47 protein-coding genes, 1 tRNA gene and 2 pseudogenes are annotated in these 43927 nt (G+C 67.3%); 23 read left to right on the forward strand and 27 right to left on the reverse strand.

Annotated elements, in window-relative coordinates; genetic code table 11:
* Positions 1-85: 85 nt before the first annotated feature.
* Genes AB0M65_RS21200 through pdhA form a run of 3 tightly spaced genes read right to left on the reverse strand, consistent with a single transcriptional unit; the run spans position 86 to position 3666 of the window.
* Entirely contained in the window at positions 86-1450 is a 1365-nt protein-coding gene (locus AB0M65_RS21200) for a dihydrolipoamide acetyltransferase family protein (protein ID WP_364029843.1), read from the reverse strand.
* 16 nt (positions 1451-1466) lie between these two features.
* The gene (locus tag AB0M65_RS21205; RefSeq protein ID WP_364029846.1) at positions 1467-2459 is read right to left on the reverse strand and encodes an alpha-ketoacid dehydrogenase subunit beta; all 993 of its coding nucleotides are present in this window, start codon (positions 2457-2459) and stop codon (positions 1467-1469) included.
* 1 nt (position 2460) lies between these two features.
* A complete protein-coding gene (pdhA, locus tag AB0M65_RS21210; RefSeq protein ID WP_364029849.1) occupies positions 2461-3666 on the reverse strand; it encodes a pyruvate dehydrogenase (acetyl-transferring) E1 component subunit alpha in 1206 nt (401 codons plus the stop codon).
* A gap of 373 nt (positions 3667-4039) precedes the next feature.
* Between pdhA and AB0M65_RS21215 the strand changes: the two genes are divergently transcribed.
* Complete coding sequence (locus AB0M65_RS21215; protein ID WP_364029851.1) at positions 4040-5452, forward strand: M20/M25/M40 family metallo-hydrolase; 1413 nt, start codon at positions 4040-4042, stop codon at positions 5450-5452.
* A gap of 191 nt (positions 5453-5643) precedes the next feature.
* On the opposite strand, the pseudogene AB0M65_RS21220 reads toward AB0M65_RS21215, so the two are convergent.
* Together AB0M65_RS21220 and AB0M65_RS21225 are read right to left on the reverse strand one after the other, a co-directional pair.
* A pseudogene (locus AB0M65_RS21220) lies at positions 5644-5748 on the reverse strand (transglutaminase family protein); the annotation flags it as partial.
* 109 nt (positions 5749-5857) lie between these two features.
* Positions 5858-6266, reverse strand: a pseudogene (locus AB0M65_RS21225) (circularly permuted type 2 ATP-grasp protein); the annotation flags it as partial.
* A gap of 119 nt (positions 6267-6385) precedes the next feature.
* Here AB0M65_RS21225 and AB0M65_RS21230 point away from each other — a divergent pair.
* The 3 genes from AB0M65_RS21230 (at position 6386) to AB0M65_RS21240 (ending at position 8839) form a co-directional block, all read left to right on the forward strand.
* Positions 6386-7201, forward strand: coding sequence for a transporter substrate-binding domain-containing protein (locus AB0M65_RS21230; RefSeq protein ID WP_364029854.1), 816 nt, complete (start codon positions 6386-6388; stop codon positions 7199-7201).
* A gap of 70 nt (positions 7202-7271) precedes the next feature.
* The gene (locus tag AB0M65_RS21235) at positions 7272-8075 is read left to right on the forward strand and encodes an amino acid ABC transporter permease (RefSeq protein WP_364029857.1); all 804 of its coding nucleotides are present in this window, start codon (positions 7272-7274) and stop codon (positions 8073-8075) included.
* On the forward strand, positions 8072-8839 hold the full coding sequence (locus AB0M65_RS21240; protein ID WP_364029860.1) for an amino acid ABC transporter ATP-binding protein: 768 nt from the start codon (positions 8072-8074) through the stop codon (positions 8837-8839). Before AB0M65_RS21235 ends, AB0M65_RS21240 begins: the two co-directional genes overlap by 4 nt.
* Here AB0M65_RS21240 and AB0M65_RS21245 read toward each other — a convergent pair.
* From AB0M65_RS21245 to AB0M65_RS21260, 4 genes are read right to left on the reverse strand one after another with little or no spacing between them, the layout of a single operon-like run.
* Positions 8836-9579 (reverse strand): ESX secretion-associated protein EspG, encoded by a 744-nt coding sequence (locus AB0M65_RS21245; RefSeq protein WP_364029863.1) that lies wholly within the window; start codon positions 9577-9579, stop codon positions 8836-8838. The two genes, AB0M65_RS21240 and AB0M65_RS21245, sit on opposite strands and share 4 nt — an antisense overlap.
* Position 9580: 1 nt before the next feature.
* Positions 9581-10810, reverse strand: a complete 1230-nt coding sequence (locus tag AB0M65_RS21250) for a hypothetical protein (RefSeq protein WP_364029866.1) — start codon at positions 10808-10810, stop codon at positions 9581-9583.
* Between the two features lie 3 nt (positions 10811-10813).
* A complete protein-coding gene (locus tag AB0M65_RS21255; RefSeq protein WP_364029869.1) occupies positions 10814-11419 on the reverse strand; it encodes a DUF3558 domain-containing protein in 606 nt (201 codons plus the stop codon).
* Positions 11419-11925: a hypothetical protein gene (locus AB0M65_RS21260; protein WP_364029872.1), complete on the reverse strand. Its 507-nt coding sequence runs from the start codon at positions 11923-11925 to the stop codon at positions 11419-11421. Before AB0M65_RS21260 ends, AB0M65_RS21255 begins: the two co-directional genes overlap by 1 nt.
* A 306-nt stretch (positions 11926-12231) precedes the next feature.
* Here AB0M65_RS21260 and AB0M65_RS21265 point away from each other — a divergent pair, with 306 nt between their 5' ends.
* Positions 12232-14589 (forward strand): oxidoreductase, encoded by a 2358-nt coding sequence (locus AB0M65_RS21265; protein ID WP_364029875.1) that lies wholly within the window; start codon positions 12232-12234, stop codon positions 14587-14589.
* Between the two features lie 35 nt (positions 14590-14624).
* The gene (locus tag AB0M65_RS21270; RefSeq protein WP_364029878.1) at positions 14625-15089 is read left to right on the forward strand and encodes an SRPBCC family protein; all 465 of its coding nucleotides are present in this window, start codon (positions 14625-14627) and stop codon (positions 15087-15089) included.
* Between the two features lie 324 nt (positions 15090-15413).
* Here AB0M65_RS21270 and AB0M65_RS21275 read toward each other — a convergent pair whose 3' ends face one another.
* On the reverse strand, positions 15414-15983 hold the full coding sequence (locus tag AB0M65_RS21275) for a hypothetical protein (RefSeq protein WP_364029881.1): 570 nt from the start codon (positions 15981-15983) through the stop codon (positions 15414-15416).
* A 190-nt stretch (positions 15984-16173) separates the two neighbouring features.
* On the opposite strand from AB0M65_RS21275, the gene AB0M65_RS21280 reads away from it, so the two are divergent.
* The 3 genes from AB0M65_RS21280 to AB0M65_RS21290 are packed head-to-tail and all read left to right on the forward strand — an operon-like array spanning position 16174 to position 20191.
* Positions 16174-17982 carry an NHL domain-containing thioredoxin family protein gene (locus AB0M65_RS21280; RefSeq protein ID WP_364029976.1) on the forward strand — a complete coding sequence of 603 codons (1809 nt, stop codon included), beginning with the start codon at positions 16174-16176 and terminating at the stop codon, positions 17980-17982.
* Positions 17983-18022: 40 nt separating this feature from the next.
* On the forward strand, positions 18023-18316 hold the full coding sequence (locus tag AB0M65_RS21285; RefSeq protein ID WP_364029979.1) for a co-chaperone GroES: 294 nt from the start codon (positions 18023-18025) through the stop codon (positions 18314-18316).
* Positions 18317-18346: 30 nt separating this feature from the next.
* Complete coding sequence (locus AB0M65_RS21290) at positions 18347-20191, forward strand: VanW family protein (protein WP_364029884.1); 1845 nt, start codon at positions 18347-18349, stop codon at positions 20189-20191.
* 4 nt (positions 20192-20195) lie between these two features.
* On the opposite strand, the gene AB0M65_RS21295 is transcribed toward AB0M65_RS21290, so the two are convergent.
* The 6 genes from AB0M65_RS21295 to mug form a co-directional block, all read right to left on the reverse strand.
* Positions 20196-20912, reverse strand: a complete 717-nt coding sequence (locus tag AB0M65_RS21295; RefSeq protein WP_364029887.1) for a leucine-rich repeat domain-containing protein — start codon at positions 20910-20912, stop codon at positions 20196-20198.
* A gap of 20 nt (positions 20913-20932) precedes the next feature.
* Complete coding sequence (locus tag AB0M65_RS21300) at positions 20933-21229, reverse strand: GlsB/YeaQ/YmgE family stress response membrane protein (protein WP_364029895.1); 297 nt, start codon at positions 21227-21229, stop codon at positions 20933-20935.
* 73 nt (positions 21230-21302) lie between these two features.
* Positions 21303-21578: a GlsB/YeaQ/YmgE family stress response membrane protein gene (locus tag AB0M65_RS21305; RefSeq protein ID WP_364029898.1), complete on the reverse strand. Its 276-nt coding sequence runs from the start codon at positions 21576-21578 to the stop codon at positions 21303-21305.
* 129 nt (positions 21579-21707) lie between these two features.
* Positions 21708-23552, reverse strand: coding sequence for an acyl-CoA dehydrogenase (locus AB0M65_RS21310; protein WP_364029901.1), 1845 nt, complete (start codon positions 23550-23552; stop codon positions 21708-21710).
* 138 nt (positions 23553-23690) lie between these two features.
* Positions 23691-24494 (reverse strand): response regulator transcription factor, encoded by an 804-nt coding sequence (locus AB0M65_RS21315; protein WP_364029904.1) that lies wholly within the window; start codon positions 24492-24494, stop codon positions 23691-23693.
* Positions 24495-24778: 284 nt separating this feature from the next.
* Entirely contained in the window at positions 24779-25342 is a 564-nt protein-coding gene (gene mug / locus AB0M65_RS21320; RefSeq protein WP_364029907.1) for a G/U mismatch-specific DNA glycosylase, read from the reverse strand.
* A 159-nt stretch (positions 25343-25501) separates the two neighbouring features.
* On the opposite strand from mug, the gene AB0M65_RS21325 reads away from it, so the two are divergent.
* Positions 25502-25672 (forward strand): hypothetical protein, encoded by a 171-nt coding sequence (locus AB0M65_RS21325; RefSeq protein WP_364029910.1) that lies wholly within the window; start codon positions 25502-25504, stop codon positions 25670-25672.
* On the opposite strand, the gene AB0M65_RS21330 is transcribed toward AB0M65_RS21325, so the two are convergent.
* Complete coding sequence (locus AB0M65_RS21330) at positions 25619-26293, reverse strand: VanZ family protein (RefSeq protein ID WP_364029913.1); 675 nt, start codon at positions 26291-26293, stop codon at positions 25619-25621. The two genes, AB0M65_RS21325 and AB0M65_RS21330, sit on opposite strands and share 54 nt — an antisense overlap.
* 150 nt (positions 26294-26443) lie before the next feature.
* Between AB0M65_RS21330 and AB0M65_RS21335 the strand changes: the two genes are divergently transcribed.
* From AB0M65_RS21335 to AB0M65_RS21350, 4 genes are all read left to right on the forward strand, one after another.
* Positions 26444-26935 (forward strand): GNAT family N-acetyltransferase, encoded by a 492-nt coding sequence (locus AB0M65_RS21335; protein ID WP_364029916.1) that lies wholly within the window; start codon positions 26444-26446, stop codon positions 26933-26935.
* Positions 26936-26949: 14 nt separating this feature from the next.
* Entirely contained in the window at positions 26950-27741 is a 792-nt protein-coding gene (locus AB0M65_RS21340) for an alpha/beta hydrolase (RefSeq protein WP_364029919.1), read from the forward strand.
* A gap of 106 nt (positions 27742-27847) precedes the next feature.
* The gene (locus AB0M65_RS21345) at positions 27848-29536 is read left to right on the forward strand and encodes a bifunctional metallophosphatase/5'-nucleotidase (RefSeq protein WP_364029922.1); all 1689 of its coding nucleotides are present in this window, start codon (positions 27848-27850) and stop codon (positions 29534-29536) included.
* 124 nt (positions 29537-29660) lie between these two features.
* Positions 29661-29999, forward strand: a complete 339-nt coding sequence (locus AB0M65_RS21350; protein ID WP_364029924.1) for an MmcQ/YjbR family DNA-binding protein — start codon at positions 29661-29663, stop codon at positions 29997-29999.
* On the opposite strand, the gene AB0M65_RS21355 is transcribed toward AB0M65_RS21350, so the two are convergent.
* Positions 29996-30523, reverse strand: coding sequence for a GNAT family N-acetyltransferase (locus AB0M65_RS21355; protein ID WP_364029926.1), 528 nt, complete (start codon positions 30521-30523; stop codon positions 29996-29998). The genes AB0M65_RS21350 and AB0M65_RS21355 overlap by 4 nt on opposite strands.
* A 34-nt stretch (positions 30524-30557) precedes the next feature.
* The gene (locus AB0M65_RS21360) at positions 30558-30866 is read right to left on the reverse strand and encodes a pyridoxamine 5'-phosphate oxidase family protein (RefSeq protein WP_364029929.1); all 309 of its coding nucleotides are present in this window, start codon (positions 30864-30866) and stop codon (positions 30558-30560) included.
* Between the two features lie 36 nt (positions 30867-30902).
* On the opposite strand from AB0M65_RS21360, the gene AB0M65_RS21365 reads away from it, so the two are divergent.
* Positions 30903-31304, forward strand: a complete 402-nt coding sequence (locus AB0M65_RS21365; protein ID WP_364029931.1) for a DUF4279 domain-containing protein — start codon at positions 30903-30905, stop codon at positions 31302-31304.
* Positions 31305-31581: 277 nt separating this feature from the next.
* Positions 31582-32235: a hypothetical protein gene (locus AB0M65_RS21370; protein ID WP_364029934.1), complete on the forward strand. Its 654-nt coding sequence runs from the start codon at positions 31582-31584 to the stop codon at positions 32233-32235.
* Here the strand turns inward: AB0M65_RS21370 and AB0M65_RS21375 are convergent.
* The 4 genes from AB0M65_RS21375 to AB0M65_RS21390 all read right to left on the reverse strand — a co-directional run bounded on the left by AB0M65_RS21375 (position 32232) and on the right by AB0M65_RS21390 (position 33928).
* Complete coding sequence (locus tag AB0M65_RS21375; protein WP_364029937.1) at positions 32232-32594, reverse strand: hypothetical protein; 363 nt, start codon at positions 32592-32594, stop codon at positions 32232-32234. The genes AB0M65_RS21370 and AB0M65_RS21375 overlap by 4 nt on opposite strands.
* 18 nt (positions 32595-32612) lie before the next feature.
* Entirely contained in the window at positions 32613-33101 is a 489-nt protein-coding gene (locus tag AB0M65_RS21380; protein ID WP_364029940.1) for a GNAT family N-acetyltransferase, read from the reverse strand.
* Positions 33102-33211: 110 nt separating this feature from the next.
* A complete protein-coding gene (locus AB0M65_RS21385; protein ID WP_364029943.1) occupies positions 33212-33634 on the reverse strand; it encodes a hypothetical protein in 423 nt (140 codons plus the stop codon).
* Between the two features lie 223 nt (positions 33635-33857).
* Positions 33858-33928 (reverse strand) — tRNA-Gly (locus tag AB0M65_RS21390).
* 111 nt (positions 33929-34039) lie between these two features.
* Between AB0M65_RS21390 and AB0M65_RS21395 the strand changes: the two genes are divergently transcribed.
* Positions 34040-35245: an oxygenase MpaB family protein gene (locus AB0M65_RS21395; protein ID WP_364029946.1), complete on the forward strand. Its 1206-nt coding sequence runs from the start codon at positions 34040-34042 to the stop codon at positions 35243-35245.
* Between the two features lie 13 nt (positions 35246-35258).
* Positions 35259-35840, forward strand: coding sequence for a dCTP deaminase (gene dcd, locus AB0M65_RS21400; RefSeq protein ID WP_364029949.1), 582 nt, complete (start codon positions 35259-35261; stop codon positions 35838-35840).
* On the opposite strand, the gene AB0M65_RS21405 is transcribed toward dcd, so the two are convergent.
* Complete coding sequence (locus AB0M65_RS21405) at positions 35837-37027, reverse strand: NAD(P)/FAD-dependent oxidoreductase (protein WP_364029952.1); 1191 nt, start codon at positions 37025-37027, stop codon at positions 35837-35839. The genes dcd and AB0M65_RS21405 overlap by 4 nt on opposite strands.
* Before the next feature lie 73 nt (positions 37028-37100).
* Between AB0M65_RS21405 and AB0M65_RS21410 the strand changes: the two genes are divergently transcribed.
* Complete coding sequence (locus AB0M65_RS21410) at positions 37101-37562, forward strand: MarR family transcriptional regulator (RefSeq protein ID WP_364029955.1); 462 nt, start codon at positions 37101-37103, stop codon at positions 37560-37562.
* A gap of 121 nt (positions 37563-37683) precedes the next feature.
* Positions 37684-38376, forward strand: a complete 693-nt coding sequence (locus AB0M65_RS21415) for a CAP domain-containing protein (protein WP_364029982.1) — start codon at positions 37684-37686, stop codon at positions 38374-38376.
* Here AB0M65_RS21415 and AB0M65_RS21420 read toward each other — a convergent pair.
* The 3 genes from AB0M65_RS21420 to AB0M65_RS21430 form a co-directional block, all read right to left on the reverse strand.
* Positions 38370-39365, reverse strand: a complete 996-nt coding sequence (locus tag AB0M65_RS21420) for a cation diffusion facilitator family transporter (protein WP_364029958.1) — start codon at positions 39363-39365, stop codon at positions 38370-38372. The genes AB0M65_RS21415 and AB0M65_RS21420 overlap by 7 nt on opposite strands.
* A gap of 30 nt (positions 39366-39395) precedes the next feature.
* Complete coding sequence (locus tag AB0M65_RS21425; protein WP_364029961.1) at positions 39396-39908, reverse strand: DUF742 domain-containing protein; 513 nt, start codon at positions 39906-39908, stop codon at positions 39396-39398.
* A gap of 192 nt (positions 39909-40100) precedes the next feature.
* Positions 40101-42374, reverse strand: coding sequence for a (Fe-S)-binding protein (locus tag AB0M65_RS21430; protein WP_364029964.1), 2274 nt, complete (start codon positions 42372-42374; stop codon positions 40101-40103).
* A 151-nt stretch (positions 42375-42525) separates the two neighbouring features.
* Between AB0M65_RS21430 and AB0M65_RS21435 the strand changes: the two genes are divergently transcribed.
* The 3 genes from AB0M65_RS21435 to AB0M65_RS21445 are packed head-to-tail and all read left to right on the forward strand — an operon-like array spanning position 42526 to position 43869.
* Positions 42526-42852, forward strand: a complete 327-nt coding sequence (locus tag AB0M65_RS21435; protein WP_364029967.1) for a multidrug efflux SMR transporter — start codon at positions 42526-42528, stop codon at positions 42850-42852.
* Complete coding sequence (locus AB0M65_RS21440) at positions 42853-43413, forward strand: TetR family transcriptional regulator (protein ID WP_364029970.1); 561 nt, start codon at positions 42853-42855, stop codon at positions 43411-43413.
* 21 nt (positions 43414-43434) lie between these two features.
* Entirely contained in the window at positions 43435-43869 is a 435-nt protein-coding gene (locus AB0M65_RS21445; protein ID WP_364029973.1) for a GNAT family N-acetyltransferase, read from the forward strand.
* The last annotated feature ends 58 nt before the right edge of the window (positions 43870-43927 follow it).

The following is a 43927-nucleotide window of genomic DNA, read 5'->3' on the forward strand; positions in this document are numbered from 1 at the left end:
AAGCAATTAAGCTTTCCGCACAAAAGCGCGTGAAGGCCCCCTTCCCTCGACTGAGCCGAGGGAAGGGGGCCTTCACGCGCGAACGTCAGTAGGTGATCGCGACCGCGGGGTCGGCCAGGAGTGCGCCGACGTCGGCCAGGAACTCCGAACCCTGCTGCCCGTCGACCACGCGGTGGTCGAAGCTCAGCGAAAGCTGGAGTACCTTGCGCACCTTGATCTCGCCGTCGACGACCCACGGGGTGTCCTTGATCGCGCCGAGGCACAGGATCGCGGACTCGCCGGGGTTGATGATCGGCGTACCGGTGTCGACGCCGAAGACGCCGACGTTGGTGATGGTGATCGTGCCGCCGAGCATCGCCGCCGGGGTCGTCTTGCCCTCGCGGGCGACGTCCGTCAGCTCGGTGAGCGCGATCGCGAGTTCCTTGAGGGACAGCGAATCCGCGTCACGGACCTTGGGAACGACGAGCCCGCGCGGGGTGGCCGCGGCGATCCCGAGGTGCACGTAGTCCTTGTAGACGATCTCCTGCGCGGCCTCGTCCCACACGGCGTTGACGTCCGGAGTGCGCTTCGCAGCCAGGCAGACGGCCTTCGCCGCGAAGGTCAGCGGAGTGACCTTGACCCCGGCGAATTCACGCGACTTCTTCAGCTTCTCCCGGAATTCCATCATCGGCGTGACGTCGATGGTGAGGAACTCCGTGACGTGCGGGGCGGTGTACGCGCTCTGCACCATCGCGGCCGCGGTGGCCTTGCGGACGCCCTTGATCGGCACCCGGCGTTCCCGCGTCGCGGGGTCGTAGCCGGCGTCCGAATTGGACACAGCGGAAGCAGGCGCGGCCGAGCCGTTGGCGGCGGCGTGGACGTCGTCACGGGTGATGACGCCGCCGTCCGCCGTGCCGGTGAGCGCGTGCAGGTCGACGCCGAGGTCCTTGGCGAGTTTGCGCACCGGCGGCTTCGCCAGCGGCACGTACCCGCCCTTCGGAGTGGCAGGCGCGGGCGCCGGAGGAGCCACCGCCGCCGGAGCGACCGGAGCGACCGGGGCAACAGGGGCAACAGGAGCGGCGGCGGGTGCCGCGCCCTTCCGCGCCCGGCGCTGCGTGAGGACGGCCTTGGAGCCGTAGCCGACCAGCGGCTTCATCTCCTCCTCGGCCGGTTCCTCGGCAGCGGCGGCGGGTGCCGGGGTGGCGGCCGGTGCGGCCTTGCCGCCGGGGTCGACGTCGATGGTGAGGATCGGCGCGCCGACCTCCACCGTCTGCCCCGGTTCGACGAGCAGTTCGGTGACCACGCCCGCCCACGGGATGGGTAGTTCGACGGCGGCCTTCGCGGTCTCGATCTCGACCACGATCTGGTTCACCGTCACGGTGTCACCCGGTTTGACCTGCCAGGCGATGATGTCGGCCTCGGTCAGCCCCTCCGCCGTGTCGGCCAAGGGGAACTGTTTGTATTCGGGCATTTCGGGAACTTCCCCCTTACCAGGCGAGTGAGCGGTCGACGGTGTGCAGCACCCGGTCCAGGTCGGGGAGGTAGTGCTCCTCGAGCTTGGCAGGCGGGTACGGCGTGTCGAAACCGGTCACGCGGAGTACGGGGGCTTCGAGCGAGTAGAAGCATTCCTGCTGCACGCGAGCGGCGATTTCCGAGGTCAGCGACGATTCCGACGGCGCCTCGCTCAGTGCGATGAGCCGTCCGGTCTTGCGCACCGACTCGAACACCGGCTCCAGGTCGAGCGGGGACAGCGTCCGCAGGTCGATGACCTCGAGCGACTTGCCCTCGTCCTCGGCGGCGGTAGCCGCGTCCAGCGCGACCTTCACCGACGGGCCGTACGCGACGACGGTCGCTGTCGTGCCTTCGCGGACGACACGGGACTTGAACAGCTGGTCCGGTGTGGCCTCGACGTCCACTTCGGACTTCATCGCGCCCGAGTGGTAGAGCTTCTTCGGCTCGAAGAACAGGATCGGGTCGTCGGCTTTGATCGCCTGCTGGATGCCCCAGTAGGCGTCGACGGCGTTCGAAACCGACACGACCTTGAGGCCGGGGATGTGCGCGAACAGCGATTCCGGCGACTCCGAGTGGTGCTCGACCGCGCCGATGCCGCCGCCGAACGGCACCCGGATCACGATGGGCATCTTGATCTTGCCCTGCGTCCGGTAGTGCAGCTTCGCGACCTGGCTGGAGATCTGGTCGAAACCAGGGAAGATGAAGCCTTCGAACTGGATCTCGCATACCGGGCGGAAACCGCGGACGGCCAGGCCGACCGCGGTGCCGATAATGCCCGACTCCGCGAGGGGCGTGTCCAGCACGCGCTGCTCGCCGAAGTCCTTCTGCAGGCCGTCGGTGATGCGGAAGACGCCGCCGAGCTTGCCGACGTCCTCACCCATGATCAGGACCTTCGGGTCCTCTTCCATGGCACGCCGGAGGCCGAGGTTGATCGCCTTGCCGATGGTGAGTTTCTGGAGGTCGCTCATTTCAGTGCTCCCCCGCCGCGACGAAACCGTCCAGGTAGGACAGGAACTCTTCGCGCTGCGCGTCCAGCAGCGGCGTGGACTCCGCGTAGACGTTGGAGAAGATCCGCTCGGGCGGCGGCTCCGGCATGTTGAAGCAGTACTCGCGCAGCTCGGCCGCGAAAGCGTCCGAATCGGCCTGCACCTGGTCGAAGAACGCCTGGTCGGCGCCGCCACCGCGGGCGAGGTACGCCCGGACGCGCTCGATCGGGTCCTTCAGCTTCCACTCCTCCAGCTCGTCGGAGAGCCGGTAACGGGAGGGGTCGTCGGTGGTGGTGTGCGCGTCCATGCGGTAGGTGAACGCCTCGATCAGCACCGGGCCGTTGCCGTGGCGGCATTCCTCCAGCGCCCAGCGGGAGACCGCGAGGCAAGCGAGGACGTCGTTGCCGTCCACGCGGATACCGGGGAAGCCGTAACCGCGGGCGCGCTGGTAGAGCGGCAACCGCGACTGGCGTTCGGTGGGTTCGGAGATCGCCCACTGGTTGTTCTGGCAGAAGAACACGAGCGGCGCGTCGTAGACCGCGGCCCAGACGAAGCCTTCGTGGACGTCGCCCTGCGAAGTCGCTCCATCACCGAAGTAGCAGATGGTGGCTTCGCCGTCGTCGTCGCCGACCTTGCCTTCGAACTTCTGGCCCATGGCGTAACCGGCGGCGTTGAGCACCTGGTTGGCGATGACGATGGTGTACGGGTGGAAACCGTGGGCCTTGTAGTCCCAGCCGCTGTGATCGGTGCAGCGGAAGATGCCCAGCAAATCCTTCATGTCGATGCCGCGGGTATACGCGACGCCGTGTTCGCGGTAGCTGGGGAACGCCATGTCCTCCGGCCTCAGCGCACGGCCGGAGCCGATCTGTGCGGCCTCCTGGCCGAGCAGCGGGACCCAGATGCCGAGCTGACCCTGGCGCTGCATGGCGTTAGCCTCGCGGTCCGCGCGGCGGACCAGGACCATGTCGCGGTACAGGCCACGGAGTGCTTCGGCGTCGATGTCGTCGACATACCGGTCGAATCGCGGCGAGGAAACCCGTTCGCCTTCGGGGGTGAGCAGCTGAGTCAGCTCAGCTCCACCTTCACTCGTCGCTCGCAAACCGGCGATCACCTGTTCGGGGGAAGGTTGCGCCGCTGCCGCGGCGGGACCGTCTCCAGGTTCCGGGTGCGTCCACTGTTCGGACGGCATGCGCTGTTCTCCTTGATGTCGGCGCCTCTGGCGGCCACTTGTGGCGGCCACAGGGACTGCGCCGGCGGAACCAGCGCGTCGGATCTGAAGCGCTGGGTCACCGTCGGCGTTGACGGTTCACGCCGTCATCCTGGCATGCCGGACGCCCTTTTGGTCAGTGGAGGATGCTGATTTGTTGCTGAGAAAAGGTGTCTGAACAGGGAAAATGCTAGGACGCCCGAGTATGGGGCCGCCGAAAGTAGGGGATTCACCCGCGTGCCGACCAGCGGCTCACGAGCACCGCCGGGCGTTGTGTCCGCCTTGATCACGCACCAGCCGCGGTGCGCCGTTGTGACCCATCACACCCTCGCGGACCCGTGGCAGGATGGCGGACGTGGAGCAGAAATCCGTACGCGAAACCGTGGTTTCGAACTGGACGCACGACGTCCTTCCCAGCTTGTCCGGCCTGGTCGCGATCCCCGCGTTGTCGCCGGCCTTCGACTCCGATTGGAAGGCGAGCGGTCATCTGGCCGTCGCCGTCGAGCACGTCCGCGCCTGGATCGCCGCCCGGGAGATCCCCGGCGCGTCGCTCGAGGTCGTGGAACTCGAAGGCCGCAGCCCGCTGCTGGTCGTCGACATCCCGGCGACGTCAGAAGCGGCCGACAAGGGCACCGTGCTGATGTACGGGCACCTCGACAAGCAGCCCCCGGTCGGCGGCTGGTCCGAGGGGCTCGACCCGTGGACGCCGGTGATCCGCGACGGCCGCCTGTACGGCCGCGGCGCCGTCGACGACGGCTACTCCGGCTACGCGGCGACCACCGCGATCGAGGCCGTGCGCGCCGCCGGTGGCGAGCACTCCCGCGCGGTCGTGCTGCTCGAAACCGGTGAGGAGTCCGGCAGCCCGGACCTCCCCGCGTACGTCGAGCACCTGAAGGAACGGCTCGGCGCCGTCTCGCTGGTCGTCTGCCTCGACGCGGGCGGCACCGACTACAAGCGACTGTGGCTGACTACCAGCCTGCGCGGCATGCTGCACGTCAACGTCACCGTGAAGGTGCTCGAATCCGCGCAGCACTCCGGCATGGCCAGCGGCATCGTGGCCAGTTCGTTCCGCGTGCTGCGTGCGCTGATCGACCGGATCGAGAACGTCGAGACCGGCGAGATCAAGCTCGCCGAACTCAGCGTCGACATCCCGGAGAACCGGGTCGACGAAGCGCGTGGCGTCGCCGAGATCGTGCCCGGCGCGGCGAAGACGCTCTTCCCGGTGGTCGGCCGTCCGGTCTCCGACGACGACCTCGAACTGCTGCTCAACAACTCGTGGCGGCCGACACTGTCGGTGATCGGCGCGGAGGGCTTCCCGCTCCCGGCCGAGGCGGGCAACGTGCTGCGTGACAGGACCACGCTCACGCTGAGCTTTCGCCTGCCGCCGACGGCCGATGCGAAGGCCGCCATGGAGGCGGTCCGCCGGGTCCTCACCACCGACGTCCCTTACGACGCTTCGGTCGAGCTCAGCGACTTCCAGGCCGAGAACGGCTGGAACGCGCCGGTCACCGCGCCGTGGCTCGACGAGGTCCTGCACCACGTGAGCGGCGAGGTCTTCGGCGCGCCGCACAAGAGCTACGGCATGGGCGGATCGATCCCGTTCATGGGCCTGCTCGGCGAGAAGTACCCGGACGCGCAGTTCGTCGTCACCGGCGCCTGCGGCCCGGACTCGAACATCCACGTGCCGGACGAGTGGTTGAACATCGAGTTCGCGCAGCGGGTCACCGAAGCGGTCGCGCACATCCTGGACGCACACGCCCGGAGCTGATTTCGCTCGCTCAAGTGCGATGAACGGCCCGCTACCGGCGAATTTCGCGAGTAACGGGCCGTTCATCGCACGGCGGGAGGGTTGTGCCCGAGACCCGATCCCGCGAGTTCCGCCCCCAAGCACGCGAGTTACGCCTTCAAGCACGCGAGTTACGCCTTCAAGCACGCGGTGAGTCCGCCGGGCCTGATGGCTCACGTCAGCCGGGTCAGCTGCACCGAGACGTCCAAAGTGGACTGACCGCCGCCGGTGAAGATGCCCTCGAGCGGCGCGACGTCGGCGTAGTCCCGCCCGTAGGCCTGCTGCTGCTGTTGCTGGGTCGTGGTCAGCTCGGGGCCCTGTTCGGCGGTCAGACCATCCACTTGGGACAGTTCGCCGAATGCGGGCCGTTCAAGTTCGGTCGCCCTAGATATCGGCGAGAAAGGCTTCGAGCGCGCGGACTCGTTGCGCCACACCGCGTTCGAGTTTGCTCCATTCGGCGGAAGTGATCACGCGGGGAACCAGGTCGAGCGGGACGGGCGTTCCTGGCCGGAGAGCGAGAACGTGATGCCCTGATCCACCATCGCCCGGTCGATCGCCGCCGAGCGGGACGACGAATCCGTCGAGGTCAGCGCGGAGATCGATTCGTACAGCGCCTGGTACGGCTGGCGGACCGTGCCGTCCGCGGTGAACACCTCGTCATACGCGCCCGCGTGCGGCCGGACCGGCGAGAGATAGCCGGCGAACCGCGCTCCAGGTTTTGACGCCCGCCTCGCCGAAGTCGTCGCACGAGGGCGGCGGCCCGCCAGGGGAGGCGCGGCGCCGAGTTGTTGTTCATGGTCGACTAATAGCCAGTGACGCCCGAAACGGCGCTGTAACGTCGTAGTGCTGTGATTGCCGCCGGATGAGTGGCAATATGCGTGCTCTCGACACATGGGAACTACAAGGAGTGACGACGTGGCTCGATTGAAAGCGCTCGCCCTGATCCCGGCGCTCGCCCTGGCCGCGGGTGCGCTGTCCGCGTGCGGGGAGGAAGGCGGAACCGCGGCAGGCGGCGTCCAGCTCGTCGCGTCCGGCAAGATCACCACCTGCACGCACCTGCCGTACCAGCCGTTTCAGGTCAAACAGGGCGACAAGATCGTCGGCTTCGACGTCGACCTTGTCGACCTGGTGGGGAAGAAGCTGAGCGTCGAACAGAGCATCGTCGACATCGCCTTCGAGAACATCGAGTCCGGCGAAGCGATGAACAGCGGGCAATGCGATGTGGCCGCCGCCGGCATGACGATCACCGACAAGCGCAAGACGAAGTTCGACTTCTCCGACCCGTACTTCGAGGCGACCCAGGCGCTGCTGGTCAAGGTCGGTTCGCCGATCAAGGATCTGACAAGCGTCGCGGGCAAGAAGATCGGTGTCCAGTCGGCCACCACCGGTGCCGACTACGCCAAGGACAATGCCAAGGGCGCGGAGATCGTCACCTTCGACGACCTCGCGCTGCTGGAGCAGGCCGTGAAGAACGGAACGGTCGACGCGGGCGTCAACGACAACGGCGTGCTCTACGACTTCGCGAAGACGAACACGGACACCACGGTCGTCACCGAGTTCAAGACGGACGAGTTCTACGGCATCGGCGTGAAGAAGGGCAGCACCGCCCTGCTCGGCCAGATCAACGAGGTGCTGAAGGCGTCCGTGGCGGACGGCTCGTACGCGCGGATCTACCAGAAGTGGTTCGGCAAGGCGCCGACCTGGCAGCCGGGCAGCCCGACCGCCGGTTGATAACCACTCCACTGTGGCCGGTGCCCTGTGCACCGGCCACAGGTTTGTCGCCACCTGTTTGAGGAGAGAAATGGCTTTGAGCCGCCGCCAGCGACGTTCGGCGTTCCGGACCGGGCAATACGTCCTGCTGCTGGTGATCGTCATCGTGCTCGCGCTGCTGGCCGACTGGAGCAAAATCGGCAAGGCGTTCTTCGATCTCGACGTCGCCGCCAAGCAGTTCCCCGACGTGATCACGGTCGCGCTGAAGAACACCGTCGTCTTCACCGCCCTCGGTTTCGTGCTCGGTCTGGGGCTGGGTCTCCTGCTCGCCCTGATGAGGCTTTCTTCGGTCGCCCCCTACCGCTGGTTCGCGCGTGGGTACATCGAGTTCTTCCGCGGCCTGCCCGCGTTGCTGATCTTCCTCGCCGTCGGCATCGGTGTCCCGACGGCGTTCAACACGCAGGTACCGCGCAACGTCGCGATCATGCTGGCGCTGGGCATCGTGTCGTCGGCGTACATGGCGGAGACCATCCGCGCCGGTATCCAGGCGGTGCCGCGCGGGCAGGTCGAGGCCGCGCGTTCGCTCGGCATGTCACCCGCGCGCACGATGATCACCGTCGTCATCCCGCAGGCGTTCCGGATCATCCTGCCGCCGCTGGCCAACGAGCTGATCATGCTGACGAAGGACTCTTCGCTCGCGTTCCTGCTCGGCACCACGCCGGCGCAGCAGGAGCTGGCTCAGTTCAGCCGTCAGGCGCTGCTGGAGGCCAAGGGCCTGACCCCGATCGTCGTCGCGGGTCTCTGCTATCTGGTCATCACCATTCCGCTGTCGATCCTGCAGCAGCGGCTAGAGAAGAAATACGGAGCCGGAGTGCCCGGCGGAGGAACGGTATGAGCACCCAGACTGAAGCCGGCCCGATTGTCCAAGTTTCGGGACTGCACAAGGCTTTCGGCGAACTCGAGGTACTCAAGGGCATCGACCTGCGGGTCGAGCGGGGCCAGGTCGTCTGCATCATCGGCCCGTCCGGTTCGGGCAAGTCGACGTTGTTGCGCTGCGTCAACCTCCTCGAAGAACCGCAGCAGGGCAAGATCGTGGTCAACGGCAGTGAGATCACCGACCCGGACGTCGACATCGACGGCGCCCGTACGAAAATCGGCATGGTCTTCCAGTCGTTCAACCTCTTCTCGCATCTGACCGTGCTCGAAAACCTGACCGTCGCGCAGCGGAAGGTGCTCAAGCGCGGCAAGGAGGAATCGGAACGCATCGCGCGGGAGAACCTCGCGAAGGTCGGCCTGGCGGAGAAGGAGACTTCGCTGCCGACGCAGCTGTCCGGCGGCCAGCAGCAGCGTGTCGCGATCGCCAGGGCGCTGTCGATGGACCCGGACGTCATGCTGTTCGACGAGCCGACGTCGGCACTCGACCCCGAACTGGTCGGCGATGTCCTCGCGGTCATGCGGCAGCTGGCGCACGAGGGCATGACGATGCTCGTCGTCACGCACGAGATGCAGTTCGCCCGTGAGGTGGCCGACATCGTGCTGTTCATGGACGGCGGCGTCGTCGTCGAACAGGGCGCGCCGGACCAGGTCATCGGCGACCCGCAGGAGGAACGGACCAAGGCGTTCCTGTCGCGGGTACTGAACCCGAACCACCAGGATTAGCGGCCCCTGAGCTGCGACTCCAGCTGGACCACCTTGGCGGCGACTTCGTGCGGCCCGGCGCCCATGAGGCTCACCCAGCCCTTGGCGTCGGCGCCGAACACGACCCGGCCCTGCTCGGTGTCCATCCAGCCCGGTGGCTTTTCGACGCGTTTCCGGTTGCCGCCGCCGTCACGGATGGCGACGTACAGCCTGCCGAAGAAGGTGTGCGGCGACCGGATCCACTGGAGGACTTTCTTGGCGTCGCGGATGCTCGGGCTACTGCCGGTCAGCAGTTCGCCTTGCATGAGGACGTGCAGGTCGGCCTCCGAGCAGTTCAGTGACGGAGTGCGGGCACCGGGTGCCTCGGGAAGCAGTCCGGTGAAGTCCTGCGCGAGCGTGTCCGGCCGGGTCGGCGTCAGGTAGACGACCTTGTCGACCAGGACGACCGTGAGCGCCTCCCGGCCGCTGCCCGCGGCGCGAACGGTCCGCTCACGACCCTCGGACTTCACCCACGAGTAGTACTCGACCGCGGGCCGCTGCAGGAACCGCAGGGTGTCGAGGAACTCGTCGGCGATCCTGCCCTGCCTGAGCAGTCCCTGTCTGTCCAATTCGGACTGAGCGGTGGCCTTGAGCTCGCGCCGTTCCTCGGGCAGGTACCACTGCGCGCCGCGGACGAGCGTCGGGTGAATGTCGCCGAGATTGTGTTGGTCCAGAAGGGTTTCATACGTCTGGAGCGTCAGTTCGACAGGTTTTTGGAGCACGTTACGCGCCGATCACCGGCGGAACCGGCTTGTCCCCGTCGTAGCCGCCGAAGAGGGAGTCGCCGTCCTCTTCCTGCAGCGTGATCTTGCGCTGGTGCTCCTCGTCCTCGCCGCCCTTGCCACCTTTACCCGCGCCGGCGCCACCCATGCCGCCACCCATCCCGGACGCGCCGGGCTTCCCCGCGCCACCCGCCATCGGCCCGCCCGCCGGGTTGCCGCGCATCGGGCCTTCGCCGGGCATCCCGGCCCCGACACCGCGACCGGGCCCCATGCTCCCGGGCGTCGATCCACCCGGCCCGAACCCGCCGCCGGGCCCAAACCCGCCGCTGAACCCACCACTGCCCGGCCCGAACCCGCTTCCGCCGCCGGGCCCTGGGTTGTTGCCGCCGGGCCCGAAGTTCGGCGGCCGGTGCTCGCCTGGACGCATCTGCGGCCCGCGGTCTGTCCTGGACAGGTCGGTCTGGTCGTTCGGCCGCGGAGAGGGCATCGGCGCCGGCCGCGGAGGTCGCGGCATCTGGGGCATTCTCGGCGGCTGCGAGATCTGCGGCGGCCTCGGCGCCTGATACCCCTCGGCCCCCGGAGGCGCGCTGTACGAACTCGGCCCGCCGGTGTACCCGCCGGGGCCACCGTGCCTTCCCGAGTCACCACCCGAGTGCCCGCCGCTGAAACCGCTCACCTTGGTCTGCCCCGGATCCACGGGATCCGGCGTGATTGGCCCCGCCGACACATTCGGATCATGCGCGGCCGGGTAAACCGGCGCGAGCGTCTGCTGCCGAGGCTGCGTGCTCTGGTAATACGGCTCGTAAACCTCGACGTTGTGCTTGGTGTCCGCGTCGAACTTCGCGGCGGCGATCTCGTCGTCACTGGCACCGATGGACAGCACGTCCTCCGGCCCGCTGTCCCCCGCGCGCTCCTTCTCCACCGGACGGACGTTGCCGCGCGTGTAGTGGAAGGACCCGTTCTGGTCGAACATCGACTGACGGGCGCGATTCATGTTCTCGCCCGCGATCTTGGAGGTCGCGATGAGCGGGGCGAGGCCGGCCGCTCCGCTTTCGGCGGCCTTGCCCTTCCAGAAGGACGTCAGTGCGGTCTGGCTGTTGCCCATGGCCGTGCTGATTTCCTCGTGAATCACCATCAGCTTGTGGGACGAAACCTGTGCCCTGTCGAGGGTCTCTGTCGTCGCGGGGTTGGCGTTGAGTTTGGTGAAGATCTCCCAACCGCTATAGGTCATCGCCTATGCCCCCTTGAGATTCTTGATCGCCGCGGAGGCGACCTTCACTGCCAATCCGCACGGATCCGAATAGGACGGGTGCTCGCTGGAAAGTCGCGGGATGACGTTGTAGACGAGATCGTTCCGAACACCGACGGCGAGCGTGCAGTTTCCCTTGCCCTCACCTCCGTTGGCGTAGATGACGGCCGGATAGCCGGCGATCTGATACACCGGTTTGAAGGTTGTGAGGCTTCCGGCGGCCTTTTGTGCGTACAGAGCACTCAGGCCGTCCTTGTTTCCCGTAACGAGGCCGGCATTGAGGGTGTTCGGGCTCACTTCGAAGACCCAGGTGCAACCCTTGCCCGCTGTCATGTCTTCGGACCGGGACCGCTTGACCTTTCCCGCGATCGTCTCCAATTCGGCGGTGGGAATCGCGCTGCACGGGTCTGACTCCACCGCCGCGGTGTTCGTGATCGGATCCACTACGGCAGGGGCCCCGGCGGACGGAAGTCCGGTCGACGGAGGCGCACTGGTCGGAGTGGGATTACCGGTCTTCTCGCCGCTGCACCCGCCGAGCAGTGCGACCGAGGCCAGAGTCGCGATGGTCATGAACGTGGCCGTAACTCGCATCAGGCGGTCTTTCCAATCTGGCGGAGGGCGTCGAGGGCAGCCTGGTCCTGCTCTTGATAGGCGGTGCGGATCTTCTTCAAAGTCTCAAGGTAGGCCAAGGTGTAATCGCGTGCGCTCTGCAGGAAGGCTTGGTACGCCGCTCCTGATTTGTTCGCCGCGGCCGCGTAGCCTTCACTGCCTACCTCTTGGCCAGGGGGCTGAATCAGCGTCAGCCAGGCGGCGTGGTCCTGCGCTCGGCTGAAGTCGTTCTCGAGGCTGTCCTCAAGTGACTTGATGACCCCGTCCATGGCTTCAGGGTCGAACTCCCAGCCACTGTTCCCCGACGCGGCCGCGAAGTCGGCCTTCGCCTGCCCCGCGCCCAATTCGCCATAGTTCGGCGGCGGCCCCGGCGGTGGCGGTGCCGCGGCGGCGCCCGGGATGAGTCCCGAGCCCGGCGGCGGTGCCTGCGGTGCCGTCGTGTTCAGCTGGTTGTAGATCCCCTGGGGGCCGCTTCCCGGTCCAGTCATGTCGTGCCTCCCCGCACGGGCCGCGATGGGGCCGCGACCTACCCGTAGTTCACCTCTGACTCCAACCGGTGACGATAGCAGCAGGTAAACCGCCGATCAGCCCCTTCGTGAAAGATCACCATCAAAAGATGGCAATTGGGTGCGGTATGTCCTGAACAGCCCCTTCGCGTGCTCCGGAACCCCGGCGGCCGTTCTGCCGTCGTAATCCGGTGACAGGTTCCGGTCTACTTCCCTGGGCCACTTGCGGATCCTGCGCGTGATCGGCTTCGCTGGTGGCCGGGGAACGACGGGGGAGGGAAGCGAACGATGCCGGGCTTTCGGCGCAACAATGGGCCGCGCGAACCGGGGGAGGGCGAGGTGAATCGGGCTGTTCCGAGTGATTCGGCCCTTCCGCCGCTCGACCCGTTCGACCCGAACCCCGACAAGCGGTACGAGGTTCCGGCGTCCGAGCTGATGAAGCCGGGTACGACGGGGCTGCTCCGGTGGCGTCGTCAGGCGACCAACGCGCCGATCGTGCAGGTCGAGGACGCGTACATCACCGGGACGCTCGATCTGCGTGCGGCCGACATCAAGTACCTGTTCCGGTTCGAGCGCTGCCGCTTCGAGCATCCGCCGGACGTCCGCGAGGCGCATCTGCTCGGGCTCGTGTTCCGCAAATGCTGGCTGCCCGGCCTCAAGGCGCGCAACCTCCGCACCCGCAACGACGTCCGCCTGATCCGCAGTGTGGTGCACGTCGACGGCGACCACGAGATCGAGGAGACCACGGTCCAGCGCGGCGACGATCGCGAGCGCGGGATGCCGAACGCGGCGGTCAACCTCACCGACGCGGTCATCGAGGGTTCGGTCGTGCTGACCCGTACGGTGATCTCCCATCCACGCGGCAAGGCGATCCAGGCCGACCGCGTCAACATCGTCGGCGCGTTGCTGGCATATCGCCTGGTGGCCAACGGGGAAGTCCGCATCCCGGGTATGCGGGCCGGCGGTAACGTCAATTTCTCCGGCGCGACGCTGAACAACCGGGACGGCTTCGCCCTCAACGGGAACGGGATCCACATCGGCGGCAGCCTGCTTTGCGAGGTCGACAACTACGGGCCCGCCTCACAGCGTAAACGCTTCTCCGCCAACGGGATCATGTTCCTGCCGAGCGCCACTGTGGACAGTGACATCATTTTGCGCGAGGCCAAGCTCACGGTGAACCAGTCCGGGCCGATCGTCGTCGACGCGTGGAAGTCGAACGATCCGTATATCGATCCGCGGCCGGCGCTGGTCGCCGACCGGTTGTCCGTCAACGGAAACCTCGAACTCAGTGACGGTATGCAGGCGACCGGGACACTGCGGATGGTCAACGCGCGGATCGGCGGTTCGCTGCGGCTGGCGGGCGCCGAGGTCAAGGTCGTGCGCGGGCAGAGCACGCCGTACTACGACCGGGCGATCCATCTCGACGGGACCACGATCGGCGGCGACATCGAGGCGACGAGCCTGCGTGTGCCGTCTGGGCAGCTTCGGATGGCCGACATCACCGTCGGCGGCAACGTGCTGGCCTGGAACTCGCTGTTCCTGCATCCGCGCCGGGACGTTTTCTCCGCACGCCGCGCGAAGATCGCCGGAAACTTCCAGCTCACCGACGCCACCGTCCAGGGAACGCTGCGGCTGCAGGGTGCCGAGGTCGGCGGCAGCGTGAACTTGTTCGGTACCAGCCTGACCGAACCGGGTGCGCGTACGAACACCAGCTACTCGCTGGACGTCCGTACCGCGCGGATCGGCCGGGACCTCGTGCTCACCGAGGACAAGGAACGCCCGTTCGTCGCGCAGGGCGGGGTCAACCTCGACGGCGCGCAGGTCGCGCGGCGGGTCGATTTCCGCGGTGCGCGGCTCGGTTCGCTGCCGCAGCACGGGATCGCGCTCGACGGGAGCGACGTCTCGGCCGACGAATTCCTGCTCACTCCGGCCACCCCGCCGGACGGCCGGATCGTGCTGCGGCGCGCGCATTGCGGGACGCTGGGCGACAACGAGGCGTTCTGGGCGTCGACGGCGGGGATCGAGCTGGAGGATTTCCGCTACGACGCGCTGCAGGAGGACATCGCCCTCGACGACGACCGGGCGATCGACCATCGGATCGTGTTGCTGCGCAAGGCGATGGACGGCTACCGGCCGGGGCCGTATGACCAGCTGGCCGCGACGCTGCGCGCGTCCGGTAATGAAGAGCATGCCTCCACCGTGCTGCTGAAGAAGCAGCAGTTCCGGTACGAGGCGCTCGCGAAGGGCTTCAAGTTCTTCGGTCCCGGCGTGCACGTCTGGAGCTGGCTGCAGCGGTCGATGGTCGGCTACGGCTTCCGGCCGGTGCGCGCGCTCGGGTGGCTGCTGACGCTGCTCGTGCTCGGAAGCCTGTGGTTCGGGCTCGGGATCGACGATTGCATCACCAATCCCAAACTCACCGTGAGCGGCCCGCGTTGCCTGGTCAACCAGGACGACACCGGGCTGCAGTGGAACCCGGTGCTGTACACGGTCGACCTGCTGGTCCCGATCGTCGACTTCGGCAACAAGTCGCGCTGGTACATGCACGGGACGGACAACTGGGTCGCGGCCGGGTTCACCGCGTCGGGCTGGGTGCTGGCGACGACGGTCGCGGCGGGTATCAGTCGCATGCTCCGTCGGGACAACTAGAGGTATTTCACATACCCTCAGTACGGAGGTATGTGATGACCGAACCCAGCGCCACCGGCAAGATCGCGATCGCCGCCCCGCGCGAGAAGGTGTACGCCCTGGTCAGCGACCCAGGCGTGCTCGCCGGGATGGCCGAGGAGTACGAGGGACACCGCTGGCTCGGCGAGGCGGCAGGCGCCGCTGTCGGCGCGAAGTTCCGTGGCCGCAACCGTCGAGGGGTCCGCCGCTGGAGCACCCTCTCGACGATCACCGACGCCGACGAAGGCAAACGGTTCGCGTTCGAGGTGACCACCTTCGCCGGACTCCCCGTCGCGCGATGGCAGTACGACATCGAGGAGTCGGGTGATGGCTGTGTCGCCGTGGAAAGCACGTGGGACCGGCGACCGGGCTGGCTTCGCGGCCCGACGTCGCTGTTCACCGGGGTCTGGAAGCGGGACGACGCCAACCGGGCGAACATCGCCGCGACGCTGGCCAGGCTGAAGACCGCCGCCGAGTCCTGACTGCTAGCACGGCCTGGCCCGGATCGCGAAAAGAGCAAGGGACCTTTGCTATCGCCTGGGCCGCATTTGGTGACGCCGCAGCCTCGCGACGCCCACATGTAGTGCCTCAACCGCGAAAACTCAAGGTGTGAACGGTCCGTTCATGACTTGCTCCGGGCTCTCCGGGCTCACCGGGCCGCTGAGGCGTGACTGTGTGGATCTTGGCTCGTCCAACGCGCCGAAATCCACACAGTCAGGGGTGGGATCCGGCACGCCTGAGCGAACCCGCCACACGGCAACGAACTCGCCACACAGCAACGAGCGCCACGCGCCACCCCCCACCGGCTACTCCACGAACCGTGACCAGAAGTCGACCTGTCGCGGCCCGCCGTCCGGCGGCGGGCCCAGCGGCTGGTCGCCGAAGTCGTGCCGCAGGTATCCCCGCAGGTCATAGCCGTAATAGACGATGTCGGTCTGATACACCGAAAGCACCGGATATCCCGTGCTCCCGGCTATCCCCGGCAGATAGCGGTGCCCGCAGACGGGCACGAGCTGCGGGACACGCGCCAAATGCGAGCGCGCTCGCGAAAGGGCGTCGGCCAGGTCGATCGGCCGCATACCCCACTCCGGTAGCCAGAAGCCGTTGTGCTCGATGTCGTAGAGCACTCCGTCGACCGGCCAGTCCAGCCGTTTTCGCAGCTGTTCGGGGTTGCCGCAGCGCCAGTCCGGCCAGCGGTCGCCGATCGGCACCCCGGCGGCGAGAAAGGTCCGGTGGTCGGCGGCGAACCGGAAGCCGAAGCGTGCTTCGATTTCGTCGAGCTCGGCCTCGCTCAACCCGGGACGCACGGGTTCGGCCAAGCTCGCCTGGAGGTCGTGTGCCTCCTTTGGGGTGAAGGCGGGCTCAACTGTGGACATGTGTTCGAGCCTAAGTCGCGCGACGCGGAGGCGCCTTCTCTTTTAACGCGGCTCCGCTGAGCGGCTCTCATCACCCACATGAGGCTCCTCCCCCGGGGTGAGCTCGCCCTCTCAACGCCTGGACCTCGGAACAGACCGGCTCCGGGTGTAGTTCACTCATGTCGTGACTTCTCCACGAACGCAGTCCCGCGTGCGGGCGCCCGAGCTCGCCGGTGACGTGTGGCTCAACACCGGCGGTGAGCGGCTCACGCTCGCCGGGTTGCGCGGCCGTGTCGTGCTGCTGGACTTCTGGACCAGCGGCTGCGTCAACTGCCTGCACGTGCTGGACGAGCTGCGCCCACTGGAGGCCGAGTTCGCCGACGTCCTGGTGACCGTCGGCGTGCATTCGCCCAAGTTCCTGCACGAGGGTGAGGCGGCCGCGATCGAGGCGGCGGTGCGGCGCTATGAGGTGCATCACCCGGTGCTCAACGATCCGCGGATGACCACCTGGTCGCAGTACGCGGTCAAGGCATGGCCGACGCTGGTCGTCGTCGATCCCGAGGGTTACGTCGTCCACGTCGCCGCCGGTGAGGGACACGCCGAGGCCCTGCGCCGGGTGATCGCCGACCTCGTCGCGACGCATGAGGCCAAGGGCACGCTCCGCCGCGGCGGCAGCCCGTACGTCCCGGTGGAGGAGCAGTGCACCGAGCTGCGCTTCCCGAGCAAGGCCGTCACCACCGCGGAAGGCCGCATCCTGGTCGCCGACACCGGCAACCACTCCATCGTCGAGTTCGCTTCCGACGGCGAGACGATCATCCGCCGGTTCGGCAGCGGCGCCCGCGGTGCGCAGGACGGGCCCTTCGACCTGGCGAGTTTCACCGAGCCTGCCGGGATCACTCTTCTGCCGTACGAGGTCGCGGAACGCGTCGGTTACCACGCCGTCGTCGCCGACACGGCCGGTCACCGGCTGCGTGGCATCGACCTGATCACCGGCGACGTCTCCACGGTCGCCGGTACCGGCAGCCAGTGGCGCGACGGCGTCGACACCGGCAAGGCCCTCGACATCGACCTCACCAGCCCCTGGGACGTCGCCTGGTGGGGCCCGGCCGGCGGGGTCGTGGTCGCCATGGCAGGCAACCACACACTGAGCGTGTTTGAGCCGGTCTCGGGCACTATCCGTCGCTTCGCCGGTACGACCGTCGAAGGGCTGAAGGACGGCGACGTCCACGAAGCGTTCTTCGCGCAGACGTCCGGTCTCACGCCCAACGGCCAGAGGCTCTGGCTCGCCGACGCCGAAACGTCCGCGCTGCGCTGGATCCAGCCCGAGGGCGAGTCGTTCACCGTGCACACCGCGGTCGGCGTCGACTTGTTCTCCTTCGGCCACGTCGACGGCTTGGCGGAGGAGGCGCTCCTGCAGCATCCGCTCGGCCTCGCCGTCCTGCCCGGCGACACCATCGGGATCGCCGACACCTACAACGGCGCGATCCGCCGCTACGACCCGCTCACCCGCCGCGTGACCACGCTCGCGACCGGTCTCGCCGAACCGTCCGGACTGCTGGTGCACGACGGCGAACTGCTGGTCGTCGAGTCCGCCGGGAGCCGGATCGGCCCGGTGCTGCTCGGCGAGAAGTCCGTCGACGGCGACGCCCACGCGGTCCGACGGCCGCCGACCGTGCTGGCGCCGGGTGAGCTGGAGTTTTCCGTCGTCTTCATGCCGCCGCCCGGCGAGAAGCTTGACGACCGCTTCGGCCCGTCGACGCGGCTGGAGATCAGCGCGTCGCCGCCGGAGCTGCTCGCCGACGGCGCGGGCGTGGGGACCGACCTGTTCCGCAAGCTCCGTTTCGCCGAGGGCGTCACCGAAGGCGTGTTGCAGGTCGTGGTGCAGGCGGCGAGCTGCGATGACGGCGCCGAGCATCCGGCGTGCCGGATCACCCGGCAGGACTGGGGTGTGCCGGTGCGTTTCGAAAACGGTGGAGAAAGCACACTGAGCCTGGTCATGGCCGGGGATCCGGGTAAGTAGAGTCGTCTTCGTGTCAGATGGCCCGAAACTCGAGATTCAGATGCTCCACGACAGGGTGCTCGTGCGGCTTTCCCCGGAGGAGGGCGAGCGGCGCAGCACCGGCGGCATCGTCATCCCCGCCACTGCGCAAGTGGCGCGGCGGCTCGCCTGGGGTGATGTACTGGGCGTGGGCAACAGTGTGCGGAACGTCAAGGCAGGCGACCGCGTGCTGTTCAACCCGGATGACCAGCACGAGGTCGAGATCCAGGGCGAAGGGCACCTGGTGATGCGGGAGCGCGACATCCACGCCGTGGCGACCGAGCGGTCCGAACACGGCACGGGGTTGTACCTGTAGCTCAAGCCGCGGGAGGGGTGGTGAGGGTCGGTGCGCGACGATCATGACGAACCGGGCGGCGACCTGTTCACCGACGAGCTCCTCCCGGCCCCCTTGAACGACGAGGACCTGGTAGACGAGCTCTTCGAGGGCGATCGGGTGGTGCATCCGCCGCCGACACCCGCGTCGAAGTTCCGCAAGGGCGTCGGCAAGGCCTTCATGGTCGCCGGGGTGCTCATGGGCCTCTTCGTGCTCGCGTACGCGATCGACTTGATCGCCAGCGCGGGCGACGTCCCTCGCGGCGTCACGGTCGCCGGGATCGACGTCGGCGGCCTCACACACAAGGAAGCCGAGTCGAAACTCCGTCGTGAGCTGGAGCCCCGGCTGATCTCACCGGTGCGGGTCCGCGCCGGCGACGTCGGCACGGTGCTGTACCCCACGTCGTCGGGTCTCGGCCTGGACTGGCCGCAGACGCTGGGCCGCGCCGGTCATCAGCCGCTGAGCCCGTACACGCGGGTGATGTCGTTCTTCAGCAGCCGCGAGGTCGGCGTCGTCACCTGGACCGACGCGCCGAAGCTCGAAAAGGCCGTCGCCGACCTCGCCGCCGCGAAGCTGAACCGTCCGCCGGTCGAAGGGAACATCACTTTCCAGGCCATCGCGAACACCGACGGCGGGGTCCTCCCGGCCGCGGTCGAGCCGAGGGCGGGCCAGACGGTCACCGACGTCAAGGCGTCCGTCACCGCGGTCACCGAGAGCTGGTTGAGTGACGACGGCGTCGAGTTGAAGGTGAACGTCGCGCCGGTCAAGGCGAATTCGGCGGGGGTGCACGCGGCGCTGGACAAGATCGTCGCCCCGGCGGTGGCGAAACCGCTCGTCATCCGCGGCGAGGGCAAGGACGCGGTGCTGAAACCGGACGCGATCGCGGGTTCGTTCCAGTTCGCCGCACGCGACGACGGCAACCTCGAAGTCCGCATCGACCAGGGCAAACTGCGGGCGGCCGCGCAGCCGCAGCTGAAGGGGACCGAGACCGACGGTGCGGACGCGCAGATCGTCTTCGTCGGGGACAGGCCAGCCGTGCAGCCGTCGAAAGACGCGCGGAAGGTCAACTGGGACCTGACGTTCACCCCGCTGACCTCGGTGCTCGCGAAGAGCGACGAGCGCGAGCTGAAGGCCATCTACGACGCCAGCAGTCCGGCCGTCAGCACCGACGCGGCGACCGTACTCGGTATCAACGAGGTCATTGGCGAGTTCACCACGTCGGGCCTGAGCGGGCCGGCGATGACGAACGTCCAGGCGCTGGCCACCCGCGTCTCCGGCGCCATCGTGAAACCGAACGAGACGTTCAGCCTCGGCGCCCGATCCGGCGCGAGGACGGCGGACGCGGGTTACGTCCCCGCCCCGGTGCACGAGGACGGCACCGGTCCCGTCGTGGTCGGCGGCGGTGTCTCCCAGCTGGCGACGACGCTTTACAACGCCGCGTACCTGGCGGGTCTCGCCGACGGCGGCCATCTGGAACACGACCACTACCTCGACCGCTATCCCGTCGCGCGCGATGCGAAGGCGATCAACGACGACGGGTCGCCGGTCGAGCTGCAGATCGTCAACGACGCGCCGACCGGTATCGCGATCCAGGTGATCCCCGCCAACGGTTCGGTGACCGTGCGGATCTGGGGCACGAAACGCTTCGCGGTCCAGAGCGCGGGCGGCGAGCGACACTCCTACGTCGCCCAGCCGGTGCGGGTCGGCTCGGGCCCCGGCTGCGTGCCGGATCCCGGGGCCGCCGGGTTCAGCTCTTCCGATACCCGCGTGCTCACCGACGTCGTCTCCGGCATGGAAGTCCGCCGGGAGACCCGCAACGCGACGTACTCACCCCGCACGACGGTCATCTGCGCCTGACGGCTTAGCGCAGCACCATGCAGCCGCGGGCCTCGAAGTCCGACAGCCAAGCGGGCTCCCGGAAACGCTTGTTCCAGCGCAGATCCAGTTTGTCCAATTTGGACAAACGCGGGAGTGAATCCGGCAGCGAGGTGAGCAGGTTTTCGCGGAGGTCCAGCTGCCGCAGCTCACTCAGCTCCCCGATGGACGACGGCAACGACGTCAGCCGGTTGCCACGCAAATGCAGCTCACGCAACGAGGAGAGCGTCCCCAGCGACTCCGGCAGACCCGTCAGTCCGTTGTTGTACAAGCGAAGTTCGCGCAAAGACGTCAGCCCGGAAAGGTTTTCCGGCAGCGTCGAGATGCGGTTGTCCGTGCACCCCAGGTATTTCAGCCGTCCGAGTGAGCACAACGCGACGGGGAATTCGGTCAGCCGGTTGTCACTCAGGTAGAGGTATTCCGTCAGCCCGGGAAGCTCGCCGAGTTCGTCCGGCAGGGCGGAAAGCTCGTTGTGCCCCAGGTCGAGGGTGTGCAGATGCCGCAACGAACCGATCGCGGGCGAAACGGAGGTCAGCCGGTTGGCGGCGAGATTCAGCACCCGGAGCCCGGACCGCGACCACAGTTCCTCGGGAACGGAGGTCAGCTGGTTGTCGTACAGGTCCAGGTACTCGAGAGACGCCGAAAGAGCGAGGCCGGGCAGGGAGGTCAGCCCCTGGCCACTGAGATCGAGCCGAGTGGTCACAGGGGCTGACGCTAGCGGGCTCAGGTCGCGGCCCGGTGCCCGCCGCCCCTGATCTTCGGATAGATGGCGGCCGCGGCGATGACGCCGATGACGGCCGCGCCGACCTGGAAGGCGTGCCGGATCCAGTCGATGCCCGCGGTGTCGCGGACGCCGAACACCCCGGCCAGCCAATTGCCGATGAAAGCGGCGATGATGCCGACCACGATCGTCAGCCACATCGGGATCTTCTGATCGCCGGACGCGAGCATGCGGCCGAGCACGCCGAGGATCAGGCCGACCACGATCGTGGTGATGATGCCCCAAAGGCCACCCAACATGGTTCCTCCTTCGCTGGAGATCGAGTTGGGCTCACGGTGACACCAAAACCGCGTCACCGCGCCCCAAGACCCCTTACCGGGTGACACCCCGGCGGCCATAGAGGTTCGCGACCAAGGTGACCCCGATCGCGGCGACCACGATCTGCGTGATGATTTCGAGCCAGTCGAATCCGTTGGTGTCGGCGTAGCCGAGGCCACGGGCGATCCAGGTGCCGATGAAGGCGGCGGCGATACCCACGATGATCGTCAACCAGAGCGGGATTGACTGCTTGCCGGGTACGAAGAACCGGCCGAGCAGGCCGAGGACCAGGCCGACCACGATCGCGGTGATGATGCCGGTGACAGGCATGGAAAGACTCCTTTGCAGAGGTCTCCGCCCGCAGGCGGACTCGGCACCGGGGTTCCCGCTCGAAGGGTCGTGAAACGCCGAAAGGCCCCCTCGACATCCGGAGGGGGCCTTTCCGTTATCCGATGGTGTCTAGAACGCCGCCTCGGAGATCTCCATGAGGCTGTTGTCGGCGGCTTCAACGATCGCGCGGCGCGCGGTCAGCTCCGGCAGCACGTTCTTCACGAAGAACGACGCCACGGCGATCTTGCCCTCGTAGAACGGGGTGTCCTTCGCCGACGCACCCGCGTCGAGCTTGGCGATGGCGACCTCGGCGTGCTTGACGAGCTGCCAGCCGATGAGCAGGTCGCCGACCGACATCAGCAGGCTGACCGTGTGCTGGCCGACCTTGTTGATGTTCTGCGGGTCCTCCTGCGACGCGGTCAGGTAGCCGATCAGCGAGCCGAGCATGCCCTGGGTGTCTTCGAGCGCCTGCTTGAGCAGACCGCGCTCGTTCTTGAGCCGCCCGTTGCCGACCTCGGACTCGATGGTCTTCGTGATCTCCCCGGCGACGTAGGCCAGCGAAGCGCCCTTGTCGCGGACGATCTTGCGGAAGAAGAAGTCCAGCGACTGGATGGCCGTGGTGCCTTCGTACAGCGAGTCGATCTTCGCGTCACGGATGTACTGCTCGATCGGGTAGTCCTGCAGGAAGCCGGACCCGCCGAAGGTCTGCAGCGACTGCACGAGCTGCTCGGTCGCGCGTTCGGAGCCGACACCCTTGACGATCGGCAGCAGGAGGTCGTTGACGCCTTGCGCCACCTTCTGCGACGCCTCGTCGCCCTCGCCGGTCCACACCTGGTCCTGGAACGTCGCCGTGTAGAGGTACACCGCGCGCAGGCCCTCGGCGTACGCCTTCTGCAGCATCAACGAGCGGCGGACGTCCGGGTGGTGGGTGATCGTGACGCGCGGCGCGGCCTTGTTCAGCATATTCGGCAGATCGGAGCCCTGGACGCGTTCCTTGGCGTACTCGAGCGCGTTGAGGTAACCGGTCGACAGCGTCGCGATGGCCTTGGTGCCGACCATCATGCGGGCGTATTCGATGACCTGGAACATCTGCGCGATACCGTCGTGCACCTCGCCGAGCAGCCAGCCCTTGGCCGGGGTGCCGTGCTGGCCGAAGGTCAGCTCGCAGGTGGTCGAGGCCTTGATGCCCATCTTGTGCTCGACGTTGGTGACGAAGGCGCCGTTGCGCTCGCCCAGCTCACCGGTCTCGCCGTCGAAGTGGAACTTCGGCACGAGGAACAGCGAAAGGCCCTTGGTGCCCGGCTTGGTCTCGATGCCGGCGCCCTCGGGGCGGGCCAGCACGAGGTGCATGATGTTTTCGCTCATGTCGTGCTCGCCGGAGGTGATGAACCGCTTCACGCCGTCGATATGCCAGGAGCCGTCCTCCTGCTGGATGGCCTTGGTGCGGCCGGCGCCGACGTCGGAACCGGCGTCGGGCTCGGTGAGCACCATCGTCGCGCCCCACGCGCGGTCGATCATGATCTGCGCCCAACGCTTCTGCTCGGCGGTGCCGTTCTTGTCGATGATCCCGGCGAAGTTCGGGCCCGCCATGTACATGAACAGCGGTGCGTTGGCGCCGAGGATCAGCTCGGCCGCGGCCCACTGCACGGTCGGGGGCAGGCCGAAGCCGCCCAGTTCGTTCGGCAGGCCCAGCCGCCACCATTCGCCGTCCATCAGCGCCTGGTAGCTCTTCTTGAACGACTCGGGGATCTTCACCGAGAAGGTCTTCGGGTCGTACACCGGCGGGTTGCGGTCCGCGTCGGCGTACGAGTCGGCGAGGGGACCCGATGCGAGCTTGTTCAGCTCGGTCAGCACGCCGCGCGCGGTCTCCTCGTCGGATTCCGCGAGGACGCCCTTGCCGAGGCGGTCCTGCACGCCGAGTACCTCGAAGAGGTTGAACTCCAGGTCTCGGACGTTGCTCTTGTAGTGGCCCATGTCGTCACTCCAATGTGTTCGGCTCCCCGGCCGGGCACACGTCCCCTACTCGCCGGTAACTTCAGGATATTACCTGTGGGTAACCACGGCAAGTGAATGGCCACTGTTGTGACGTGGAAATCAGCAAGATAGGGGGTCTCAGCGGGGGGACGGCGCGATGGGAGCAGCGGCCGGCGGGGCCTCGGGCGGATTGTGCGCGTCGTCGGGGTTCGTCACCAGGATGCCGGAACGGAACGCGATGGTCACCGCGTGCGTCCGGTCACGGGCCGAAAGCTTGCGCAAAATGCTCTTCACGTGGGTCCGCACGGTCTCCACGGACAGGAACAGGATCTTCGCGATCCCGGAGTTCTCCAGCCCCTCGGCGACCAGCTGCAGGACCTGGTATTCGCGCCGGGACAGCGGCATCAGGCCGCGGGCGGTCGCCGGTTTGGGTGGATCGCCGATCTTGGGGAGCACGGGCTGGCGCTTCGGGCGCGCCGTCAGCGCCGCCAGTGTCGGATCGATGTAGCGGCGGTCGCTGTGCGCGCGCCGGATCGCCTCGGTCAGATGGCGGCCGTCGGTCGCCCTCGGCACGATCGCGTGCACCCCGGCCGCGATGGCCGCGGCGAGGTACTGCTGCGTGCGGTTGGTGTCCCTGACCAGCGTGATGATGACCAGCGCCGGGTCACCGCCGCTGAGCAGCCGGGACAGGTGGCAGTTCGGGTCGAGTGCCGAGTCCAGCACGATCACGTCCGGTTTGAGCTGTTCGCACAGCTGGAGCGCGGCATGATGGCTGGCCGCGTGCCCGAGCCAGTGCAGGCCTGGGGTGCGGTGGACCAGCGAACTCAGTCCCTCACAGAAGATCGGGATCGGATCGACGGCGGCCACGCCGAGGCCACGGCCGCCTGGTGACGGTCCGCCAAGCCTGCCGGCCTGCGTTCGGTTCGGCTCGATGCTTCGCATCACGGACCCCTCCGTCTTCCTGCACTGTCATCTCCGGACGAGAGGACGTGAGTCCCTTCGGTGACCACGGCCCCCCGGCGTGGTCGCCCTCGTCAACCGGTCCCCCTGCGGGACCGGACGGATATGACACCTCGTAACTATTACGAGTCAGCAGGCCGGCTCGCGTGACGCGGTATCCCCCTCATAGATGTATCGCATCGTCGCAGCAAACTCTGCGTATCAGCGGTTTGTTGATCTCTTGCTCGAATGAGCGCGATGGTGGGAGAAGTTGGCGGATTCGCTACTCAGAGTGGGTTTCGGCCCGGCTGCGCTTCCTGCCGGAGGCGGCCGAACTCGTCCCCGAGCGCCGCGGGCGTCCAATGGGCGTTCAGCCCACTCGGATTCGGCAGCACCCACACCTTCGCGCCGCCGATTTCGCCGTCTTGCTCGCCGACCGTCGCCTTCGGCAGGCCGAACGCGGCCCGAAAGGCTGTGATCCCGACCACTGCGAGCCACCGAGGCCGGTACTCGGCGACCCTGGCCGTGAGGAGCCGTCCACCTTCGCGGAATTCGTCCTTTGTCAGTTCGTCGGCCCGCGCCGTCGTCCGCGCGACGACGTTGGTGATGCCGAGGCCAAGGCGTAGCAGCTCGTCTTGCTCTGTGGGATCGAACTGCCGGGGGGTGAAGCCGCCTCGATGCAGTGCCGGCCAGAACCTGTTGCCCGGTCTGGCGAAATGCAGGCCGAGCGCGCCGGAGTAGAGGCCGGGGTTGATCCCGCAGAACAGGACGTCCAGATCGGGTGCGATGACGTCGTCGAGGGTTTTGCCGTACGCGGCGGCCAGCTGGTCCTTGGTCGGTCGAGTTGTCACCGGACCAGTTTCCGGCAAGCGGACGCCGCTGTACCGGCGACCGGACAGGCGTCCCGGCGTGACTCAGGACACGACCTGTCGTCGCAAGGGGTGGCCAAGTCACCACGACCTGCGTACTGTTTGTGATCTCGCACACAAGGTTGTCTTCGAGGAGGCGTTTTGCAGCTCTCGCTCATCCTCGGGCTGGTCGCCTTGATCTTCGCGGTGGCGACGGCGCTGGTGGTCATGGAAGACCGGCGGGCCGCGCGGCGCGCGGCCGAGCAGCGGCGGGCGAGACTAGCGGACCTTGGCGAGGTCGATCCGCTCGCGGCGCAGCGGCTGCGTCATTGAGCCCTCGGCGGTGACAAGAAGCTCGACCGTTGAGGGAACGGGCTTCCGCACCAGGCTGAGCAGCAGTGCTCCGGCGATCCAGCCGAGCATCGCGCCGCCGGTGTTGGTGAGCAGGTCGTCGACGTCGAAGATCCGGTAGACGTACGGCGCGGTGCCGAAGTTCGCGGTCAGCTGGGTGGTCTCGATCAGCAGCGACGCGGTGAAGCCGATCAGCGTGGTGCCGATGAGGCCGCGCTTCCACAGCGTCCTGGCAAAGAAACCGAGCGGGACGAACAGCAGCACGTTCATGCTGGCCTGCTGGAAGGTCTGGGTGGTGAACCAGTCGGCCATCGGCAGCCCGTGCTTGAACAGTTCGCTGTGGATGTCGGTGATCCATTGGAACGGGTTGAGCTGCACGGTCTGGCTCAGCCGGTTGACGCCGGGGCCGGGCAGCGGCAAGAAGGTCACCGCGAGGGTCATGGTGGCGTAGAGCAGCACGGCGGCCATGGTCAGCACGGGACGAAGACGCACCTGGCCGTGCCTGGCGTGCAGGACGATCAGCTGTGGGATCAGCACCGTCGCCCAGAATGCGAAGAAGGCGATCAAGCCGTACTGCAGGGCGGTGACCTGTGCGTTCGTCATGACCACGACGTTATGGATCATGAAGGGTCCGCCACTTCGGTCGAAGGGCCGCGGCGGACGGGACGGGATCGGCCAAGTGGCCGACCCTGCTCTTGGCCGATCGGCGATATCGGCTTTTCCGCGTGCCGGTGGCCGTGGGAATCTGCGTGGATGCTGCCTGTTCGCCGGTTGACGGCCCAAGATCTCGACGTCTTCCGTGAAATCCGTCTGCGTGCCTTGACGGACACCCCCGAGAACTACGGCTCGGTCGCCGAGGCCGAACGAGCCCAGTCCGACGAGGAGTGGCTCGCGAGGCTTGACGAAGACGCCTGGTTCGTCGCCTTCGACGACGAAAGCCGTCCGGTCGGCCTGGTCGCCGGCCGGGTGCGCGACGACGGCTGGATCCTCTATTCGATGTGGGTCGCACCCGAAGCGCGTGGCCAGGGCCTCGGCGAGAGGTTGGTGCGCGAGATCCGGTCCGCCGCCGAGGAGGGTGGCGCGCGCGAGGTGTGGCTGCACGTCGCGGAGGACAACGACCGGGCCCGGCGGCTGTACCTGAGGCTCGGTTTCGTCTCGACGGGTGAGCTGGAGCCGATGCCGAACGACATCACCCGTCGGCGTGAGCGGCTTTATTTACCTGTTACCGCCGGTAGCAGTAAATAGCTTAACCTCGCGGTATGGACAACGTCGTCGTCTTCGACCGCGCCGGGCAGGGCGAGCCGCTGGTACTGATCCACGGGGTCGGTCACCGGCGTCAGGCCTGGTCACCGGTGGTCCCGCTGCTCACGCCGCAGCGGGACGTGATCACCGTCGACCTGCCCGGCTTCGGCGAATCCGCGCCGCACGAGAACGGCTACGGCATCGAGTCCGCGGTCGAGATGTTCGGGAAGCTCTTCGTCGAACTCGGCCTCGACCGGCCGCATGTCGCGGGCAACTCGCTCGGCGGCCTGCTCTCGCTCGCGCTCGGGGAAGCGGGCCTCGTCCGCAGTGTGACGGCGTTGTCCCCGGCCGGGCTGTGGACGCCGCGGCAGCAGCGGTACGCGCTGAGCATGCTGCGCACCCACCGCCTGCTCGCCGAACGGATCCCCGAACGCACCGCGCGCCGCCTCGCCGCGACCCCGGCGGGCCGGTCGATGCTGACCGGGATGATCGTCGGCCGCCCGGATCGGCTCACCACGCAGGCCGTCTTGGACGACATCCGCGCGCTCGCTTGCTGCCCCGGTTTCCGCCCGACGCTGGAGCAGGCCCGTGGCGGCTTCCGGTTCGACGGCGTCGTCAAGGACGTCCCGGTGACCATCGCGTGGGCGCGGCGTGACCGCATCCTCGGCCGCCCCAAGGCCGCCGAGCTGCGGCGGATCGCCCCGAAGGCGCAACTGCTGGTCCTGCCCGGCTGCGGGCACGTGCCGATGAACGACGAACCCGAACTGGTCGCGCGAGTGCTGCTGGACGGCAGCTCACTCGCCAGGTGACGGTTGCTTATCGTCCTGGTTTTTCCTCTGGTGAAGGTCAGGTTCGCCAGGCAAACTCCTCCGCCGTGCGCCTGTTGGGGACCCCCGCGCGCGAATCGGAGGAAAGATGAAGCTCTCTACCCGGCTGGCCGTGACCGCCGGTGCCGCGCTGATCGCGCTGGCCGCCGTCGCCGCACCGGCGTCGGCGGCGCCGAGCGCGACCACCGACGTCCGGCTGATCACGTTCAACGATTTGCACGGCAACCTCGAACCGCCGTCCGGGTCGAGTGAACGCGTCACGCTGCCCAACGGCAACATCGTCAAGGCCGGTGGTGCCGCGTACCTCGCGACGCACCTGAAGCGGCTTCGCGGCGAAGTGCGTAACTCCGTCGTGCTTTCGGCCGGTGACAGCGTTGGCGCGTCGCCGGTGATCTCGGCGTTGTTCCACGACGAGCCGACCGTCGAACTGCTGAACATGCTCGGCGTCGACGCCTCCGTGGTGGGCAACCACGAATTCGACGAGGGTCTCCAGGAACTCCGCCGGATCCAGCACGGCGGCTGCCATCCGACCGACGGCTGCCAGTTCCGGAAGTCCTTCAAGGGCGCGAACTTCCCCTTCCTCGGGTCCAATGTGTACTACGAAAACGGCTTCCCGGCGTTGCTGCCGTTCAGCATCGAGTTCTCCGGCGGCGTCCCGATCGGCATCATCGGTGCCACGCTGAAGGATCTGCCGCAGGTCGTCACCCCGGAGGCGATCAAGGGCCTCAAGTTCGGCGACGAGGTCCAGGCGATCGACCGCACCGCGAAGCTGCTCGACCTCTTCGGCGTCAAGGCGCAGGTCGTGCTGCTGCACCAAGGCGACAACTCCGGGACGGCCGGACCGGACGAGTGCAAGGTCCAGCCGGGTGCCGCGACCGCCATCGCGCGAAAGGTGACGTCCAAGGTGGACGCGATCTTCACCGGGCACAGCCATCAGCAGTACAACTGTGTGGTCAACGACCCCGACGGCAACCCGCGCACCGTCATCCAGGGCGCGTCGTTCGGCCGCCTGCTGTCGGTCGTCGACCTGAAGATCGACCGCCGCACCCGCGACGTCGTCCGCGGCGAGACCAAGGCACACAACGAGATCGTCACCCGCGACGTCGACCCGGACGACGACGTGCAGACGCTGATCAACGAGGCAAAGGCCAAGGCCGCGCCGATCGCGAACAAGGCCATCGGCACCATCACCGCCGACCTGAACGCCAAGGGCGCGGCGTCCGGCGAGTCCCCGCTCGGCGACGTCATCGCGGACGCCCAGCTCGAAGCCACGCAGTCGAACGGCGCGCAGATCGCCATGACGAACCCGGGTGGCATCCGCACGGACTTCAGCTACGCGTCCTCGCCGAACGGTGAGGGCGACGGTGTCGTGACCTACGGCGAGGCGTTCGCCGTGCAGCCGTTCGCGAACATCATGCAGACGATCACGCTCACCGGGGCGAACCTGAAGAACCTGCTCGAACAGCAGTGGCAGGCGAACGGGATCGTGCGGACCCTGCAGATCTCGAAGTCGCTGAAGTACTCGTACTCGGCTTCGGCTGCCCAGGGCTCGCGCGTCTCGAACCTGACGCTGAACGGCACGCCGATCGACCCGGCGGCTTCGTACCGCGTTTCGGTGAACAACTTCCTCGCCGCCGGCGGGGACGGCTTCACCGAGTTCACGAAGGGGACCAACCTCTCCGGTGGTCCGGTGGACCTGGACGCCCTGATCGCGTACTTCGCGGCGCACCCGAACGTCGCGCCGCCCGCCGCGGACCGGATCACCGTCCTTCCGTAACCCCGCCGCGCGCTGCCATGAAGGGGACTTTCCTTGCGAAATCCGCACTGAAAGTCCCCTTCATCGCATCCGATGGGGGCGTTCGGGGGTGGTTTTGTCAGTGACCCAGTGCACAATGGCCGCCATGACGACCTGGGAAGAAGTCGTGGGCCTGGCGGCTCTGCTGCCGGAGGTCGAGGAGTCGACGTCGTACCGCACGCCGTCGCTCAAGGTCGCGGGCAAGAACTTCGCCCGGCTGCGCACCGAGGCCGAGGGCGGGCTGATGCTGCTGTGCGAGCACGCGGAGAAGGAGGCCTTGCTGGCCTCCGGCGACCCCGCGTACTTCACCACACCACATTACGACGGCTACGGCGCGATCCTCGTCGACCTGGAGAAGGCCGACAAGACGCAGTTGCGCGAGCTCATCGAAGAGGCCTGGCGGCTCAGAGCACCCGCCAAGCTCACGAAGGGACTGGAGGACTAGCGGAGCTCCCCTTCGAGGAGGCTCATCAGATACTCGTCGTGCCATTTGCCGTCCGGGCCGCGGAACGACTGGCGATGCCTGCCGTCCACCTGGAACCCGATCTTCTTGTACACGTGGAGCGCGGTCTCGTTCCCGGCCACGACCCACAAGGCGATCATGTGCAGCCGCATCATGTCGAAGCCGTAGCGGCAGATCGTGCGCATGGCGTCGGTGCCGTAACCGCCGCCCCAGTGGTCCTTCTCGCCGAGGTAGATGTCCAGCTCGGCGCGGCCCTGTTCCGGAGTGGCGTCGCGGAGGCCGATGACCCCGATCAGCGAGCCGACGGCGAGGGTCTCGATCCCGAACACCACGGACTCGTAGCTGTTCGGCTTCTTCTCGGCGAAGCGTCTGCGCATCTGCGCGAGCGACTCCGGGTGATCGGCGGTCAGCCAGCGCATGACCTCCGGATCGTTGTGCCAGCGCCACAGCGCCTCGACGTCCTCAGGTTCGATGGGCCTCAGCTTGATCAGCTCGCCGGTCAGCATCCGCGTTTTCTCCGATGGTCGTCGGTTTGTCCGATTATCTCGCGACACCTGGGAGCAGCCAACGCATTATCGGGATTTCCAGCAGCACCCTGTCGCCGAACGGCTCGATCTCCTCGCCTGCCGCCCACCCGTCGTACTTCACCGCCAGTGCCGCGAGAACATCTTCGCGCAACGCCTCGCGATGCACGCGTACGAGGCCTTCGGCGACAACGGGGGCGTCGCCGTCGTCGAGATACACGAACCACACCGGCGTGACATGCGGGGAACCGTCCGCGCGGAGCGTGCACAACCACACGTTGCGCTCCCTGGCGAGGCGTTCGATAAGCGATTGATCACGTTTCACCTGGTCAGCCTGCCCGAAAGCTAGGGTCCCGGGCGTATGAAGGTCCACCAGTACTGCTCTTTCGCCCTGAAGAGCGAAACCGTGTCCGCCGCGGAGGTCACCGCGCGGCTCGGCATGCGGCCCGACGAGGTCATGGTGCTGGGTTCGAAGTTCCCCGAGCACCGGGTGCCGCGCATCCACACGTGGAAAATCGTGCAGCGTGGCACGGACTCGGTCGACGACCAGATCGAGCGCGTGATCGGCAGGCTGGCCCCGGTCCGCCCTGGCATCCGGGCGCTGGTGGACGAAGGCGTGAGTGCCGTGCTGCAGGTGGTCCGCTACTTCCATCACCGCGACGGTGGCGAGAAGTTCGGCTGGTATCTCTCGCCCGCCGTGCTGGCTTTCCTCACCGAGGCCGCCGCCGCACTGGACGTCGACGAATACGACCTCAGCGAATGAGGTCGTTCCATTGAGGGGCAAGGCAACCGCGGCGTGGTGCCCGGGCTCGCTGTGACCGACTTGTTCGCGGGGCTGGCGGCCAGAGCGAAGGCGTGACTCGCCTGCTCAAGCACGCGAGTTCCGCCTTCAAGCACGCGAGTTCCGTCTTTAAGCACGCCACTCACGCCTCCTGGACCCGGCACCCACTGGGCCACTTCCGCTGAGCCGGTGCGCGGCGATGACGCCGGAGATGGTGGGATGGTGCCCCACAGCCGGACAACCCCGTTGGGAGCCCAGCATGTCGAGCGAGAACTGGCCGCTGCGTCAGGACCCGGAGTCGCCGGTCATCATCTCCCGGTCGCTGGTGGAGGACAGTGCGAACCTCGCGTTCGTCGTGCTGGACGATGACGGTGACTGGTTCATCAGCGACGGCAACGAGTTCTCCGAAGACATGGAGTCCAACCGCGACGCCTTCGGCTCGCTGCCGCTGCGGGACGCCCTGGACCTCATCCCCGAACTCGCCGTGCTCGCCGGCCTCCCCACCGGTATGGCCGCCGACTGGGATCCCGAGCGGCGCACCTGGCTGCTGAGCTCGGTCGCCGACTCCGATGACGACGACGAAGACCTCCTGGTGCGCGCCGCCCGCCTCGCCGCGTGGACGCATCCGGGCTCGCCGCTGGAAGAAGTCCAGGTGAGCACCGAACTCGCCGAGATCTCCGCCGACCCCGCCGCTCCGGTTCGTGCCGTGCGCCAGGTCGTGCGCGAGGCCGACGGCAGCTGGCTGCTCGTCGGGTTCGAGGTGCCGGAGGACCAGGACTTCGAAGTCGAAGCCCTGGAAATGGAGCACGCCGTCACCCTGTACCCGGACGTCGCGCTGGTGCTGAGCGCCGCACCCGGTCAGGTCTACGACCGGGTAAGCGCCGGTGCCCCGTGGGAACTCGTCGAAGGCTAGAGGCAGCGCAGCCAGATCGCGTGCCGCCAGGACACCCCGTCGGCTCGGACGTCGATGACGCCGAGTTCGACGTGGGTGGAAGACGCCGTGTCCGTGCCGACGCAGGTGGGCCCCGAGGCGCCGTCGTGCCACAAGTTGTCGTGGCCGACCCAGCGGGCTCCGGCCACGATGAAGCCGTCGCCGCCTTTGCCGTCCGGAGCGTCGGTGAGCCAGATCGTGTTCCCCGCCGAGTTGGGCCACGCCCAGCCCTCGACGGTGTCCGGCCGGACGTCGCGGTTCAGTAGCCAGGTCGCCGTGATCGCGACCGCCACCACGGTGACGATCGCTGCGACGGTGCGGCTTTCGACCTTCTCTTTCACGTCTGTCGCTCCGCTCTGTCAGCCGAAGTCGCAGTACATGACGTGCAGCCCGATGCGCCCCCGCGTCGGATGCTCGAACGCACCCGGCACCGTCCCGACGATCTCGAACCCGAGCCGTTCATAGACGCGGATTCCGGCCACGTTCGATTCGGCGACCGCGTTGAACTGCATGCCCGCGAAACCCCGCTCTCGCGCCCAATCCAGGACATACGCGCACAACGCACTGCCGACGCCCTTGCCGCGAACGTCCTTGTCCACCATGAAACTGGCAGTGGAAACATGCGCGCCGGGCCCATCGCGGTTCGGCCCCATCTTGGCCGTGCCGAGCACCCGGCCGTCCTCGACCGCGACCACCGTCCGGCTCGGCGGCGTCGAGACCCACGCTTTGCGAGCGTCGTCCTCGGTCATGGCGGGGTCGTAGGTGTACGTGTCCGCGGCGCGCACGACTTCGCGCACGATCGGCCACACCTGCGGCCAGTCGTCTTCGGTGCTCTCCCGGATCTCCATGTCCGCACCGTAACAAGCCGTTCGAGACCGCGGGTTCCGCCGTTTGTCCATGAAGGATTTGGGACACTCAACGTCCCAGATCCTTCATAGACCCGGGCAACAGACCGAGATCATGGACATTCGTCGAGCCGCGTCCCCGGCGGCAACCCCGCCGCGATCCCGTCGATCTTGCCCTGGACCGCCCGGTGATCGAAGACGCTCAAATCGCCGTCCGCCGCCAATTCGGCCAGAAAGCCGCGCACGTCATCGTTCTGCGCGGGGGAAAAGCCGGGGAATTCGACGGAGGACGTCCGAAGCAGCCCGGGGCCCATACATCTCAGCGGCTCGCCCGTGGACGCGTTGAGATACTGCCCGGCCGCCCCGCATTCGTCACCCGGCTTGGCGAAAACGACCGTGTACGGCCCCGGGGCGCTGCCCACGTTCAGGCCGATGATGAGGAAGACCCCGCCGACCAGCAACAGCGGGAGAATCAGCGACCCCGCCAGAACGATCAGCAAGGCGGCCGCTGTGCCGTCGCTCGACATTCTTCGCACGCGCCAGAAGGTAAGGGCGGGGCGAGGGGAGGGGTCCCGAAGTCGATCGGCTCGGGACTCAGCTGGCCGAGGCGCAGCCGGACGCCGAGTCGCCGCGTCGTTGCTTTCGCACGGTCGGCGTGTTCGACGGCGAGCGTGAACTCGGCGACGGACCGAGTGACAAGACAAAGCGAAAGCCCCAGGTCCTAAGTGGACATCCACTGACCTGGGGCTTTCGCAACTGAGCGGATGACGGGAATCGAACCCGCGTATTCAGCTTGGGAAGCTGATGTTCTACCATTGAACTACATCCGCAGTGCTCGGCCAGCATACATGGCCCGGATCACCGCTTGCCAAGACCCCACCGGCCTTGACGTCGCCGTCTCCAAGTGACAACACTTGTTGTCTACGTCGGAGGTGTGCCGGATGGGTGAGAGGCTGCCCGACCCTGAGTTGTTCCGCGAGGGCGGCTTCCGGGTCGCGTCGAGGTTGTTCATCGAGGGTGACATCAGGGGTGACGAGCGTCAGGTCGCCCGGCTGCGGAGGTTCGCGCAGCAGGAGGATCCGGCCGCGGACGCGCTGGTGCCTTTGCTGCGCGGCGGTGGGCGCGAGCTGTTCGAACAGGCGCTGCGGCAAGGAATCGACAGCGTCGGGAATCCGCCGAAGGAGCTCGAAGCGTTCTTCCGTGACGTCGAGGCGACGCCGTATTGGGTCGATTCGGAGCGGCTGGATCGCGGGGCGCGGGCGATCACGCGGGCCGGGTTGCTCGGGCTTTTCCCGCTCGGCGACGTCTCGCTGATGGGCGGCTACCTCGCTTCGCGCGCTACGAAGTCGCTCGTCGGTACTGGCGAGATCGAGTACAAGGCGGCGCAACGTCTTGTCGAGACGGCGACCTGGTGGATCGACGTGACGACGCCGGGTGCACTCGCGCCGGGTGAGGGTGGGTATGCCTCGGCGTTGCGGGTGCGGGTGGTGCACGCGCATGTCCGTGCGGCCATGAACAGTCGTGACGACTGGGATTACGCGGCTTGGGACAGGCCGATCAACCAGGTCCAGACCGCGGGCACGCTCATGCTCTTCTCCCTCGTTTACGTCTTCGGCACGCAGTTGCTCGGGCTCCGCTACAGCGCCCGCGAGCGCGCCGACATCCTGCATCTTTGGCGGTACGTCGGCTGGCTGATGGGGGTTGACGAGGAACTGCTGCCCGCGGGTGAGGACGACGCGTGGCGGCTGCTGTGGTTACTCGCCGCAACAGAGTTCATTCCCGACGACGATTCCAAACGGCTCGCCAAGGCGCTGATGAAGTCCCACGCCGGGATCGGCACCGGCCGGGGCGCGGCGGGCAAGGTGCTCGCGCATGTGTCGGTGGCGACGCACGGGTCGATCAGCAGGCTGCTGCTCGGCAAGACCAACGCCGACTTCCTGGAACTACCCAACGATCCGATCGCGCAGGCGGCGGTGGTCGCGGTGGCGGGCGTCAACTTCGCCGCCGAGACCGTCCGGCGGCTGGTGCCGGGGGCGACCGCACTCCAGGAACGGCTCGGGGCCGCCGGGCGGCGGCACTACCTCCGGCAGATCACCAAGGTCTTCCGGCTCGACCCGACCTACGGCAGGCACATGAAGGCCGCTTGACTACGCTGATCGCGTGCTCCTCAGCGACCGTGACCTCCGTAAAGAGCTCGACGCCGGCCGTCTCGGCGTCGACCCGTTCGACCCGACGATGGTCCAGCCGTCGAGCATCGACGTGCGCCTCGACCGCTTCTTCCGCGTGTTCGACAACAGCAAGTACACGCATATCGACCCGCAGCTCCAGCAGGACGAGCTGACCTCGCTGGTCGAGAAGGAGGGCGAAGACCCCTTCGTCCTCCACCCCGGCGAGTTCGTGCTGGGGTCGACCTACGAGACCGTCGCGCTCGCTGACGACCTCGCCGGCCGCCTGGAGGGCAAGTCCTCCCTCGGCCGCCTCGGCCTGCTCACCCACTCCACCGCGGGCTTCATCGACCCGGGTTTCTCCGGCCACATCACCCTCGAACTGTCCAATGTGGCCAACCTGCCGATCACGCTCTGGCCGGGGATGAAGATCGGCCAGCTCTGCATTTTCCGCCTGTCCAGCGCCGCGGAGTTCCCGTACGGCTCCAACGAGGCAGGCTCGCGCTACCAGGGGCAGCGGGGCCCGACCCCGAGCCGCGCGTACAAGAACTTCCACCGCGTCGACACCTGGCGTTAGCTCACGGGTGCTTCCCAGTCGATCCGGTGCTGCCACATGAAGGCGTTCGGATCCTCCTTCGGCGGGTTCTTGAACGCCCGCGCGACGAAGAAGTCCCGGATCACCCGTCCGACGGGTCCGACCGCTTTGGCGTCGCCGTTGCGCTTGCCGCGCTCGACGACGGCCTCCACACGCTCGCGCCGGAGCCCTTCGTAGGTGGCCAGCGCCTTCGGGATCGAAGGCACGTCACGCAGGCATCGCGCCAGCGTGACGGCGTCCTCGATGGCCATCGCGGCGCCCTGGCCCGCGGCCGGTGAGGTCGCGTGCGCGGCGTCGCCGATGATCACCATCCGGTCGGTCCGCCAGGTCGGCACGCTCGGGAAGTCGTACGTCGCCCAAGGCCGGTAGATTTCCCGCGTCGCGCGCACGATCTCGATGGCCGGGGTGCGGTCCGCGGCCAGTTGCCGGATCAGGTCCTCACGCCAGGCGTCGCCGGTCATCGTGGCGAGTTCGGCCTGGGACGGGTCATGCTTCCGGGGGACGTTCGCAAACCACCAGACGCCGCCATCCGGATGGACGACGTGCGCGAAGAACAGCCGTTTGCCGAAAGTCATGTGCATGACGCCGGGTTCATCGTCCAGGCGTAAACCGTCGGCCAGGCCGCCGGTGTTGAGCAGCGGAACGTAGCGTGGCGACGGTGCCTTCGGGTCGATGATCCGCCGCACGCGCGACCGCAGCCCGTCCGCGCCGACCAGGAGGTCACCCTCGGCCGACGAGCCGTCCTCGAACGTCGCGAGCACGCCGTCGGACGTCTCCCGCGCGTCAGCCAAACGTTTGGCATAGCGGACTTCGATGCCGCGTCTGGCTGCTTCGTCACGCAGGCCGACGTACAGATCCGAACGGAGCACGGTCTGGCTCAGCGTCCCGTCCGGCAGCGCGCCACCCAGCGGGAAGTCCCCCACTTCACGCCCGTTCCCGAGGCTCAGCTTGATCCTCGGGGTGTCGAATCCCAAGTCCTTGACCAGGCCTTTCAATCCCAGCGGCGCCAGTGCGTCCAGTCCGTTCACCGCGAGCGTCAGGAACGCGCCGACGCCCTCCGCGGTCTGGTCGTACGCCTCGTGGATCACCAGCTCGTGCCCGGTCTCGTGCAGTGCGATCGCCGTGATCGTGCCCGCGATGCCCCCGCCGGCGACCAGAATCTTCGCCATGTAGTTCACCCCATCGAATCTCTTAGAAACTAATTCGTTCTGTCGAACTAAAGACTCCGCTAGGCTGGCCGCTGTGTCAAGTGAGCGAGCGGAGCTGGTCGAGCGGATCCTCAACGGGTCGAGGGCGCTGTCGACCGAAACGGTCATGTTCCATACGGCGATTGCCGACCAGAGCGGGCTTTCGGCCGTCGAGAGCAAGGTGTCCGACTACCTCGCCCGCTTCGGCCCGCAGACGCCGAAGGAACTCTCGAAGCTCTCGGGGCTCGCGCCGGCGTCGATCACCGCGCTCATCGACAGGCTTGTGGACAAGGGTGTCGTCGTGCGGAAGCCGCATCCCGAAGACCGGCGCAAGGTGCTCATCGAGATCGACGGGGCGAAGATGGCCGCCGCCGTCCCGCTATGGGATCACCTGGTGAAGTCGGTCCGCGAGGCCTGCGAGAAGTACACGGACGGTGAGCTGGAGACGGTGATCCGGTTCCTGGCCGACGCTGCCGAGATCACGCACGAATCCACCGGGCGCGTCACCCGCCGCTGACCGGCATTACTACTTTCGGGGGTATTGCCGTAACCAGTTCGTGATAGTTTTCGGCCTCGTGTCCCCCAAAAGAGCAAGAAACCGGTTACTTCTTGTCACGCTCAGTTTCCTGCTGGGTGGGGTGATCGCCAGTGCGAGCTACCTGATGGTGACCGATCGGTTTCAGGGGACGGCGCTGAGCAACCTGTCGTTGAGTGTCCCCGACACCAAGGGGCGTCCCGGCGACGCACTCGCGAAACCTCCCGCGTACTTCGGTCAGACGACCGCTCCGGCGCCGGGTGGCCCCGCGGCCGGTTCGCCCGTCCCGCCGTCCTCTTCGGAAGCTCCTACGTCTTCCTTCGCCCCGCCCAGCTCGTCCTCCGCGCCCGCCGAGCCGCCCGCTGAGGCCTCCGAGGCGCCGAAGCCCACTCCCAGCAAGGCTCCGGTGCCGCCGCGCTCCTCGGACAACTCCGCCGCCGGGCAGGTCATCGACCTGGTCAACGCCGAGCGTGCCGACGCGGGCTGCTCGCCGGTGGGCAACGAGCCGCATCTCGCCGCCGCGGCGCAGGGACACAGCGACGACATGTCGGCCAGGGACTACTTCTCGCACACCACCCCGGAAGGCACCACGTTCGACCAGCGCATCCGGGCCGCCGGCTACAGCAAGCCGGGCGCCGAGAACATCGCCAAGGGCCAGTCCTCGGCCGCCAAGGTGATGGACGCGTGGATGAACTCCGAAGGGCACCGCGCGAACATCCTCAACTGCAAGCTGACGAAGATCGGCGTTGGCCTGAACACCAAGGGCATGTACTGGACCCAGAACTTCGGCTACTGACCCTTTTCCCATCGTTCGGCGATGTCGCCGTAGCGGGCCAGCACCGCCGCGCGCAGCTCGGGATCCGTGCGCGGGACCGGTTCGATGAACACCTCGGTGACGTCGCCGAACTCCCGCGTCAGTTCGACCGCCAGCCGGACGCAGGCGCGTTCGACGTCGGCCGCGCCCAGCGAATCGTCAAAATCGACGCGGGTGCAGACGAGCACCTGGTCGGTGCCCATCAGCATGGTCTGCAGATCGACGACCGCCTCGATCTCCGGCGCGCCTGCCAGGTGGTCCCGTATCTCGCGCACCAGCTTCGGATCCGCTTGCCTGCCGATCAGCAGGCCGCGGTTGGTGCGCCCGAGCACGTAGGCGACCAGTGCCAGCAGGACACCGATCGCGATCGACGCCGCGCCGTCCCAGACGTGCGAACCGGTGAGTTGATGCAGGCCGATCCCGGTGAACGCGAGCAGCAGGCCGACCAGTGCCGCCGAATCCTCGAACAGGACGGTCTTCGGCGCCGGGTCGTCGATCGTCCGCAAGTAGACCGAGACCTTCTTGCCCGCTTCGGCGGCGTCGCGCCGCACCTGCCGCACGGCCTGGAGCCACGAGATCGACTCGAGGACGAAGGCGATCGCGAGGACGACGTAGCCGACGATCGGATCGGTCTGCTCGGTCTCCTCGCCGAACACCGTCGAGAAGCCTTCGTAGAGCGCGAACATCGCGCCCGAAGCGAAGATCGAGACGGCGGCCAGCAACGACCAGAAGTACCGCTCCTTGCCGTATCCGAAGGGATGCACGCGGTCGGCTGGGCGATCCGAACGTTTCAGCGCGGTCAGCAGGAGGACTTCGGTGATCGTGTCGGCCACCGAGTGCACGGCCTCCGACAGCATCGCGCCGGAGCCGGTGATGATCCCGGCGATCAGTTTCAGCACCGCGATGGCGAGGTTGACCCCGCCCGCCAGCACTACGGTCAGGGTGCTTTCGCCGCCGGTTTCTTCACTCACATCGCGTAGCGTAGTGCGAGTGGGCCGATCTCACAGGCGACGCAAACCCTGCAGGACGCGTTCCATCAAGGCGAGTGCGGGATGACCGTCGAATTCAGCTTGTGTTTCATGCACGGTAACCAGGCCGAGTTCAGCCATGTCACCCAAAAGGACCTTTGCAACGCCGAGCGGAACACTTAATGAAGCGGCGACTTCGGCGACGGAAGTCGGACGGCGGCAGAGTGACCGGACAGAATGGAATTCGACGCTGAACCCCGGAGCGGTCCACGGCGCGTCGTTACGGACCGAGATCATCGCTTCGATGGCGAAATTCCGCTTCGACTGCGTGCGTCCGCCCGTGCGGACGTACGGGCGGACGCGCGTGCGTTGTTGCTGCTGGCGCGGCGGCCGCCGGGCGGCCGGGATGCTGGGGATGGTCGCTTCCTGGGCCATCCGGGCGAGCGCCGCGGCCGTCTGGGTGCGAGTACGGGGACGAGGTGTCAACGAGCCCGGCATCGCGAGGCGGTGTTCCTTGCCCGGACGGAGTTCGTGCCGGTTGCCCATTGATTTCCTCGCCCCATTCCTGTGCCGCCGAAAGAAACCTCGCGGACGACAACGGCAACGAGGAAACGCCAGCTTATCGCCGCCGTGTACCGCCGAACGGGTAGCGGGCGGAAAGGTGTGAGTATAGTTAAAACACGAGGGAACATTCTCTCGCATTATGTGCGAGAGAATGTTCCCTCCGGCCTTGAGGTTCTACTTGTCTTCCTCGGGGAGCGGTGTTTCGTTGGCGGGCTTGTCTTCGAGTTCAGCATCCCCGACGGCGTCCAAGGACGGCGCGCCCGCCGGGACCAGTTGCGGCTCCGGCTTCCGTTTGACCGCGGTCAGCAGCAGCTGTGCGACGTCGACGATTTCGACCTTCTCGCTCGCCAGTCCGTCGCTCTGGCGCGCGGTGAGGCCGTCGTTCAGCATCACCTTGCAGAACGGGCAGCCGGTCGCGATCTTCGACGGCGCGGTGCCGAGCGCCTCGTCCACGCGTTCGACGTTGATCCGCTTGCCGATCTTCTCTTCCATCCACATCCGCGCGCCGCCGGCGCCACAGCACATGGACCGGTCGCCGTGCCGCGGCATCTCCCGCAGCTGCGCGCCCGAAGCGGTGACGAGCTCGCGCGGAGCGTCGTAGACCTTGTTGTGGCGGCCCAGGTAGCAAGGGTCGTGATAAGTGACGTCCTCGGCGACCGCGGCCACCGGGGTCAGATACTTCTCCCGCACCAGGCGGTTGAGCAGCTGCGTGTGGTGCACGACGTCGAACTGGCCGCCGAGTTCCGGGTACTCGTTCGCGAGGGTGTTGAAGCAGTGGGCACAGGTGACGACCACCTTGCGTGCCTTGCGTTCGCGGCCATCGAACACCGAGTTCAGGATCTCGACGTTCTGCTGCGCCAGCATCTGGAACAGGAACTCGTTGCCGGCGCGGCGGGCCGGGTCACCGGTGCAGGACTCCTCCGAGCCGAGCACCGTGTACTTCACGCCCGCGATGTGCAGCAGTTCCGCGACGGCCCGCGTGGTCTTCTTCGCGCGGTCCTCGAACGCACCGGCGCAGCCGACCCAGAAGAGGTACTCGGCGTCGCCGAGGTCGCCGTCGAACACCGGCACCTCGAATTCGAGGTCCTCGGTCCAGGCGAGCCGGTCCTTGGCGTTCTGGCCCCACGGGTTGCCCTTGTTCTCCAGGTTTTTGAACATCCCGTTGAGCTCGCTGGGGAACGAGGACTCGATCATCACCTGGTAGCGGCGCATGTCGACGATGTGGTCGACGTGTTCGATGTCCACCGGGCACTGCTCGACGCAAGCGCCGCAGGAAGTACAGGACCAGAGCACGTCGGGGTCGATCACGCCGCCGTCGTCGCCGATGAGGGTCTTCTGGGACTCGGCGATCGCGAGGACGTCGATGCCCGCATACATGTCGTCGCCGGAGAGACCGACTTCGTCGCCAGCCATGTCGCGCTTGCCGCCTGCGAGCAGGTACGGCGCCTTCGCGTAGGCGTGGTCGCGAAGCTGCGTGATGAGGAGCTTCGGCGAAAGCGGCTTGCCGGTGTTCCACGCGGGGCACTGCGACTGGCAGCGCCCGCATTCGGTGCAGGTGGAGAAGTCCAGCCAGCCTTTCCAGCTGAAGTCTTCGATCTTGCCGACGCCGAAGGTGTCCTCGTCCGGGTCCGCCTCTTCGAGGTCGAGCACCTTGCCGTTGCTCATCATCGGCTTGAGCGCGCCCAATGCGACTTCGCCGTCGGCCTCGCGTTTGAAGTAGATGTTGAAAAAGGCGCTGAACCGGTGCCAGGCGATGCCCATGGTCATCGTGCGGGCGATGACGAACAGCCAGATCGTGGCGCTCATCAGCTTGACGAACGCGAACACCGAGACCAGGTTCGGGCTGGCGGGCAGCAGCTCGCCGATCGGCTGCGAAACGAACGCGGCCCAGACCGGGGTCTCGTGGACGTTCATCGCGGACTTCGCGGCGCGGACGCCGATGATGCCGATGCCCTCGATGAGCACGACGGCCTCGATGAAGTACGCCCAGGTGAAGTTGGAGCCCTGGAAGCGGGACTGCCGGTCGGCGCGGCGCGGGTGGTTCTTCTGGCGGATCCAGATCAGGACCAGGATGCCGACGATGGTGCCGACGCCGAGCAGCTCCATGAGCAGCTGGAACAGCGACCAGTCGTCGAGGATGGGCCAGCCCCACGTCGGGACGAAGACTTCGCCGTACGCCTCGAACAGGGCCAGCGACCCGATCAGGAAGCCCCACATGACCAGCCAGTGCGCCGGGCCGACGCTTTTGACCTTGTTCATCCGGGTGTGCGCGGCGAATTCCTTGATCAAGGTCTTCAGCCGGGGAACGAACGGGCCGTTGCGGGTCGAGTCGGGCTGACCGAGGCGGATCACCCGCACGAAGCGGGCGATGGTCGCGGCGAACATGCCCCAGGCGACGACGCTGAGCAGGACCGCGATCCCGCCGAGCGTCAGCTGTACAGCGCCCATCTTCGGGTGCCTTTCGTCCGAGTGAAGCTGTGGTGGTTCGGGCAGACTAATGCTTCTTACTGATGGGTAACCCACTGGCCGCGCCCAAGTCCCACCGATGTGGTGTATGCCTCTCTTTGTTTTGAGACGATCGTCCAGGTACTTTCATGCCATGGGTGGATATCTTCTTCTCGCGCTGGCCGTGGTCGCCGAGGTCTCCGCGACGGTCTCCTTGAAGCTCTCCGAGGGCTTCAGCAAGGTGGGTCCGTCGATCGTGGTCGCCGTCGGATACGCCGTCGCGTTCGTCGCGCTCGCGTACGTTCTGAAGGCCGGTGTGCCGGTGAGCGTCGCGTACGCGATCTGGGCCGCGGCCGGGGTCGCGCTGGTGGCGACGATCGGCATCGTCTTCTTCAAGGAGCCGGTCAACCTCGCCGTGATCGGCGGGCTGGTGCTGGTGATCGGTGGTGTCGTGTTGATCGAGGCAGGGAGCGCGCGTTAAGTGAAGATCCAGGTCGACGGCCGGAAGGCCAGGGGCGAGAAGCGGCGCGAGGAGATCATCGCGGCCGCGTTGCGGGTGATCGAGCGGGACGGCGTCGCCGGTGTCACGCACCGGACGGTCGCCGCCGAGGCAGGCGTGCCGACGGCGTCGACGACCTACCACTTCTCCAGCCTCGACGATCTGCTGATCGCGACCCTCATCTCCTGCGCCAGGGATATGGCGACCGAGGTCTACTGGATGATCGACAGGGCGCGTTCGCGTGGCAGCCGCGGTGCCGAAGAGGTCGCCGGACTGCTCGCGCAGGCGCTGGGCCCGAGGCGCGGGCGGACGATGGCGGAGTACGAGCTGTACCTGCTGGCCGCGCGTAAACCCGAGCTGCGGCCTGCCGCGCGGCGCTGGCTGGACGTGCTCACCTCGATGGTCCGGCACGACGACGAGGTCGCCTTCCGGGTGTTTCTCGCCGGGATCGACGGCCTGCTGATCCAGGGCCTCATCGACGACGAGCCGCCCTCGGCCGACGAGCTGCGGCCGGTGGTGGACTACCTGCTGAAACCTCGTTGACCTGCCGGGTAATTTCGGCTCATGAGGACTGTCGGTGACTACGAACTGGACGACGACCCGGCACGGGTCGACCTCGACGTGGTGTGGAAGTGCCTGTCCACCGGCGCCTACTGGGGCAAATGGCGAGACCGCGAGGCGATCGAGAAGGTCTTCAGGAACGCGTGGCGCGTCGTGGGCGCGTATGAGACTTCGACAGGCCGCCTGGTCGGCTTCGCGCGGGCTTTCTCGGACACCATCGGCAGCGCCTACCTCGCCGACGTCTTCGTCGTCGAAGACGCGCGCGGCACGGGGCTTGGCAAGGAGTTGGTGCGGGAGATGATCGACAACGGGCCGGGTGCCGAGTTCCGGTGGATGCTGCACACCGCCGACGCACACGAGCTGTACCGGCCGTTCGGCTTCGGCGACCCGCCGGAAGGGCAGTACATGGAGCGGGGGCGCGCTAACGGCCAGGTTTAGCCCTCCGGCGCCCTCCGGATGTCATGAGGGGTCCCCATAGGACAAAATCTGTCCTATG

Origin of the sequence: Amycolatopsis sp. NPDC051071 (assembly GCF_040682875.1) — a bacterium.
GTDB lineage: Bacteria > Actinomycetota > Actinomycetes > Mycobacteriales > Pseudonocardiaceae > Amycolatopsis.

Coding starts and splice junctions, on each gene's coding strand:
- AB0M65_RS21200 (WP_364029843.1), bottom strand. CDS start 1,450: ATGCCCGAATACAAACAGTTCCCCTTGGCCGACACGGCGGAGGGGCTG.
- AB0M65_RS21205 (WP_364029846.1), bottom strand. CDS start 2,459: ATGAGCGACCTCCAGAAACTCACCATCGGCAAGGCGATCAACCTCGGC.
- pdhA (WP_364029849.1), bottom strand. CDS start 3,666: ATGCCGTCCGAACAGTGGACGCACCCGGAACCTGGAGACGGTCCCGCC.
- AB0M65_RS21235 (WP_364029857.1), top strand. CDS start 7,272: ATGGCTTTGAGCCGCCGCCAGCGACGTTCGGCGTTCCGGACCGGGCAA.
- AB0M65_RS21240 (WP_364029860.1), top strand. CDS start 8,072: ATGAGCACCCAGACTGAAGCCGGCCCGATTGTCCAAGTTTCGGGACTG.
- AB0M65_RS21250 (WP_364029866.1), bottom strand. CDS start 10,810: ATGACCTATAGCGGTTGGGAGATCTTCACCAAACTCAACGCCAACCCC.
- AB0M65_RS21255 (WP_364029869.1), bottom strand. CDS start 11,419: ATGCGAGTTACGGCCACGTTCATGACCATCGCGACTCTGGCCTCGGTC.
- AB0M65_RS21260 (WP_364029872.1), bottom strand. CDS start 11,925: ATGACTGGACCGGGAAGCGGCCCCCAGGGGATCTACAACCAGCTGAAC.
- AB0M65_RS21265 (WP_364029875.1), top strand. CDS start 12,232: ATGCCGGGCTTTCGGCGCAACAATGGGCCGCGCGAACCGGGGGAGGGC.
- AB0M65_RS21270 (WP_364029878.1), top strand. CDS start 14,625: ATGACCGAACCCAGCGCCACCGGCAAGATCGCGATCGCCGCCCCGCGC.
- AB0M65_RS21275 (WP_364029881.1), bottom strand. CDS start 15,983: ATGTCCACAGTTGAGCCCGCCTTCACCCCAAAGGAGGCACACGACCTC.
- AB0M65_RS21285 (WP_364029979.1), top strand. CDS start 18,023: ATGCTCCACGACAGGGTGCTCGTGCGGCTTTCCCCGGAGGAGGGCGAG.
- AB0M65_RS21300 (WP_364029895.1), bottom strand. CDS start 21,229: ATGTTGGGTGGCCTTTGGGGCATCATCACCACGATCGTGGTCGGCCTG.
- AB0M65_RS21305 (WP_364029898.1), bottom strand. CDS start 21,578: ATGCCTGTCACCGGCATCATCACCGCGATCGTGGTCGGCCTGGTCCTC.
- AB0M65_RS21310 (WP_364029901.1), bottom strand. CDS start 23,552: ATGGGCCACTACAAGAGCAACGTCCGAGACCTGGAGTTCAACCTCTTC.
- AB0M65_RS21315 (WP_364029904.1), bottom strand. CDS start 24,494: ATGCGAAGCATCGAGCCGAACCGAACGCAGGCCGGCAGGCTTGGCGGA.
- AB0M65_RS21330 (WP_364029913.1), bottom strand. CDS start 26,293: ATGACGAACGCACAGGTCACCGCCCTGCAGTACGGCTTGATCGCCTTC.
- AB0M65_RS21335 (WP_364029916.1), top strand. CDS start 26,444: ATGCTGCCTGTTCGCCGGTTGACGGCCCAAGATCTCGACGTCTTCCGT.
- AB0M65_RS21340 (WP_364029919.1), top strand. CDS start 26,950: ATGGACAACGTCGTCGTCTTCGACCGCGCCGGGCAGGGCGAGCCGCTG.
- AB0M65_RS21345 (WP_364029922.1), top strand. CDS start 27,848: ATGAAGCTCTCTACCCGGCTGGCCGTGACCGCCGGTGCCGCGCTGATC.
- AB0M65_RS21350 (WP_364029924.1), top strand. CDS start 29,661: ATGACGACCTGGGAAGAAGTCGTGGGCCTGGCGGCTCTGCTGCCGGAG.
- AB0M65_RS21355 (WP_364029926.1), bottom strand. CDS start 30,523: ATGCTGACCGGCGAGCTGATCAAGCTGAGGCCCATCGAACCTGAGGAC.
- AB0M65_RS21365 (WP_364029931.1), top strand. CDS start 30,903: ATGAAGGTCCACCAGTACTGCTCTTTCGCCCTGAAGAGCGAAACCGTG.
- AB0M65_RS21370 (WP_364029934.1), top strand. CDS start 31,582: ATGTCGAGCGAGAACTGGCCGCTGCGTCAGGACCCGGAGTCGCCGGTC.
- AB0M65_RS21380 (WP_364029940.1), bottom strand. CDS start 33,101: ATGGAGATCCGGGAGAGCACCGAAGACGACTGGCCGCAGGTGTGGCCG.
- AB0M65_RS21395 (WP_364029946.1), top strand. CDS start 34,040: ATGGGTGAGAGGCTGCCCGACCCTGAGTTGTTCCGCGAGGGCGGCTTC.
- AB0M65_RS21405 (WP_364029952.1), bottom strand. CDS start 37,027: ATGGCGAAGATTCTGGTCGCCGGCGGGGGCATCGCGGGCACGATCACG.
- AB0M65_RS21425 (WP_364029961.1), bottom strand. CDS start 39,908: ATGGGCAACCGGCACGAACTCCGTCCGGGCAAGGAACACCGCCTCGCG.
- AB0M65_RS21430 (WP_364029964.1), bottom strand. CDS start 42,374: ATGGGCGCTGTACAGCTGACGCTCGGCGGGATCGCGGTCCTGCTCAGC.
- AB0M65_RS21435 (WP_364029967.1), top strand. CDS start 42,526: ATGGGTGGATATCTTCTTCTCGCGCTGGCCGTGGTCGCCGAGGTCTCC.
- AB0M65_RS21445 (WP_364029973.1), top strand. CDS start 43,435: ATGAGGACTGTCGGTGACTACGAACTGGACGACGACCCGGCACGGGTC.